Genomic DNA, 55,335 nt, shown 5'->3' with positions numbered 1-55,335 from the left:
GCATCATCTGCTTGATCTGGCTCGCTACTTCATTGCGAACCGCAGGGAGAATGCGCTGCTTGAAGCCGACTTTTTCGCCTGCACTTCGCTTGCGCAGCATGAGCGTCACAGTCCCCTGTACGTATCCCCCCTTCTTAAGCTCAGTACTGGTTTCTGTGGCTATGTACCAAGCAGCCACCACTTGGAGCCCGGCCGCCCAGAAGATACCTACCATGTCCGACCACACCTCAGTGCTTTGATGGGTAAACATCACACACTGCATTCCGTTGTCCGGCATGTGTTTAGCCATCGCGGAATAAGCATCAATCATCCCGCGTCGAAAATCGTCACCATCTCCCTTAATCGCCAGCGCGCGTCGAGAGTCCCACGTCCACTCGTTGAAGGGCGCGGGTGGATTCTTGCGCAACCACGCGATAAAGAACTCGGTAATTTCGTGATAGTGAACTGCATCAGCGTAAGGTGGATCTGTAACAAATAGGTCGCAAGTCTCAGTCAGAGAGGAAGCCTCATGGCTTCTAATTTTAACCTCGACATCAGGTGTTGGAGCGCTTGCAAAACGGTATGAACGCCCAGCTTCGTGGCTCATGAAGCAGCGTGTACCGTAGTTGTAGAAAGTGTTCAGGGCCTGGTTGTAGAAAACATTATTCGTTTTCTCCCAGTGGTTCATCCAGTTAGCGATTCTCGCGTTCCAGTCCAACGACTTAGCATTGAATATATAGTCTTCTGGGGTTTTGTGGGAGAAGTAAAGTGCGTATTGCAATAGTTGCCGAGCATTAAACAAGTGGTGCCAGTATGTCCAGCCACGCTCTCGCTGTAGCCGAGTGGTCTCTTGGCCAGGCTCAATACGCATATCAGGAACTAACCCTTGATCCTGCCAGTCTGCCAAGTGCTCGCTCACGAATTCTTCTACTTTTCGCTCGCGGGTTTCATCCTCCGGAGTAACGGCAGAGAAAAAGGTTTCCTGCCGAGGCTTTCCAAGCGTAGTTTTTTTGACCCACTGAACAGCGTAAAGGCGCTCTTGAAAAATATCATCAGGACGTGGCTTGAAATCACTTTTTTCCCAACGACGCAGCTGATTACTATTTTCTCCCGGTGTTCTGAAATCGCCGCGCAGTGTTTTGATGGTGGTGGAGTAGGTCTTACCATCGAGGGAGTACACCATGCGACCATTTTGGACAGTACCGCTGTCAGCTGACTTCATTTCAGCCGCCGTTGCGCCAGTTTTAATTTCTAGCTTGAAGCGCTTTGATTGATGGTCGGGTACAAGCATGGCGATCACGCTATTCGGCTTTGAGATAACCCAGCTTGGAGAGAGGGGCACCATCCAACCTGTATCCGGACATCTAGCCTCTAGGCAATACAAGTAAGCTTTTGCCCGATTGCCTTGGGCGTCATGCTCAATACCAAGAGCTGTAATTTCCTTGTCTACCGCCTGCGCCACTAGTCGCTGCGACTCTTCGATCTCTGCGCGACGTTCCGGAGTAGCACCAATGATGTTCAGATTGCCCCAGTTGAGCATGCAGGCAATTGGGTTGAGGTCGGAAGCATAAACATCACACCCCATGCGAGCCGACTCGAATGGGATGGATCCACCCCCTGCGAAGGTATCCCCCACTTTGGGTCGATGGCCGTAGCGCAAAATACCTAATTGCTCCACGAGCTGTTCCATTGAATCGGCGGTTATCCCAAATCTCCCCAGTCGTTCACGGACTTTCAACCACACGGGAGCTAATAGGAACGCCTGGTCAACTTCTTCCGGGCGCTTACACAGCAGCGAGCGCTCTTCATAAGTTTTAAAGGTTGCCAGTGCCAGTGTGTAGATGTCTGCTTTTGCAGCATCACTAATCCCCCTTTTCCAGCTCAATTTGAGGCCCTTCTCTTCAGCCTCCATGGGGAACCACCAGAGGTCTACATCCTCCTCTCGCAGATCACTGCCTTCTAAGATCTGGTAGCTGAAGTAATCCCAAGGGTTTCTTAGCGAAATCATCCTGGCAATTTCTGCTGGCTTAAGGGCGTTTTGAGCCACTGCGCGACGACCTAATCCCTGAAGATCAAATGCCATCAGTGCTTCGAACAACTCAAGATCCTGCTCTGCATCGTCGGTTTGGGGCAGCAAGCTTCCAAGCACAATCGAGCGAACAAGTATCAGGGGCTTGCGGCCTTTCCAGTAGGACCCTAGGCCGGTGAGTGTCTGCCCAAGATTTGCCTTACGCTCCCGCTGCGCCTCAAATGACACCTTTTGTGCTGGGAATACGGTTTCGATCAGCGCGGGGGCATCCTTAAGAGAGAAAGGCACCAGCTGTACGGGTGTCATTGCAGTCATGTCGGTCTTCCTTAATCGAACAGGCCCAGCGTTGGACGCTCAGTATCTGGTTTGCGGGATTTCACAGCCTGCGGCTTGAATAGTTCTGTCTGCGCTACGTCGCCCAATGCGTGCCGGAGAGCCAGTCGCCAACCCTTGTTGCTGTCATGCACACCGCCTGTGCTCATGGCGGTCATGCCGAACAGCCACCAGCGCTCTTCAGGGCGCAAGGCCAGCCAGTTGCGTACTGCAACTGGAATCTTCGCGGGGCTCATGTCTTCAACCGCCCAGGCCAGTACGCAAAGCTCTTTGCCAAGCAGGCGATCCACGGGGTTATCGCCCACCTTCCAAGCGCTGACGCGCAGGTTGTGCTCCTTTAGGCGCACATTGAAAGCGCGCTGAACTTCACTGCGAATCGCCGTCCAGCGCGAGCGCTCAATCACAACGCGCTCGATGATGCTGGTTTGCTGATCCTGAGCCTGCAGCCCGAGGCTTTCGATGATGCGAACTGCGCCAGTCGAGCTCTTGGGCACCTCCACCATAAAGTGATGAGGGTCAGTAGTGGCCGGCACACCAAAACCGATGGTCGGGCGCTCAGGAGCCTTGGTTTTTTTGGCCCCACTTATGGTTTTACTCGGGGAACGAGCCATGCCTGAATCCTCTTTACGTACTGCGTTGGCCATGGTCATTCCTCTTGAATCACATCACCAGGGCGCAGTTCAACACCACTGAGTTTGGCGAACTCCTTGGCAGCGAAGCCATTCTCGAAGGCTGCTCCGCTTCGAATCTGCACGGTAACGGTTTCTTGCTCATTCCCGAGGGCCTTACGCAGACCGTTAATCGCTGCCTCGATCACGGAAGCCGTAACCTCGCGCTCGACAAAGTTGATGCTAACGGTGTTCTCACCTTCACCAATCTGGATACGAACCCCCTTGAAGGTGGCCGGCGAGCTTTTGAAACTATTGAGTACGCCGAACACCTTTTCGGTACTGTCGAGCGACACCTTCTTGTTCTCAGCCAACTTTGCCGGCTTGGCATCGTCGATCTGAACCTGTTTGTCGTTGGCAGCTGGGATCTGGAAGTCAGCGGTACGAGTAGCCTCGCCCGAGCACGCATAGACCATTAGCCGGGCAGCCTGCGAGCCAACCTCGAAGGGGTCTCCGTACAGTTCCCCATCTTTAGGGTTGGAGCCATCTAGGGTGTAGCGCATATCGGCAGCAGGCATGCAGGAGAGAGTGACCATACGCTTGTCGGCGATGGCCTGGACCTGATGACGCACACGAAGCTCCGCCACCCAGCGCTGCGGCTCACCGGTTTCATGCTTGCCTTCGCTGTCCACTGCCAGGAAGTACAGAGTTGCCGCGTCGGTCGTGAAGTTGTCTAAATCTTCGACCTTCGGATCGCTTGTGCTGACCTTGGCAGTCGGCGCGTAATGAACCACAGGGCTCTGACCGGCATTGCGGGGGATCAGGGCCAAAGTGGTTTCGCCCGTCGCTTCATTCGCGGCATGCACAGTCACGTTCACTGCAGTTTTTTCTGCCGGGAACGGCCCTTTCTCGATGTAGCCGTCAGTCCCTTGTCGCCAGCGACCTTGCTTCAGGGCTTCTGTCTTGAGAGTCTCCATGCCACCGGCGCCGGGCATCCAAGCCCAGATTGGATTGCTTTTGGCGCGCATCAGCACGTCTTTCCATGGCGTTCTGCGGTCATTCGCCGGCCAAAGATCCTCTTCTGCCATCGCCCAGTAGGTGCCCGGTTCATCCAATAGATTGAGGATCAGTTTGTAATTGGCACGAGGGCTGGCCAGGAGCTGCTCAATCTGGTGCTCCGCAGAGTTGGTGCCTTGTCCCATGTTCAGGCCATTATCAATTGTGGCTTGCATGAGTTGGGCATTGCCGGTCATCTCGTCGATGGCTGGGAAGTAGATCCGGTTGTAGGTGCCGGAAAGCGCTTTATTGAAGCGCTGCTGGGCATCTTCCAGGCGATCACGTGCCTCTTCGAAGAGGCTGTCACCGTCCTTCAACCGTTTGCAGATGGACTCAATTGCATACAGGTCGCGCAGACGATCTTCGACGGTATCGGCGAGGTAGCTGTCTTGACCGGACAGCACCATGAAATTGTTCTTCTCTTGCTGGTACTCGAAGAAATTGACCAGCTCGCTCGGCGGCAGCTTGCCGTCCGGACGCACCACAATCAGAACACGAGGCCCACTCAGTTTTAGATCGTCCAGTCGCGGCAGCACCTGGACATCCTGGTAGGCAGCCTTGCTAACAGGCTGCAATACCGCCGTAAGCTTGTTGATCAGCGCCTGATCAATCTTCGGCTGAGGGATGTCGCGAGCATTTCGCTCAATCTGGCGAGAGAGATTCTCTGTTTCCTTAATAAAGAAACGCTCTTCTTCTCGGTGCAGATACCACGCCTGCTCGCGCAGTTTCTCCAGAGCTGTCTTGAACTCATCGGACTTACGGTTGGGTGCAGCCAAGAACTCAATGATCTCTGCCTCGGTCAGGCCGATTCGACCACCGACCGCCCGAGAGAATGAGGACGCTAGCAGCAGGGCACCGACCTGCTGAGCGGCATCGCTGCCCATGTTGGCATCGATTTCCTCTGCGATGGATTGACCATCATCGGCAATATCATGGGCCATGGCTGGGCGAAGCGAGTTGGCGATGCGACCGACCTCTTCGCGCACGGCATCGTCATTCAGACGCAGGTGCTGGGCACCAGCCAGGAATACATCATCGGTTTCGCGGTCATCAACACTCTTGAGCAAACGCGCAGCGAACTGCATCAGGCCTCGTGTCTGTCGGAAGCCCTCGTTCTCTTTAAACAAGGCAACCAGATGTTTAAAGGAGGGGTGGAAGGGGTAGGTTTCCCTGACCTGCTGGGCAACCTGCTCCAGACTGGTCGCTACAATGTATCCACCATCAGCTGCTGCCTTAATACGCTGGGCATATTCCTCGGCGACATCGTTAATAACGGACTCGTCGGGCAGCTCCAGGATCAGTCGCTTCTTCAGAATCTCGTAGATCTCGTTGCCCGCCAGTTGGACGGGGGTGATGGTGCTGGCTTGGCGACTGGCTTCTTGCTGGAGGTTAGAGATTGCTTCGGCAATTGCCTTGGTCTGAGCCACATAGCTGCCGGATAGGTTGGCAATCACAATGCAGCAACGTGGTAGCTCCAAGGCCGCGCTCATAAGGCAGCTGAGCGTGTAGGTACTTACAGTAGCCAGCGTACCGCCACCGATGACAGTGGTGCTTGCGATTTCTAGGTAGGGCGGCAACTCATCAAGCATGATCAGCGTCGGCTTGTCCCCGATGATTTTCTTCCAGCCAGCCTGATCGACCGCGCGAGGGCCATTGACCCAGTAGGGCTTGACTGCCTCTTCCTCACCCAGCTGAGTAGCAATTTCACCCCAGATATAATTCTCTGGAGTGTTTCGACCATTGAATGCAGCTACTCGCACCTCACCGACTTCGATCCGCTTAGCAAGATCGGGCGACAGCACTTCACTGCGCAGATGCGGGTGTTTGGCCAGCAGGCCGAGAGCGATCATCATGTGAGTTTTACCGCCACCCATTGCCTGGGTCAGCTCGAAAACAGCCTGATCTGATTTGCCATCCAGCCGCAGCATCCCCTCGCGAAACAGCTGCTCCATGCCCGAGGTGATGTAGTTTCGTGCAAAGAACTCACGACCATCGCCCTCATCGGAGATAAGGGCAGAAAGGTTCTCGATCCCTTCGCTCATCCGGTAGTCGCGAATGATCGGGTTGAATGTGCATGCCTGCTTGACTGTCTTGAGCATCTGCTCGACTCCCTGAGAATTACTTAATCGTTGCTCGACTGACTGGAGGGGTTGGTGGGCTGCGGAATGGATAGTTCCTGGCTCACCTGCTGCAGAAACCACTCGCGCATGGTCAACCCACGCGCCTTGAGTGCGGCGTAGATCTGCTGCTTTTGGGCAGGATCAACCTCGATCACAACGCGATTGCTAGTTTTCATCAGCATGGATACCTGGCTTGGGTCTGTAACGTGACGTGATGTTATGTTCGAAGGGGCGTAGCGGGAAGCCCAGGTAGACATTTATTAGTTTTTTCTTGAAGGGGCATGTTGAGGTCAGGCCCCCTGACCTCACCTTTGCTTCTGCCGAGTACTAAAAATGGGGGATTACCCCATCTGATCGTTTTTGATCGATTTTACGCTATCAAAATCAGCGGAGGCTGAAGTCAGCCAGAAATGCATGACTACGTCAGAGGATCCCTAGCAGCAATATTGTCTAAGAAGCGTAAGCTTTCACGATGTGCGATATAACCTGATGCGTTCAAAAGTTTTTTTCCAGTCAATGTTATTACTTTGGCATCTTCTTTAAAGTCAGAAAGATCCTTTCGATCCATTGCACATAAAATAATTTGTGACTGTTTAGAAATGTCCGACTTTAGAATCGTGAGAATTTCTGCATATGATTGGTTGACTTGCTCGTGCTGGTTTGGTGTGTCAATAATGAATGGGGCTGCCACGGTTTTGTATTTATAGATTTGTTGTAGTATGGCCAAGTAGTAAGCCAATAAGCCCCGGACGCTTTCGGCTGCGCCGCCACTTCCATATAGTTTTTTATAGTCTGTTGGTGATTTTACTTGAGATAGATTCACGCCGTCTGCTTTAAGATTGCTTATGTATTTTCGCAGTTTTAGCATGAATTCGTCATTCATTTCTTCTTTTTTATCTTTGGTGAGAAGTTCTTTTTGTTGCTTTTTAAAAGCACGATTTTCTCGCTCGACGTTTTTAATGATTATAGTATTTTTGTCGCGTGCTTGCTCCACTCTTCTCTGGACAGCAATCGAAGCAAGACCCTCAATTAATGATGTTGGCTCATCACTCGTGGTGTCTTCTGCGCTTGGCAACTGAGACGCAATAAGTGATTCAATCTCAAGTATTTTCGATTTCGTGGAGTTGAGTTTTATTTTGTTTTTATCAATGCTTTCCGTGATTTTAGAAAGATTGGCAGTAAGGCTGGCAGCCAGCTCTGTTGCACTATCTTTGTCGGCTAAGATGGAGGAGCGATTCACGAGGGAGTTGTCATGCTCTGTTCCACAGGTCGGACAGTTCAGTACGTCCCCTGCTATATTCTCGACTGAAAATATATAGTCGTTTTCAAGTGATACAATCGCTCTTTCTACAATGTTCAATTGGCTTGAGGTGTGCTCTTTGTCAATTTGTAGTTTCGCGAGATCTGAGAAAATAGACTCTTGTTCAGCTTGTAGTTCGGAAAGAGAGTTCGTTATGTTAGAAATAAGCAAGTCTATTTCTGCCGAGTTGGCTGCTAGCAGGCGCTTAGAGGAAGGTACGAACTCGCTCATGACTGATAAGGTGGTTTCAATCCTGCCGACTACTTGTGCGGCATCTCGCTTGATGTCAGTTTTTGATGCAATTTGCTGTTCAATAGCAAAGTGCCTATCAGTTAGATAGCCTGTGTGGCATTCAATTATCGTGCGCTGCCAGTTGCTATACTGAAGTAAACCCGAAAAGGAGGCCCAAGCCCTAGACCAGCTCTCGCGTTGGTCTAGATAAAAAGGTAAGAAATAGAATGCAGGAGGTGGTACTTCAAGAGATGCCGAGTCTTCACGGCTGGGCAGTAGGGCTTTGAAATCAACAAGCTTGGCGAATTCTTTTGAGTAGTCTCCTGTTATCTTGGGGAAAGTTTGCCAGTCTGAACCAGTTTTAAGCCAGATTTGGTTGCCTTTCCTCGCGGTCGCGTAGCTGTCTTCGCCGATGTTGAATTCTACGAGCGCTAGAGTGTCAAGGGCTGCCCAGGTCGTATCGAAATGTGGGTCGCAACCAACCGCCCACAGAAGGATTTTTGCAAGTGTTGATTTCCCGATGCTGTTGTCATCGCCTGTTATCAGATTTAGTTTAGGGCTTAACTCGAATTGCCCGCCGCATTTTAGGGAATCCGATATTATTGTCACCTGCTTGAATACCATTTTTTTCATAACGCTTAGTCCTTAGGTTTCTAATTAATAATTTATAGTTTTCTAAGCTTGATGAAGTGTTAGAGTCTTTTTGATAGTTCATAAATTATTGCTGCCTCTAAGGTCTGTTCGTCTGGGAATGAATCTACTGCGGAAGCTTCCATTGTCAATATTACTGCAGGAATGAATGTGGTAGCGTTTTCGGTAAGCTCGTCAGCCGACGGCCCGTCCAGAGCTTTGTCAATAGCTGCGGAGATGGACTTGCATGAGTTCAAGTAGGGCATGGATCTGCCATATTTGTGCTCCTGATAGTATCGCCTAAACGCGCGAGTCAACGGTATTCGACGGGACAGCTTTACCGACAAAATATCCAGAGTGGATCTGAATAAGTTAAAATCAGCTTCGGCCGATGGATCCTGGAGGTAGAGGTCAATTACTTTTTGCACCTCTACCGAGGTGAGTCCCTTTTTTTGTACGCACTCTTCCCATTTCGAAAAGTCGAAAGCTATCATCCCTTTACGGTGCAGATCATCCATTAACGACAAATATATGCTCTGAGGCTTATATTTTGAGTCAGGCCACTTAGACTCAATCATGTTCGAGAGTCGCCCTATCGAGGCGTCTTGAAATGATACAGTTGTTAGGTCCGATAGCACAAAGCGCAGGATTTTTGGAACATCATCGGAACCGATTTCAGATTTAAGGGCATCTGATATTTGTTGCAGGCACTCAGGCTTTAAATCCCCCGCACTAATTATGGAAAGCTCAAGATCTTTATCTATCTGCTCTAGATCAAATCCACTTGTGTTAACAAGGCCAAGCGAATGCAGCCGGTCATACAGCCCTTTTTTGTTAACGCCGTCCATCATTTTTCCAAGGATGGATAGCTCCTTCTCGCCATTTTTTTTGGATTTGCGTTTTAGTATTCGGTTTAGGGTCCACTTGCCAGTATCGTAATTTTTAACCTGATTGAATTCGAATTTTACTAGTGTCGGGTCTAAGCCGTCCCCAATGATCACATCTTCATGGTATTCGACAAAAACCACATACTCTTGAGTGTGTGTGTGGAGCTCAAATAATTTGCATAGAGCCCAATGATATTGATATTCGTACTTCTCGAATGTTTTCGCTCCAGCATGTTCTCGCTGCGCCGAGCCAAGTGGGTTGCTGGAGTTGGCTGTTCCGTTCATTACGGCCCCCTAGATAAATTTTTCGATCCTTGAGAAATCATCCAGAATTTGCCGTTTCTGATTAAAAATGGCAAAACGCTACGATCTCATTATTGAAAGAAAATTATCAAAAGGTTCGCGCGTTGTCTATGACGCTTGTTATAGGCAGAATCGTTGCATATATCGGGACGACTAATATCCCTGCACCTTCTTCTAACTCGACACCCTTTGCTTTCTTCCACCGCCTGTTGTGAAAGCCATGCCTTCATCGCCCGGTGTTCTGTGTGACGTTGTCCGCCATGCCTTAGATGCTGGCGCAAAGCCTCCAAAGCCTCCGCTGCTGAGGTCGACTCCATTTCTGTCGTTCGTCCCTAGCCCGGACCTGATCAGGCTCATCTGTGACGCCGTTGTCAATGTAACCGCTTGCATAAGCGAGCAAAGCTCAAAGGGCTGTCAATCATGGGGCATATGCAAGCCGAAATCAGTCAATGTTGCATTGGCGGATTGACAGTCAATGGCAGTCCGGCGTCGCGACCGAAGCGCTCAATGAAATTGGTGCATACAGCTTGTCAATGTGCCGGTGTGTTAGCTGATACGAAACCCACACCACCGGCATTCGCGTGACCGAGCTGGCCTTGCTAGAGGTGGGCGACGTGCTCTATCCAAGTGGGGCGATCAGGCCGGAGGTGTACCTGCGGGCCGAGATAACCAAGGGCTGTAGGGCGGAACATCTACCTGACCCAGCCTAAGTGCCTCGCCAGCATCGAGCAGTGGATAGCTGTGCGCCTGCGGCGCGGATGGGGTGTCAACTCCGAGGTTGAGTACCGAGGCCTTCGGCCCGACTCCCGGCTGGTGATGACCCACAAGGGCCAAGCCTTCGAGTTGGCATTCAAGCACCGCGAGCTGGAGAGCGGCCCCGAGGTCTACCGGGCCTGCGATGCGCTCCAACAGACGATCAGCAGGCTCTACCGCCAATCGGGGATAAAGCTCGGCAGCTCGCACAGCGGGCGTCGGTCGCTGGCTGCGAGGGTGCTTGCTGCGACCGGCGATGTGGAGACAGTGCAAACGATCCTCGGGCATGCGTGCCTTGACCACAGCAAGTCCTATTTGACCGTCGATCAGGCGACTATTCGGCGGGCGTATGAGGTTGCGTTGTGAATCATGGTTTACCATTAATGGTAAAATAAATCTCGCAGCGGTTTACCATATACAGTAAACTTGGTTCTCAACCAAGAAACTGCGAGAACCCGCATGAAGACCTTCGAATCATCCGGCGATGCCTATGACGCAACTCAGTGCGATGTGTCCATTGAAAATGGCGATCCGCTGGTGATTCAGGATGAAGGCGTTGTGGGGCTGGCCTGGACTTGGCCAGTCGCTGTAACGGTGAAAGCCGGTGAACTTCACTCTGTAGTCGGTGACGCTACGGGCGTAGTTGCTGATGCTGGTTGGACTCCAGAACAGATCCGCATTGCGGTCGAAATTGCAGACGGTTTTGGCTTTCCGGTTGCCGATTGGGCGCGTGTATGAACGGCGAATATCAAGCGCCGGAATGGATGAATCCGTATGTTTCCGGTCGGGCCGTTGGGTACTCGCAGGCTGTCATGGCATATGCGGACTACTACGGAGTAGACGGCAGCGCAGATATGGACCATGAGATCGAAGAGCGTATCTCTATGATCCCTTGCCCCATGGTTTCGTATGCCAGCCGTACTGGTACACGGCGCAATCTGGAGGCAATGCGCGCAGCGAACTGGAGGCTTCTGGTGTCCGCAAAAGGAGTGCTGCGAACGGAGGGCATGAGATACGCCCTGGACAACGGTGCGTGGACTGCATTTCAACAGGGCGAAGCGTTCGATGAGGTGGCTTTTGGGCGTGCTGTCGACCTTTTGGGGGAGAAGGCAGATTGGATAGTGCTACCGGACATTGTTGCCGGAGGCATGGCCTCGTTAGAGTTCTCGTTGCGATGGCTGGAGCGTCTAAAGGGTATCCCCACCAAGCTATTGCTTGCCGTTCAAAACGGCATGCAGCCGGACGATGTTCGCGAGTTGCTATCACCGGCCATAGGGGTCTTTGTTGGTGGTGATACAGAGTGGAAACTTGGGACGTTGAACACTTGGGGCTTGCTGGCTCGCCGACGAAATTGCCATTTGCACGTTGGGCGGGTTAATAGCGCTCGACGCATCACCTTGTGCGCTGCGGCCGGTGTGAATTCCATTGACGGCACCAGTGCGACGCGATTTGCCAAAACGTTGCCGCCTTTGGATGCAGCTCTGCGTCACGCTGACGGGCAGCAGGATCTATTTAATCCATTGAGCATGGATCTACAGCAAGTGCGGTTCGACTGCCGTGGGTTCAATCGGTGTGTCATGTGGGGCTTTACCAAATACGGTAAAGTCCACATTTTGACTCACAGGGAGAAATCTGATGGTAAATGGCGTAGCTGGACTGGTCCCTGGCAAAGTAGATCCTCGGCATTTCGAGTTGCTTTTGGACGGCACGTCCATTCGCGGCGAGAAAGTCATTGAGGCGTTGCAGGATCATCTTGTAGGTGGTTTGACTGCAAGCGCCGCATGGGAGAAGCATGGGGTGAATAAGAGCCAATTTTCCCGGCGTTTGGACGTGATTTTTGCAGAAAGCTGCCGTGCCGCAGAGCTAAGCAAGTTTTACCTTTAAAGGTAAAATAAAACTTTTCTGGTTTACTCTATATGGTAAACTGACCTCATTGAAACGAATCGATGAGGGTCAATCAGATGGAAAGCGGCATGAGCCAGATCGAGGCACTACGCACAACCGCCACTCAATGGCGCACCGCGAATCCGGATCGGCGTGGCGGCGTGGTGCTGATCTGGCAAGGGTCGGTGTATGGCTGGAAGAACTGCCTTCGGGATGCGTCTCACGAACAACCAGGCGCGTATGCAGTGGACGCCGCCGGCCACGTTTTCATTGCCGAGGGCGGCAATGACTATGACGGCGCAAAGGCCTGGGTCGCTGTCGCCACAAACTGAACAAGGAAAACATCATGGCCACAGAAAGCAGTTCCACGAAGAAAATTAAAGATTTGACTGTCCTCGAATGGTTGGCCAAGGCCCAAGCAGGCTATGAACAATCGTTCACTATAACGCTTCATCCAAACGGTTCCGGAACGATCCATAAAGTGGACGGCCAATCCTCATACTTCCATGCGCCCGAAGATCTCCTTCATTGGCTCGGCGACTCGGAAACCGAAGTGCCAGTTTAGATAGGAAAGCGTATGTACATGCATTCAGCAGCAAAGCTTGTAGAGCACGTAGCCGAACTTACAGAAGCCCCCGCCTCCGAGGGAGACCAGTCACACCTAAAAATTTCCGGGCACTACGTCTGGCTCGCACAACAAGCGCGGGGTTTCGCCAGATCTGCCACGCTGGATGATCTAGCAGCGGCGTCAGTGCACTTTGAGGTGCCACTTGGGTGGCTCCGCCGCACGCGCGAGCTTAAGTGGGACACGTTTGAAATACCGCCTGAAGATCGGCCAGATGTAATAAAAGACCAGCGCAAGAAGGCGGAACTCCAGCTAGTCGCTTGGCTAGATGCACTTGCAACCATGGGTATGCTTACTCCGGAGAATCACTCCAAGCTGCTGTATGAAGTGATCGACCTAAGTGATGACAAGTCGGGAAGACTGAAGGAGCCCGTCCATGAGGGAGACTGAGCGCCATGAATACCACACGAAAGGCACTTGGGGTCATAGCACTGCTGTTCCTGCTGGGCATCGTGTTCGCCATGTGCAAGATGACACTCGACTGGCTCCTTGCAACGCCTGATTGCGAGAGCTGCGTTGCTGAGTCGTACTGGCTAATGGCCGGAGGCTTTGTTGGCCTGGCGTGGGCGGTGATGCTCTGGGTTGGGTATCAAGTGTTCGGTAAAAAGCTGCGCGAGCAGAAGCCCCAGCATCACGACTAAAAGTTCGAGGAAAACACGATGCCCGCCATTGCAGCAGCCCGCAGCGCGAGAATCAAAGCGAGTGATCGTGAGATCGCCGTCGCGGTGCTCAAGGCCATGGCGGAAAGCGACAAGCCTTTTGGGCGATTCTCACCACGCGGCATGTACGACGATGATTCAGATACTGTCGAGCGCATAACTGAATTGCTCGGGGAGAAGGTGCCGAAAGGAGTTTCGTGGAGCTACCTGCATCGTCGCCTAATGCGGGTCTGCAACCACCTCGAAGACTACTGCGTGATTGCAGGAAAGGTCTTCACAAATCCAGACCGCCAGTACATCGGCGAAGAGGTAAGGCAGAAGGAATTTTTCTGGGGGAATGTTGCTTACGCCTTTCGGATTTGCCCCGATAAGTACCCGCACTACACACCCAGGCCGGGTAGTACGCCGGAGCGTGAAATTGACTGGCTGCTGAGGCATGCCTACCCCAATGAAGAGTTATAGGAATTCAACGAGGAGATGCTCATGGCGGCAGTGTTTTTGGTTATGGCTACAGCCAGCGGTTTTAGAAGCTCCGAAAGGAAGCCACTGCCATTGAGGGTTTTCGAGGACCGCGCTCAAGCCGAGGAGTGGCCGTACTATTGGAAAACCCTACCAAGACCTCATAATAAACATGGGTATGCAGTATTTCTGCCGTTAACGGAAAAGCGCTCAGCTTTGGTTGCAAGGATTCTTGAGGAGTACGGCTTTCAGGACCTGGGCGCATATTTGTCGGAGCTAGCCGCTCGGTCCAGTTCATTCATTCAAGCCCAACACAAGAGGGAATTAAATGCTGATTCATGAATACCGCGCTACTGAGGACGCAATTAGAGAGCTTCAGGAACGCTTGAAGTCGCTCTCTCAAAACGACAAGCTCAAGAAAGAAATGGAGTTTGAAGAAAAGCTTCGGCAACTCATGGGCGAGCATCAAAAATCCCTGCGGGACATAATCGCGCTGCTCGATCCTGCCACGTACGGAAAGCGTACTGTCGCAGCTAAGGACCCGGCGCGGCCACGTCGCACGCGGAAGGTTAAGCGATACAAGAACCCACATAACGGTGAGGTCGTGGATACCAAGGGCGGCAATCACCGCACCCTAAAAGATTGGAAAGCGCAGTGGGGCAGCGACGAAGTTGAGACCTGGGCCACGCTGCTCAGCTGAGAGAGGGGAATGACGCCGCGCGTCCTAAGCACGGACATGATTTATGCAATATCCGATAACTATCAGACCCGGATATTGCATGTTGCTCAAATTGCGTCGCGGGCTTCATGCGAGCTGCGAACGGACCTTGAGGGGGTCGTCTCAGAAAACGGAAAATAAAGCACGCTAAGGCATAGCCGAACCTGCCAAGCTTGCTCCACCCTGTAGTGACGCGATCAGCGGGCAGGAAACGTTCCCCCTTCGCGCATGGCAGGCGCACACCAACTCAGACAGCACGGCCTCCATGCGCGCCAGGTCAGCCATTTTCTCGCGCACGTCCTTGAGCTTGTGCTCGGCCAGACTGCTGGCTTCCTCGCAATGGGTGCCATCCTCCAGCCGCAGCAGCTCGGCGATCTCATCCAGGCTGAAGCCCAGCCGCTGGGCTGATTTCACGAAGCGCACCCGCGTTACATCCGCCTCGCCATAGCGGCGGATGCTGCCATAGGGCTTGTCAGGCTCCAGCAACAAGCCCTTGCGCTGATAGAAACGGATGGTCTCCGGGTCATGCCGAGATGAAGGGAAAATTCACTCACTTCGTCCGTAACATGTTGATGCTTAGAGTTTTTTTAAAATCTCCGCACATCCTCGGATCGTGAACTATCTTTTCTGACTCCTCAGAAAAGGAGTTCCCATGGCTTCATTAGAGCGTACGGCGTATCCCACTCTGCCAAAGGCGTATTCAAAAGCTGAGCTGCAGCGAGATTTTTCGTTCTCAGATGATGAGATTAAATGGGTACGAAGCAAGTCCAAGGCCCCTTTTCACCTCAATCTCGCCGTTCTCCTCAAGACCTTTCAGGTGCTCCGGTATTTTCCTGATATCACCGACGTACCTGATCAACTGGTGGATTTCATTCGCGGAGAGTTGGGTCAGCGTAGCAAGGTGAAACTCGCGGAATACAAGTGGTTCCAGCAATATCGCCACATGAACGCGATCCGAGTTCGCCTCGGTGTGACGGCATTCTACGGCTCTGATGCTGTCGAGCTCGCCGAGCGGCATGCCAAAGCAATGTCGCTTGTGCTTGACCAGCGCGCTGACATCATCAATTCCGTGATTGAAGAACTGATCCGCCAGGATTATGAGCTCCCTGCGTACTCGACCCTGAATGATCTCGCTGAGCGGATTCATGCCGAGTCCCAAGAGGCAATATTCAACCTCGTAGTAACCAGAACGCCAGTCGAGGTGATCCACAAGCTAAAGGATCTGCTCGACACTGACTTCGGGCGACGCCAGAGCGACTTCAATGCGCTGAAACAGGCACCCAAGAAGCCATCTCGCAAGCACCTAGAGGTGCTGATCGACCATCTGGCTTGGCTAGAGAGCTTCGGGGATCTGGGTACCATTTTTGAAGGAATAGTCGACACCAAGATCCGCCATTTTGCTGCCCAAGCCGCGGCATCGGACGTCGCGGAGTTGAAGGACTGCTTACTGCCGAAGCGCTACACGCTGATGCTGGCCTTAATCTACCGCATGCGCGTGCGGACCCGGGATCACTTGGCCGAGATGTTCATCCGACGGATTTCGACGATCCATAAACGCGCCAAGGAGGAGTTGGAGCAAATCCAGGCGCGGCAACGCCAGAAGCTGGAGCAATTGGCGGCGACCCTTGATGGCGTGGTGCAGATTCTGGTCCAAGAACCGGATGACCAGGAGGCTGGCAGTCTAATTCGGGAATACCTCTCCCCCGGTGGCAATCTGGATCGGTTGCGTGAGACTTGCGCCGAAGTACAGGCTACCGGCGGTAATAACTACCTGCCGCTGATCTGGAAGCACTTCAAGTCCCATCGCTCGTTATTGTTCCGTCTAAGCCACCTTCTTCAACTGGAGCCCACGACTCAGGATCGATCGCTGGTTCAGGCTCTTCAACTGATACAGGACAGCGAGAATCTACACCGCGAATGGATCGACGAGCACGTCGACTTGTCGTTTGCGTCGGAGCGCTGGGTCAAGGTCGTTCGTCGTCCTGCCAGTGAGGGGCCACCGACCAACCGGCGCTATTTAGAAGTCTGCGTGTTCTCCTACCTGGCCAGCGAGCTGCGATCGGGTGACATGTGTGTACAGGGGTCGGAATCCTTCGCCGACTACCGCAAGCAGTTGCTGCCCTGGGAAGAATGCCTGCAGCGACTACCGGCCTACTGCGAAAAGGTCGGGCTGCCAGGCACGGCGAAGGAGTTTGTTGCCTCCCTCAAGACCCAGCTGGAGGAAACCGCGCAACAACTGGACGACAAATTCCCATCTTGCCGAGGGGACGTATCGATTAACGAAGCCGGAGAACCGGTGTTGCGCCGAGTAACGGCGCGGGACATCCCACCTTCGGCCATCTCACTACAGACGGCGCTTATGCAGCGCATGCCGGCCAGGCACGTGCTCGACATCATGGCCAACATCGAGCATTGGATTCAGTTCACGCGGCATTTCGGTCCCATGTCCGGTAACGAGTCGAAGCTCAAAGAGCCTGCCGAGCGCTATCTGATGACCATCTTCGCCATGGGCTGCAATCTCGGCCCCAACCAGGCCGCGCGGCATCTGGCCGGTAATGTCACGCCACACATGCTGTCCTATACGAATCGCCGCCACCTATCATTGGAGAAGCTGGACAAGGCTAACCGCGAGCTGGTGGAACTCTATCTGCAGCTTGATCTGCCTAAGATCTGGGGAGATGGCAAAGCGGTGGCAGCGGATGGCACACAGTTCGACTTCTATGATGACAACCTGCTGGCCGGCTATCACTTCCGCTACCGCAAGATGGGTGCCGTGGCCTATCGGCACGTGGCCAACAACTACATCGCTGTGTTCCAGCATTTCATCCCACCTGGCATCTGGGAGGCGATCTACGTAATTGAGGGGCTGCTTAAGGCTGATCTGAGTGTCGAGGCAGACACTGTGTATTCAGATACTCAAGGGCAATCGGCGACAGTCTTTGCCTTCACCCATCTGCTGGGCATCAACCTGATGCCGCGTATACGCAACTGGCGTGACCTGGTGATGTGCCGGCCGGATCGCGGCGCGTCTTACAAGCATATCAACCGCCTGTTCACCGACACTGCAGACTGGCACTTGATCGAAACTCACTGGCAGGATCTGATGCAGGTCGCGCTGTCCATCCAGGCCGGCAAAATCTCCTCGCCTATGCTGCTGCGAAAACTCGGCTCCTACAGCCGCCGCAACAAGCTCTACCACGCCGCCCAGGCACTGGGCAGCGTGATCCGCACGATCTTCCTGCTCAACTGGATCGGCAGCCGTGAGCTGCGCCAGGAAGTGACCGCCAACACCAACAAGATCGAGTCCTACAATGGTTTCTCGAAGTGGCTTTCTTTCGGTGGCGACGTGATTGCCGAAAACGATCCGGACGAACAGCAAAAACGTCTGCGCTACAACGACATGGTGGCCTCATCGGTGATCCTGCAGAACACTGTAGATATGATGCGCATCCTGCAGAAATTGGCCCGAGAGGATTGGCAGTTCACCGACGAGGACGTGTCCTTCCTCAGCCCCTACCTGACCAGCAACGTCAAGCGCTTCGGCGAATTCAACCTCAAGCTAAACCGGCCACCGGAGCCCTGGATCAAGGACTCGGTGTTCCAACAAGCTGCCGGCTCGCTGCGGGTGATCAGACCTAGCCAGCTAGATACCGAGAAAACGTCATGATCAACATTCCTCCCGCATCCTTCCGCCTTACACCGTACGGCGAAGTGGACGCCGTGGCGTTGGAAAACCTGCGCGACAGCTTCGACACCTCTCAACTGCTCCGGCTGGTTGATCGATTGGACGTCTGCTTGGTGGAACTGGGTGGAATCACCTCCATTCGCGACGAGCTGCTGAGATTGCATGCGATGGCTCTGACGATAGTTGAGGGCATCGCTCTTACGGTGCCTGCCGAGAGTGCTTGTATCTGGGCAGAAGCCGAATCTCTACAAATGGATCTTGAGGCGCTGGTTTCCTGGGCTCGTGCTGCTCAGCTCCTCATTGCGCCGCTGATCGACCTTGCACCAAACCACGGTCCATGAGCGCTCTGGCCTATTTCGACCAGGCTCACCTGTTCCTGACCATGGCTGGAATCGCCCGTAAGTAGATCAATTCACCAATCAGTTCTATGAGTGTCTGAGTGATCACAGCCGCCGCGGCCAGCGCGCGAATGGACTCCGGGAGCGCTAGGGCCAGGGGAAGCACTACAAGCGAGTTGCGAGTGCCTGAGCTAAAGGCCACTGCCCGTGCGGCAGAAGCCTCCAAGCCAAATAGCCGGGAGCTGAGTACGCCGAGGGCCGGAGCGAGTAGTAGAAACGCTCCGTATACCGGAAGCAACGGCGCCAGGATGTCGAGTTGGTACACGACAGCCGCGATCTGCGAACCCACCACCACGATTAGAACCAGGGCCATTGCAGGCACTGGCAGCCAGACCCAACCTGCGCTCCATGCGCGAAGCAGCAGAGATCGGCGTCCGCCAAATTCGGTGAGCACAGCCGCTACCAAGGGTAGGAAGATCAGTAACAGGAAGGCTTCTGCGAAGGGCCACAGCTCGATCACTGTGCCGGCTTCGGGGCCAAGGATTAGCCGCAAGTAGAGGGGCAGCAGCAGAAGCTGGAGCAACAGCAGCAATGGCGTCGCCGCGAGCACCAGACGAGAGTCCCCTTTGCCCAGGTGGGTGAAGACCACCACGTAATCGATACAAGGCGTCAGCAGGACAAGCAGCGCGCCGACCAACAAGGCCTTGTTCGATGAGAGCGGCCACGTCACCAGCCACACCATCAATGGCACCAATAGGAAGTTGGCCAGCAACAGGGCACCGACGAAGCGGCGGTTGGCAAAAGCTTCTCGCAGCTCCAAAAAAGGAATCTGCAGAAACATGGCATACATCAGCACGGCAATCGCCGGTGTGATGGCCATGGCCGTCAGTCCGGTGAATTGCGCAGAGCTCAAACCTGCAATGGCAGCGGCCACCACCGCCGCGAAATAAAATGCTATCTGGTGTTCTTCCAGCCAGTCCCGCGACATCTGATATCTTCCCTTGTTGCGCAAGGGCGACATTCTCCCACTGGCATCGGATTTAACCCAGCGTTGAGGCTGGTTGCTTTTCGCTTTGCCGTTGGGCGAAGTCCGCAACGGTCCTAACAAGTCCTGCCGATAAGAGGATGCATGATGTTTCGAAATAACTGGATGGCGGGTCTGAGGCAAGTGCTCGCCATCGCCAGGAGTTAACCGCAATGAATCCTCAACCTCCAAGCATGACCTGGAATCTGCTGCTGCTAACCTGGCTGGTCGCACTGGTATCGACGCTGTCCGCGCTGTTCATTGGTGAGGTGATGGGCCAGGCACCCTGCGTGTTGTGCTGGTTCCAGCGTGCCTTCATGTTTCCGCTGGCGGTGATCCTGGCCATCGCCTGCTACCGCTCGGATTTTACAGTCTGGCGTTATGCCCTACCGCTGACCGTTATCGGTGCGGCGCTGGCATTTGTTCACACGCTGCTCTATGCCGGGCTGATTCCACAGCCGATCCAGCCCTGCACGGCCACCGGTCCATCCTGCTCAGGCGCCGGAATGACCCTCTTCGGCGTGGTGCCCCTGCCGGCACTCGCCTTGTTCGCCTTTATCCTGATCGCCATCCTGCTCATTCTCATCCGTCGGAGAACCACCCCATGAATCGCCGTTCCGTGGTCCTGATCATCAGTGTCGTGATCCTGGCCGTCTTTGCTGCCGCCGCATTCTTCTATTCCCCCTCGCAGTCGCCTCAACAGGCCCAGGCTCCCGGTTCGACCGCCCAAGAGACCGGGACACAACCCAAACAGAACGGCGGCCAATTGGTTCGCTTCCACTCACCAGTGTTCGGTCCAGCGCAGGCTCCAGTGACCATCGTCGAATTCTTCGATCCTTCGTGCGAGGCATGCCGCGCCTTCCACCCCTATGTGAAGCAGATCCTCGCCGAGAACCCGGAAGATGTACGTCTAGTGCTGCGCTATGTACTGTTCCATCAGGGTTCGGAAGAAGTGGCGCGGATGCTTGAGGCGGCGCGTAAGCAAAATCTCCATGAAAAAGTGCTGGAGGCTGTGCTGGAGGCCCAACCCGGTTGGCACGACGACCCCAAGGTAACGCAGGCATGGGCTGCTGCAGAGCGCGTCGGTTTGAACTTGGAACAGGCCCGCCAGGACATGCATACGCCTGGCGTCAACGCCGTGCTGGAAACGGACATGCAGGACGTTAAGGCCGTTGGGGTTCGTGGGTAAGCGCTCCATAAACCCCACCTGCCCATAGCCTGCTGATCATCGGATGCTGTACTCCCGTTTTCACCGGAGTTCATTCCATGATGCGTCCCGACGCCAAGGTGCAGAAGGTCTACCTCTATCCAAAGCCCGTCGACTTCCGTAAATCCATCAACGGTCTGGCCGCTCTGGTCGCACTGGACATCAAGGTGGAAGTGTTTAACCCGGTGCTGTTCGTGTTTCTCAACCGCACCCGTAGCCAGGTTAAGATCCTCTACTGGGAGCGCAATGGCTTCTGCCTGTGGCTCAAGCGCTTGGAGGCCGAGCGCTTCAAGACCAAGCCCGATGTCGGCGACGAGGCCATCGAACTGACGGTCGACGAGCTGAACTGGCTACTCGACGGTATCGACCTGTGGCGTAACCGACCGCACCAAGTGCTGACGCCGCGCTTCGTGGCCTGAGCCGGTATAATCCACGGCCATGATTGCCGTGCCCGAAGCCCTTCCCGATGACCCTGCCGCGCTCAAGCAGTTGCTGTTAGACGTGCTGCAGGCGCGTCAATCTGACCTGGACAAGATCACTCAGCTCCAAGAACAGGTTGCCCTGCTGCGGCACAAACTGTTCTCGCCCAAGTCCGAGCGTAGCCCTGAAGATGCCGACTCACCGCAGTTGGCCATGTTCAACGAGGCTGAAGAGCTGATCGAAGTGCCGACCGCTGCACCAAGTGAAGCCGAAGCGGAAGAAGTCGTTGCGCCGGTCAAGCGTCGCGGCAAGCGCAAGCCGCTGCCGGCCAACCTACCCCGTATTGAAATCATCCACGACCTGCCCGAACACGAACTGACCTGCGCCTGCGGCGCCTGCAAGCAGGTGATCGGTGAAGAGACCAGCGAACAGCTAGAGATCATCCCGATGCAGGTGCGGGTGATCCGTCACATCCGCAAGACTTACGCCTGCAAGGCCTGCGAAGCGGCACCGGTCACCGCCGACAAACCGGCACAACTGATCGAGAAGAGCCTGGCCAGCCCCAGCGTGCTGGCGATGCTGCTGACCACCAAGTACGCCGACGGTATCCCGCTGTACCGCTTCGAGAAGATGCTCAGCCGCCACGGCGTCGACATCCCACGGCAGACCCTGGCGCGTTGGGTGATCCAGAGTGGCAAGCAACTGCAACCGCTGCTCAACCTGATGCGCGACAAACTGTTCGAATACCCCGTGTTGCACTGCGACGAAACGCGTCTGCAGGTGCTGCATGAACCGGGGCGCGACCCCTCGGCACAATCCTGGATGTGGGTGCAAAGCGGTGGGCCGCCGGACAAGCCGGTGATCCTTTTCGACTACACAGCCAGCCGCGCGCAGGAGGTGCCGCTACGCCTGCTCGATGGCTACCGCGGCTATCTGATGACCGACGACTACGCCGGCTACAACGCTGTGGCTGCACGCGACGGCATCGAACGCCTAGCCTGCTGGGCGCATGCGAGGCGCAAGTTCGTCGAGGCGCAGAAGGTGCAGCCCAAGGGCAAGACGGGTCGTGCCGACATGGCACTGAACCTGATCAACAAGCTCTACGGCGTCGAGCGCGACCTGAAAGAGGCCAGCGACAGCGAGCGTCTGGCCGCCCGTCAGCAGCGCAGCCGCCCCTTACTCGACCAGCTCAAGAGCTGGCTGGACAAGACCCAGCCGCAGGTCGCCGGGCAAACCGCCCTGGGCAAGGCCGTTAACTACCTGGCCGGCAACTGGAGTCGACTGGTGCGCTACGTCGAAGGCGGCCACCTGCCGATCGACAACAACCGCGCGGAGAACGCCATCCGCCCGTTCGTCATTGGCCGCAAGAACTGGCTGTTCAGCGACACACCCAAGGGCGCCACGGCCAGCGCGCAAATCTACAGCCTGATCGAAACCGTCAAGGCCAACGGGCAGGAGCCTTACGCATGGCTGCGCCACATCCTTGAACGCCTGCCAGCGGCGAGCAGTGTTGCGGATTACGAAGCGCTGCTGCCATGGAACTGCTCGACGACTTCTGCCCCAGCTCCCTGAAAACAAAGCCCGTCTTGGCGGACGGGGTTTATGGAGCGCTTACGTTCGTGGCACGCCGACTTTTTTTGTCAATGGTCGTGCGCTCAGCGAGTTTGGCCCGGAGCCGCTGCGCCAGTTGGTGAGCAGCGAAGTGGCCAAGGCACGGGAATGACACTATGAGCGCGCTGGAAAACCGCGTGCCACCGCTGCTCGTGGCAGGCCTGATCGCTGTGCTGATGGGTTTGTCGGGAACCAAATTGCCGGGCATCGAACTGGCAGGGACCGCGCGCCTGACCTTCGCTTTGCCGGTACTGTTCCTGGGGCTCGGCGTGTGCTTCGCCGGTGTACTGTCGTTTCGCCGGGCACGCACTACGGTCAATCCGATGCAGCCGCAGCAGGCTTCGGCATTGGTGGCGGCTGGCATCTACCAGTACAGCCGCAACCCCATGTACCTGGGCTTCGCCATCATTCTGACGGCCTGGGCGCTGGTCTTGGCTTCGCCTCTAACCCTGCTTGGCGTGGTTGCTTTCGTGCTGTACATGAACCGTTTCCAGATCACACCCGAAGAGTGGGCGCTGGAAGCACTGTTCGGCGAATCATTCGCCCGCTACCGTGCACGAGCCCGCCGCTGGCTCTGAGCGTCGGCGGCGGTAGCGACTGGCGGGGCTTACTCGTCGCGGCAGCCTACTGAAGGTGCCACGACCTAGCCTGATCTCCTCGTGGCGAGCTGCTTTGGCCACATGCCGTTAGCATTTCTAAGGTCAAGGGCATAGCGCCAACGAGTGCCGCACGCGAATTCGCTCCGTTGATATCGAGCTAACTGTCAGGTGACAGCGGTAAAAGCAAAGCAGGCTTATGCTTCGCTGCGATGATTGTCGGCCTGCCTGGTGTCGATACAAACACTGCCGTCTAGCTCCATTTCAAGTGTCGAGTGGCTGACTTTGAATTGCTCATGGAGTACTCGTTTTAAATCGGTCTTCACTCGTTCGATATCAGGCAGACTAGCCTTCTTTATGACAACGTGGGCTTCCAATGCAATTGTATGTTCCGCGATTTCCCAAACATGTACGTGGTGAACACTCTCAACGTCGTCTACCTGCTCCATGACATTGATTATATCAGCGATGGAAACTCCTTCTGGTGCGCCCTCCATTAGCAAGTGAATGGTTTTAGGTAGCATGCTAAACCCCTGCCACAGCACGTAACCAGCAATCATCAATGTCACTACAGTATCCGTCCAGTACCAGCCGTACAGAAGAATCAATGTCCCGGCGACAACAACGCCGACGGAGGCCAGTGCATCCGATACATTATGCAGGAATGCCGCCTTTATATTCATGCTGTCCTTAGACATTGTGTAGGTGAGCAAGGCCGTGGCAATATCTACAATCAAGGCTATTCCCGCCACCACGACTACTGTCCAACCCTCAATAGGCTGCGGGGCATATAACCGACCTATAGCCTCGTAAATAAGGTAGAGACCGATGATAATCAACGTGACCAAGTTGATTAAGGCCGCTATGGTCTCGCTGCGTCGGTAGCCGAAGGTTTTAAAAGCATCCGGCGGCCTGCGACCGATCTTACGCGCGATTAGCGCAATAACCAGTGATGCGGCATCGCTCAAATTATGTAGCGCGTCAGCTATGAGCGATAAGCTACCAGAAAGTATTCCGCCAACTACTTGGGCCAGTGTTAATACGGCATTGACGCCAATCGCAGCAATCAGGCGCTTATCGCCTACGGCTTCAGTATTATGGTTATGCTCATGGCTCATTGACTCACTCCTTACAAACTAAAGTACTGGAACAGGGGGAGCTAAAAAGACCGCCTATGACGAGATAATAGACAATTCTAAAGTCTCTACAGGGAATAGCGTGCTTCCAAATCACTGACAGAACTGCGACCACCATCGTGCGATTTCGTGCGTCATCGCCTTCAACATGCCGATAACTGGCCAATCCTACGAAACGCTAGGCGACTTGCTCGCTAACCATATGGGTTATGCGTTGTCATGGCCTGAAGATGACAAATTTGTAATCTTCGTATCATGCCTTCGCTGGTTTAATGTGCTTGAAGATGGGTGTGTCTACTGTGACGGCAACGCCATATAAAGGCGGCCTCATGTAGCTGTAAACGGATCATTACATTTCAATATTGTAATGTTTGGCTCACGCTGCTGTTATCTTCAATCACGCAAAATCGCTTGGACCTCTAGGGATGGTCTGAAGTAGCCCGGCATTTTTCCAGCCATTTCGCCGAATGCGATTTTAAATACGCCAGATGATCAAAAATCAATCAATTCGGCGAATATTCCATACGTTTTCGCTACCCGGATCTCGCTCCGGTGGTCATTTCCCGCGTTACAGGCGCACCTCCCCTGCATTCGTCAGTAAATGTCGGCGCGCCATCCACAGGTTCGACAGGGCGAACAGCGTCACCAATTGCGCGGTGTTCTTGGCTAAACCACGGAAGCGCGTCTTAACGTAACCGAACTGACGCTTGATCACCCGGAACGGGTGCTCGACCTTGGCGCGCACCTGGGCCTTGGCCTTCTCGATCTTGCGCTTGGCTTTGTACAGCACGCTGCGCTTATCGAGTTTCTTGTAGGTGCTGCGACGTGCCGCCACCTGCCAGATGACCTCACGTCCTTCATGCTCAGGGCGCTTCTCGACTCCGGTGTAACCGGCATCGGCGCAGACCACGTTTTCGCCACCGTGCAGCAGCTTGTCGACCTGAGTGACATCGGCCACGTTGGCCGCCGTGCCCACTACGCTGTGCACCAGGCCCGACTCTTCATCAACGCCGATATGCGCCTTCAGTCGGGTAAAACAGGGGTGTTACCACCCCTGTCTCCCCTAAGAACCGTACGTGAGAGTCACCCCTCATACGGCTCAAGCCTTCCAGCAGCCTGAGTAAGACTGGGTAACCTGACGATGCGCTCTTCGGCGCTCAAGGTAAAACGTCCATGCTGGATCGAACGGGTTCGCTGCACTGCATATTTTGATGTGCCGCACAATCGAAACACTGGCGGCGGCATACAGCCAAGCAGGTTGACTCAAGCCGCGCGCTTTCTCCTGGGTGGCGAAAGCCCAGTGCCGTTGACCTACGACACGAAAGTAGCGTTGTTTTACCCAATGGGCATTTTTCATGGCGTGCCGACGAACTGCCCAGCGCCATAACACTTGCCAAATCTGATGGTCGATCCAAGCGAAACGCTTGGCGGCGACAACATGGCGATGATACATGGCCCATCCTCGGATCACCGGGTTCAGGGTCAAGATCAAGTTAGCTTGAGTCGCCGTCTTGTTTGCGTTTGCGATTTCCCTCACCTTATCCAGCAATGCCTTCACACTCTTGCGAGCCGGTGTAATGAGCAGTGAACCGCCCCGGGAATTCCGGAGGCTCTTTGGTGTGAGTCATGCCGCTTGGACTGACTCGATCAGTTGCTGGTGGTAATTCGCTTCGGCCTCTGCCGGTGGCATGTTCCCGATGGGTTCCAGTAGTCGCCGGTGGTTGAACCAGTCCACCCATTCCAGCGTTGCCAGCTCCACTGCCTCCCGATTCTGCCAAGAACGACGGTGGATCACCTCGGCTTTGTACAGGCCATTTATGGTTTCGGCCAAAGCATTGTCATAGGAGTCGCCCACGCTGCCCACCGAAGGCTCGACTCCAGCTTCGGCCAGACGCTGGGTATAGCGGATCGAAACGTACTGCACGCCACGGTCGCTGTGATGGATCAGGCTGCCCTGATCGAACGGCCGACGGGCGTACAGTGCCTGCTCCAGCGCATCGAGAACGAAGTCGGTACGGGCCGAACTGGAGACCCGCCAGCCAATGATCCGTCGGGCGAATACGTCAATGACAAAGGCCACGTAGACGAAGCCTTGCCACGTGCTGACGTAGGTGAAGTCAGACACCCAGAGCGCGTTGGGCCGCTCGGCGCGGAACTGGCGGTTGACCTTGTCCAGCGGGCACGGGTTGGCCTTGTCGCTGATCGTAGTCTTGACCGGTTTGCCGCGTACGACACCTTGTAGGCCCAGTCGCCGCATTAGCCGCTCCACCGTACAGCGCGCGACCATCACACCTTCGCGCAGAAGTTGCCGCCAGACCTTACGCACGCCATAGACCTGGAAGTTCTCCTCCCAGACCCGCTGGATATGCCCGCTCAGCACCTCGTCACGCCGTGCTCGCGAGGAACGCCGCTCGGGGGCAGCCTGGCAATGTGCATGGGTGTAGTAGGTCGATGGAGCGATCGGCAGTACCCGGCAGATCGGCTCGACTCCATAAACCGCACGATGCTCGTCGATGAACGCTTTCATGGCTTGAAGCGGCGGTCGAGCTCCGCCTGGGCAAAATACGCCGACGCCTTGCGCAGGATCTCGTTGGCCTGGCGCAGTTCGCGTACCTCACGTTCGAGGGCCTTCATCCGCTCGCGTTCGCAGCTGGTCTGGCCTTCACGCTTACCACTATCACGCTCGGCCTGCCGCACCCAACGGCGCAGCGTTTCGGCTGTACAACCAATCTTGGCGGAAATCGAGCAGATCGCCGCCCACTCCGACGCGTGGTCGTCTTGATGCTCCAGCACCAAACGAACCGCACGCTCACGGACTTCTGGGGAATATTTCGTCGTTGTCTTCATGGCTCCATCCTCTCAAGAGTTGGAGCCTCCGGGAAAGCCGGGGCGGTTCAATTATGGAATTAAGTGGCGGGCATGCCCACAGTTGCGCTGTGCCCGCCAGATTTTCTTACGGCGACGGATTTCCGGGGGCGCCCGGAACCCATTCGGGACCGCTGCATTTACACTTTCTTGCGATGCAACAGCGCATAAAGCACTGGCAAAACGAACAGCGTCAACAAGGTCGACGAAATAATCCCCCCGATCACCACAGTCGCCAGCGGTCGCTGTACTTCCGCGCCGGTGCCGGTGTTGAGCGCCATGGGCACAAAGCCGAGGCTCGCCACCAGGGCGGTCATCAAGACCGGCCGCAGGCGAACCAGCGCACCTTCCACAATCGCCGTGATGAGATCTCCTTGTTCCCGCCACAGGTCACGAATGAAGGCCACCATCACCAGACCATTGAGAACCGCCACGCCGGAGAGCGCGATAAAGCCCACGCCGGCCGAAATCGACAGCGGCATGTCCCGCAACCACAGCGACAGTACCCCGCCAGTAAGCGCAAGCGGTACGCCAGTGAAAATAATCAAGGCGTCTTTCACCGAACCGAACGCCATGATCAGCAGGCCGATGATGATCGCCAACGTGATGGGTACCACAATGGCGAGGCGAGCGCTGGCCGATTGCAGTTGCTCAAAGGTGCCGCCGTAATCCAGCCAATAACCATCCGGCAGGTCCACCTCCTGTGCGATGCGCGCCTGTGCTTCCTCGACAAATCCACCCAGGTCGCGGTCGCGCACGTTGGCGGTGACCACCACCCGGCGTTTGCCGTTTTCCCGGCTGATCTGGTTGGGTGCCGGCGCCAGCTCCAGCTCGGCGACTTCCGACAATGGCACATAGCCGCCGTCCGGCAAGGGAATGGGCAGAAAGGCCAAGCTGTCGATGTCACGCCTGACTGTTTCCGGCAGGCGTACCACCAACTCAAAGCGACGGTCGCCCTCGTAGATCAACCCGGCGTTTTCACCACCGATTCCGGTCGCCACCAGTGCTTGCAAGTCTTCGACATTCAGGCCGTAGCGTGACAGCACCATGCGTTTGGGATGGACCGACAGCATGGGCAGCCCGGTGACCTGTTCGACCTGGATATCCGCCGCGCCCTCGACGGTTTCGAGCACTTCCTGAACCTCCAGTGCCGAGGCCAGCAATTGATCCATGTCATCGCCAAACACCTTGATCCCGAGATCGGCCCGTACCCCAGAGATCAACTCGTTGAAGCGCATCTCAATGGGTTGCGTGAACTCGTATTTGTTGCCAGGCAGTTGAGTCACGGCTTCCTCCATTTCCGCCACCAGTTCATCCTTGGTTTTGTCGGGATCGGGCCACTGGTCGCGAGGCTTGAGGATGACAAAGTTATCCGCCACGCTGGGAGGCATGGGGTCGGTGGCCACTTCCGGGGTGCCGATCTTGGCCACCACCTTGTCCACTTCCGGGAAGGACTTCAGCGTCTCTTCCAGTTGTGCCTGCATCTCGATGGATTGCTCCAGTCCCGTGCCTGGAATGCGCAGCGCGTGCAGCGCAATATCCCCCTCGTCGAGTTGCGGAATAAATTCCGAACCCAGGGTGGTTGCCAGCCAGATACAAACCGCCACCAGCACCGTTGCCGATCCCAGCACCAGCCAGCGCAACTTCATAGCAACCAGCAAGGCCGGCTTGTACAGCGATTTGGCGCCGCTGATCACAGGGCTTTCTTTTTCGCTGATCTTGCCTCCCATAAATACCGCCACGGCGGCCGGCACCACGGTCAGCGACAGCACCATCGCGGATAGCAGCGCCATCACCACGGTGGCCGCCATGGGGTGGAACATCTTGCCCTCGACGCCGGTAAGGGAAAAGATCGGCAAGTACACCACGGTAATGATGGCGACACCGAACAAGCTGGGGCGAATGACCTCGTTGGTGGCCTCGAACACCAATTGCAGTCGCTCTTTTAGTGCCAGCTGACTATTGTGCTGGGACTGTGACAGTCGCCGGATACAGTTTTCGACGATGATCACCGCGCCGTCGACGATCAGGCCGAAGTCCAGTGCGCCCAGGCTCATCAAGTTGGCCGACACGCCCGTTCGCACCATGCCGGTAATGGTGGCGAGCATGGACAAGGGGATCACCGCTGCGGTGATCAACGCGGCACGCAGATTGCCGAGTAACAGAAACAGCACCACGATCACCAGCAGCGCCCCTTCGAGCAGGTTCTTCTCCACCGTGGCGATAGCCTTGTCCACCAGGGTCGTGCGGTTGTACACCGCCTCCACCTTGACCCCGTCGGGCAGTGAGGGCTGGATGGCCTCCAGTTTTTCGGCCACGGCCTGCGCGACCGCCCGGGAGTTTTCCCCCACCAGCATCATGGCCGTGCCCATCACCGTTTCCTTGCCGTCGCGGGTGGCGGCCCCGGTGCGCAATTCCTTGCCGATGGCCACCTCGGCCACATCGCTGATTTTGACGGGCGCGCCATGGCGGTTGGCAATGACCATCTGCTCAATTTCGGCGATAGAGGCCAGTTGCCCCGGCGAGCGCACCAGCAGTTGTTGCCCGTTGCGTTCGATATAGCCCGCACCGCGATTGGTGTTGTTGGGCCGCAGCGCCTCCGCCAGTTCATCCATGGTGACGCCAAACTGCAGCAACTTTTGTGGCGACGGCGTGACGTGGTACTGCTTGTTGTAGCCGCCGATGGTGTTGATCTCGATCACCCCGGGCACTTGGGCCAGTTGGGGCTTGATAATCCAGTCCTGAATCTCCCGCAGTGCCGTGGTGTTGAGGGGGCTGCCATCCGCCTGGGTTGCGCCGGGCAGCGCCTCCACGGTGTACATCAAGATCTCGCCAAGGCCAGTGGCGATGGGTCCCATCTCCGGTTCCAAGCCGGGTGGCAGGGCATTCTTGATGGTGCCAAGGCGCTCATCGATCAGGTTGCGGGCGAAATAGATGTCCGTACCCTCCTCGAACACCACAGTCACCTGAGACAAGCCATAGCGGGATATTGAGCGGGTATAGGACAAATTGGGCAAGCCGTACAGGGCCGTTTCCACCGGGAAGGTGATGCGCTGCTCCGCCTCCAAGGGCGAATACCCCGGCGCTTCGGTATTGATCTGCACCTGGACGTTGGTGATGTCTGGTACCGCATCGATGGGCAGGCGCTGAAAGCTCCACAGGCCCACACCGACCAGCACCAGAATAAGGGATAAGGTTAAAAACCGCCGCTCTACCGAGAAGCGTAAGATGGCATTGATCATCATAGCCTCCTGGGTTAGTGGTCGTGGGATGCGCCGGATTTTTCGATATCGGCCTTGATCAAATAACTGTTTTCCACCACATAGCGGTCACCCGCCTGCAGTCCGCCCAACACTTCGGTCAGGGTGCCGTCGCTGCGGCCCAGTTCCAGCGGGCGAATTTCGTAGGCATCGCCAACTTGGATAAACACCACGCTCCAGTCCCGAAAAGACTGCAGCGCCCGGTTCTCAACCGCCAGCGGCACGTCGAGGGCCTCTACCACTATGTCCCCCGCCACCAGCAAGCCAGGGCTCAGCGTGCCGTCTGGGTTGTCCACTTTCACACGGGCGAGGGTATAGGAGGCATCGTCCGGAGAAGGCAGCAGATGCCTGATGCTAGCCTGCTGATCAAAGCCCTCGGCTTGCAGACGAACCTTCTGGCCGACCGCCACCTGGGCGCGCTGGCCCGGAAACACCTGAAGCTCCGCCCACAGAGTCGCTAAATCGGCGATGGCAAACAGAGGCTGCTCACCGGCGATTTCGCCCACACTGATCTGGCGCTGGGTTACCACTCCGTCTATGGGTGAGCGCAGGTCATAGGTTTTGAGGCTTTCGTTGGATTCCACTTGCGCCAGCAAATCGCCTTTGGCCACACGGTCCCCCAATCGAACATTGACTCTGGTGATAACGCCGGTAAAGCGGGCACGCACCCGCGCGATCTGTTCCGGTGCGGTGGCCAGTTGCCCGTAAGTGGTCAACGTTCGCTCAATCGAACCCGGACCGGCCTCGGTTGTTTGAATTCCGGCCTTTTCTGCAATGTCGGCTGCAATGCGGGTACGACCTTCGTGGGACTCCCACTGCCAGCGGTATTGTTTACCGTTCAGGGCAAGCGTGACGTCCACATCAAAGGAATGGGGCTCGGTCACCACGCCGTCCCCCAGCCAATAGTCTCCCTGGAAGGCAAAATCGAAGGTATCCACTTGTTTGCCCAGGCGAGTCAGCTCGACATTGAGGTCAACGTCCTCGGTGAGGGGTTCTCCGTCCTGTGTGACCCAGGCGCGATATTCCGGCGGGACGTCCTGCTCGAAAATCTGTAGCTCGACGGTAGTGTCGTCCTGCGTCAATAACAAACCGCCATGGGGGCCTTTGATCTCTGGCGCGCTGTTGCTGTTCTGCGCGCCTGTGTCCTCACGTACATCTTCGGCGGCATGGAGGGGCGTAGCGGCCATACAGGTGGCCACCAGTATCCAGTAAAAAGGTTTAATCAGTTGCATGGTCAAAAATCCAGTGTTCGGTGATTACCGCGTGGGTGCGGCTTGGCGTTGAGTCATGGACTGCGCCGTAAGTTGTTCGATAAGCGCCTGGTTGAGCAGCGCCGTGGTGGCGACCTCGACGAGTGCCTCGCGGGCGGAAAGCAGTTCGCGCTGTGCGGCGGTCCACTCCACATAGCTGTAGCGGCCGCGTTCATAGGCTTGCCGGGTGAGATCGAGCGCCTTGGTCAGGTCAGGCAGCACTGTGGAGCGCAGCTGCTCGACTGCATCGATGTTTTGTTGGCGGGTGTGGTAAGCCTCGAACAACAGGGCGTGCAGTTGCAGCAGCGCGCTCTGTTGGCGGTATTCGACCTCGTCACGCGCCGCCGTGGCGGCCTGCACTTCTCCACGGTTCCGGCGTCCGGCAAACAATGGCATTGATATGCCGGCCACCAGTGCGGTATCACCTGTTGCTTCCAAACGACGGGCACCGATCTGCCAGCGGATATCGCTTTCCGATTGGCTCCGTGCCAGTTGAATCTCGGCATCGCGCATGCGCCGCTGGCTGGCGTAGACTCGGATCAGCGGGCTCTCACTGGCCCGCTGATACAGCACCTTGAAACGCTCGCTGGGCTCGAACCGGAACAGGTCTCCCTGCAACCGCTGAAAATCTACCCGCGTTTCGCCCCATAGCGATGCCAACGCCATCTTCCGCTTCTCGTACTCGGTTTGCAGGGCAGAATGGGCAATGCGGCTCTGAGCGAGCGCGGCCTTGGCGCGCAGGACTTCGGCCTCAGGTGCGGCGCCCTGCTTGGTGCGACGGGTAACGGTGTTGAGGGTCGCCTCACTCAATTCCATGGATTGAGCGGCCAAATCGAGCTTTTCCTGCAGGGCCAGGGTGGCGACATAGCGCTGGGTCACTTGGCCCAATACAGCCAGGGTCTCAGCTTCACGTTCGGCTTCCACCAGATCATAGCGGGAGCTCACCGCGCCCATGCGAGCCTGGCGTTTGCCTCCCAGCTCAATGACCGAGGATAGCGACAGTGTGTATTCCGCCCCGTCGACACCCTGTAAGACGCCACTGCCGAGGGCATTCTCCACCTCCAGGCCAGCTTCATACGCTGGTGCCTGATTGGCCGTGAGACGGCTTCCCTCAAGCCCCTGTAAACGAAAGTCGAATACCCGCAGACTGGGGTTTTGCGCCACCGTCCGGGACAGGGCCTTGGTAAGGGTGAGGGGCGTCTCTTCGGCGTGAGTAGTGGCAACATTGAATGCCAGCGCGAACAGGCATAATAAATGGATATACGTCTGGCGCGGCTGTAGACGCCGCCCAACGCTCATGAGCTTGCAAAAAAGCACGTATCTTCTCCTACGAAGGTCTAAATGAAAAATGTTTCCCGAACGGGATGGATCGTAGGATTAGGCGATTGGAGGGCGGAACAGGGAGCGTGACGTGACTGAAATATGGCTGGCCTGATAGTCGGACAGGCGCCGACCGGCGGACAAAACGGCAATATCCGTTGCCGCGCTCACCAGCACCATGTGAAAGTGGGCATGGTTTTGATGGCAATGATCGGACGCGTGATCCCGCGAAGGGTCCAACGAAGAGGAAGATGGCTCCGCATCCGGAGTGCTCGACTTAATTACACCGACTTCATGGGAATGCTCATGGTCATGATGTGGCGTTGCTGGATGATGAGATTGGTTCGTACCGCCAATAGCCGCCAGTGACTGCAGAGCAATCACCAGTGCCAGTACGATGGTTAACCAACGATTCTTCATCCAGGCGGACAGACTCATCAAACAGATCCCAAAATGTTAACGCAAGAAAAAATGTAGCGCAAAAGCATGCTGTCCGGTTTCCTAATCTCCATTGATTCTGGTGTCCGCCATTCGACTATTGCGTGAGGTCACACACGTGTTGATGAAAGGTAACCGCTCCATAAACCCCATCTTCAAATGAACCGGTAGCCGGCCGATTCTGCGCTCCTGATTTCTTTCAGGAGCAGCCTGCCATGATGCGTCCCGACGCCAAAGTCCAAAAAGTCTATCTTTACCCCAAGCCAGTCGACTTCCGAAAATCCATCGATGGCTTGGCTGCGCTGGTCGAGCTGGATATCAAAGTTGCGGTGTTCGACCCGGTGCTTTTTGTATTCCTCAACCGTGCGCGCAATCGGGTGAAGATTTTGTACTGGGAGCGCAACGGTTTCTGTCTGTGGCTAAAACGCCTGGAGGCCGAGCGATTCAAAACCGCGCCCGACGACCAAGACGAGGCGATAGTGCTGACAGTCGAGGAGTTGAACTGGCTGCTGGACGGTTTCGATCTGTGGCGCAACCGGCCGCATCAGGTTTTGACGCCGCGCTTCGTCACTTGAGTCGATATAATCCGCGGCATGATTTCCATGCCCGAAACCTTCCCCAACGACCCTGATTTGCTCAAGAAAATGCTTGTGCAGATGCTGGCTGAGCGGACGGTGGACAAGGGTAAGATCATTCATCTGCAGGAACAAAACGCGCTATTGATTCAGCGCCTGTTCGGCCGTAAGTCCGAGCAAAGTGCCGACCCGGATTCGCCGCAACTGGCGATGTTCAACGAAGCCGAAAGCCTGGCTGAGCTGCCCGCCGAGTCGGAGCAAGAGACAGCCGAAGAGGTTGTCGCCACGACTAAACGCCGCGGCAAGCGCAAGCCGCTGCCGGCCGAGCTGCCGCGCATCGAAGTCATCCACGAATTACCCGAGCAAGAATTGACCTGCGAATGCGGCTGCCGCAAGCAGGTCATTGGCGAAGAAACCAGCGAGCAGCTGGAAATCATCCCAATGCAAATCCGGGTCATCCGCCACATTCGCAAGACCTACGCCTGCAAAGACTGCGAAACCGCTCCGGTCACTGCCGACAAGCCTGCTCAGCTGATCGAGAAAAGCATGGCCAGCCCCAGCGTGTTGGCCATGCTGCTGACCACCAAGTATGTCGATGGCCTGCCGCTGCATCGCTTTGAAAAGGTGCTGAGCCGGCACGGCGTCGACATCTCGCGGCAAACCCTGGCGCGCTGGGTGATTGAGTGCGGCGAACAGCTGCAACCGCTGCTCAACCTGATGCGCGACACGCTGCTCGACTACCCGGTACTGCACTGCGACGAAACCCGTCTGCAGGTACTGAAAGAGCCGGGACGCGAGCCGAGCAGTCAATCCTGGATGTGGGTGAAAACTGGTGGCCCACCAGACAGACCGGTGATCCTCTTCGACTACTCATCCAGCCGTGCGCAGGAAGTACCGTTGCGCCTGCTTGCTGGCTATCGCGGCTATTTGATGACCGACGACTACGCCGGCTACAACGCCGTGGCTGCTCAGGCTGGTGTCGAACGCCTGGCCTGCTGGGCGCATGCGCGGCGCAAGTTCATCGAAGCGAAGAAGGTACAGCCCAAGGGCAAAACCGGGCGGGCCGACGTGGCGTTGAACCTGATCAACAAACTGTACGGCATCGAACGCGACTTCAAAGAAGCCAGTGCCGAGCAACGCCATCAGGGCCGTCAGCAAAACAGCCTGCCGATCCTAATGCAGCTGAAAAGCTGGCTGGAGAAAACCCAGCCCCAAGTCACTGCGCAGAACGCTCTGGGCAAGGCTGTGAACTACCTGGCCAGCAACTGGAGCCGACTGGAGCGCTACATCGAAGCCGGCCACCTACCTATCGACAACAACCCCGCCGAGCGCGCCATCCGCCCCTTCGTCATCGGCCGCAAGAACTGGCTGTTCAGCGACACGCCCAAGGGCGCGACCGCCAGCGCCCAGCTCTACAGCCTGGTGGAAACCGCCAAGGCCAATGCACAGGAACCCTACGCCTGGCTGCGGCATGTGCTCGAACGTCTGCCGCTGGCCAACAGCGTAGAAGACTACGAAACACTGCTCCCGTGGAACTGCTCCCCAGCGACTGCATCCTGACCGACGAACCGCTGTTGGCGGTAGGTGGGGTTTATGGAGCGCTTACGATGAAAGGCGTGCCAAAGGGAATCGATGCGCACGAAGTCGGCTGCGCTCTGGCCCGGATCGACGGCGTCAGCGCTATACATAACATGCATATTTGGAGCCTGTCGTCAAGCAGTCAGGCGCTAGCAGCACATGTCGATGTGGAAGCGATGGGGCGATGGGAGGAGATACTGCCACAGATGCAAACGATCTTGCGGGAGCGCTTCTATATTGAGCACAGCACTCTACAACCCGAGGATGCCGCTATCCGCCAAGCTTGTGATGCCGATCCCGACTGCGGAGCTGGTAATTTGAGATAGGTAGACAACCGACGGAAGGGCCATCTGGGCTGCACGTAGCAGCATCATTAACTATTGTGTCGCTTGATACCCATTATCTCGACCTGTTAACGTTCGCCCCCCCTTGGGGAGTAGCCTGCTTCTGAGCCGCTCAGGAGCGTCCGTATCAACATTCTCGGCCACCTGCCGTGGTGCGGACACCTTTCGGTTGGCGAGACCATCGGCATATCTACCCCAAAGCCGGGCGTGTAGATATGTCGTGGACTCCGTGCCCGGCTGGAAGTGTTATGAATCCGCTCTCGCTAGTAATGCTCGCTCTTGCCATGTCCACAGATGCATTTGCCGCCGCTGTCGGTAAAGGGTCGAGCCTAGACAAGCCACACATTACCGAAGCACTGCGCATGGGTTTGATCTTCGGCATTGTCGAAGCAATCACGCCCGTCATCGGTTGGCTGATCGGCCAAGCGGCGTCGCAATTTGTCGAAAGCTGGGATCACTGGATCGCCTTCACGCTGCTGCTAATCCTCGGCTCGTACATGATATACAACGGTTTCAAGGCGCCTGAGGAAAAGGCTGAAAAAATAAAGCAACATTCCCTGTTTCTGCTGATCGTCACCGCCGTTGCCACTAGTATCGATGCGCTGGCAGTGGGTGTGGGTTTGGCGTTTATCGAGGTCAACATTCTTGTTGCCGCGCTGGCCATTGGCTTGGCCACGATGGTCATGGTGACTTTCGGCGTTATGCTTGGAAGGGCTATTGGTACCCTCGTCGGGCGCCGAGCGGAGATTGTAGGCGGCGTGGTTTTGATCCTCGTTGGCGCGACCATTCTCTACGAGCATTTGGCGTAATAACGCCAGTACAGTACCAGCAATTAACCTATTTACGTCCGGTAGAAGGCTAAGAATCGACCAGAACTTAGCGTACGTTTTTTCCGATTTCAGTAGGCTTACCTGGCGTCTCCATAGCCTGCAACCGGTACGCATATTCTCGGCGTAGCAGTGTTTACCCCCCCGGCGAAACCTTGATGCATTCCACCACCGATTCCAAGCCGTTTCCGTCCATTTCGATGCCGGCCTGCTACTCATTGCGCCGTTATTCCTGCCATGCATCGATGTTAGCGAATTAGTAGAGTCAGAGTGCCGGCATTGAGTTCAAGGGCGGGTCTAGCCGCCAGGCCATCAAAGGAAATAGCGGGATCGATGTACCGCATGGCCGACTTGATGTCTTTCCAGCCTACATAGGTCATCAAGGCCTTGAGGTCCCATCCGCTGGCCGTGGCCCACGTAGCGAAGCCGCGGCGCAAGGAGTGACTGGTATACAGTTCAGCCGGAATCCCGGCGCGTTGAAGAATCTGGCGCAGCAGGCTGATCAGGCTACCCGGGTGTAAAGCATCCTCGCTGAGATGCCCCCAGCGATCCAGGCGGCGGAACACGGCTCCTCGAACTATCCCGGCGGCACTGATCCAGTCGAGATAGGCCTGTACCGGACATAGTCGCTTTAGCGCCGGCGTGTAGTGCGTCGTACCGAGATTTTCTCGGTCGCCCTTGCTCTGCGGCAGGAACAGACGCATGCCTGCGCCTGCCTCGGCCTGAATATGCTCGACCTGCAGCCGGCAGAGCTCATCACTGCGAAAGCCCCGCCAGAAGCCGATCAGCAGTAATGCCATGTCGCGCCGGCAGCGCAACAGGTTCGCTAAATCGCCCCGCATCCGAGCACGCTCTGACTCCTGATCCAGCCATTGAGCTGCCTGCTCCAAGTGCTGCAGCTGCAGAGGGGCAGCTTGCTTGACCTGTGCCGGATGCAGGGTGCGGATGCCCTTGAGTACCTGACGCACCGTGGGAGTCTTCGTTGGGTCGGGAAAGCCTTGGGTGATATGCCATTGAGCGAGAGCAGCCAAGCGTTGCTTCAACGTGTTCACGCTTAGCGTATCCGCATAGTCCACCAAGTAGCGGACAACACTATCGCCTGTTGCAGGCAGAAAGCCGCCCCACGACACTTCGAAGTGCTCGATGGCCGACTGATAGCTGCGGCGGGTGTTTTCCCGCGTACCTGCTTGTAGGTAGCGCCCGACGTCTTTCATCGCCTGATGCCCTTTATGTACTGAAAAACGGCCACTGAACGACCGTTTGTGCCATTCATATTGAATAATGCTTCATTATCCTATCTTAAATAACCCATATTTTCTCGCTTTACATCAGATCTATTTAGTATGTAAATACATGGTATGTAATCCAATACGAAATCGTAGGAGCAACCATGGCCCGTGGCGGCATTAACAAGGCATTGGTTCAGAAGGCCCGCCGGACCATCCTGGCGCGGGGCGAGAATCCCAGCATCGATGCGGTGCGGGTCGAACTTGGCAACACGGGCTCGAAAACCACCATTCATCGCTACCTGAAAGAAATGGAAGAGGCTGAGCGTGGCCGGCAAACGGCTCCGTCTCTCAGCGAGCAGTTAGGCAATTTGGTGAGCCTGCTCGCTGAGCAGCTAAGAGAAGAGGCTCAGGCAGCTGTAGCACAGGAACGCGAGCAGCTGGCACGTGAGCGACTCGATTACCAAGACCAGATGCGGCAGGCTGAAAGCCGAATAGAGCAGCTTGAAGGTCAGTCTTCTACGCTCGGGGAGCAGCTCAACGCTGCTCAGCAGACACTGCAGCACGAGCAGCAGAAGTGCCAGCAGGTCGAGCTGGAAAATGCGCGGTTAGTGCAGGCCAATGCCGATCTGGAGACGCGCCTGATTGATCGCGACAGCCAAATTGTGTCGCTGGAGGACAAACACCAACATGCCCGTAATGCCCTGGAGCACTACCGGCAGGCCAGCAAGGATCAGCGCGAGCAAGACCAGCGGCGTCACGAAGCCCAGGTTCAGCAACTGCAGGTTGAGCTGCGGCAGCTCCGGCAGACCCTGATCATTAAGCAGGACGAGCTGACCCAGCTTAACCGTGACAATGCACGTCTACTCACCGAGGCGCGGCAGATGCAGAAGGATCAGCGTGCTCAAGAACAGCATCTCACGCAGAAAACTCAGTCCTTGGAGATCGCCCGGAGCACGTTGACCGGAATGGAGCGTACGAATGATGCACTGGAGCAGCGCTGCCGCGCTTTGCAGGATGAAGTCGCCCGGCTTGGCGAAGCCACCGATGCTCAGGCACAAAGAGCCCAGGGCTTACAGGAGCGCTTGTCCGAAGCCCTCGCGCAGCTGAAGCTGCTCAGGCATGCACCGCCTGCCGTCCCCGGCAATGCAAGTAGCCCATGATCCGGCTCACTGCGGCCAGAAACAGACACCGGTACCGTGGGCGGGTCAGACAGGCAAGCCATGTTCAATCGCATGAATGGCCTGCTGTACGGCACGCCCTCCAGCTTCTGTTACCACCAGATCGACCGGCCGCGCATTTGCCAGCAGCATATTCGTTGTGGTCAGCCATCGGAGCGCACCTTCTAGGTTGCCGTCATATAAATCCAGCAGAACATCCAGAGTCTCGACAAGGCGACAGTAAATCTCACTCTCCTTTTCAGACATCGATTCACCGCAGGCAGATATCCCGACCCATTCCGCTATCTGCACAGGCGATCGCCCAAGCTCCCGAGCCAGGTCGGCGATCAACGTAGCTGGCAGGCCCGCCAGTACAGCCAGATGCAGGTAGTAGTGGCCTTTCGGCAAATCCAGCTTATCGAAGAGGTTGTTCACACTGCCTCCGGGGTCATGCATATCCAAAGTTTCAGGCTCAGCGGATGCAAAGCCTGCAGGAGCCGTTGAGTCACTGACCATGTGACTGCGAATGCTGCCTGATCGGCGCACTCAACCTTCGGCCCAGAAATCATCCTTTCGCACCAAACCAAACTCATCCTGATTGGCGTCAGGTTCATCATCGAACATGGTGTTAACCATTCGCTCGCGACGAAGCATGGCCAGCGTTCGGAAAAAGCACGATTCACAAAGGTGAATCTCATAGCGCTCGCCATCATGCTTTGAACCGTAACCCCAGCAAGCTTGAAGAACGCCGAACTGGTGCCCATAGCCCTCAACGCGTGTGCCTTGGCAACAGGCGTCGCAAGTAACGTCTGAGGTCGTTTCCGTCGGCTCGGTAGCAACGTGGCGCATGATCATCAGCTCCAAGGAAGGGAGGCTTTAGGCTGCCATCCAACTTACCAATCGATATAAAGGCATTGAAAAGGCGACCCGAGAGATCACCTCGAAGTGACGAGGGTAGCGTATGTCGGCACGCCCAATGTATTCGAGCGTAGAATTCACCTATGGATCAAAAGGTTAGAGAGGAAGTGAGTGAAATTTTCCCTTATCTCGGCACGCACCCGTCTCCACATTGACCCCGGCCGCCTTGGCGAAAACGCCAATGGTCAGGTTCTCCAAATTGTTTTCCATATCGCTTGACTCCGTACATGAGTACGGAAGTAAGGTTACGCTATCCAATTTCAATTCGAAAGGACAAGCGCATGTCTGAACCAAAAACCGGGCGCGGCGCGCTCTTCACTGGAGGGCTTGCCGCCATCCTCGCCTCGGCTTGCTGCCTCGGGCCGTTGGTTCTGATCGCCTTGGGGTTCAGCGGCGCTTGGATCGGCAACTTGGCGGTGTTGGAACCCTATCGCCCCATCTTTATCGGCGTGGCGCTGGTGGCGTTGTTCTTCGCCTGGCGGCGCATCTACCGGCAGGCAGCGGCCTGCAAACCGGGTGAGGTCTGCGCGATTCCCCAAGTGCGAGCTACTTACAAGCTCATTTTCTGGATCGTGGCCGCGCTGGTTCTGGTCGCGCTCGGATTTCCCTACGTCATGCCATTTTTCTACTGATCGGAGTTCACCATGAAGAAACTGTTTGCCTCCCTCGCCCTCGCCGCCGTTGTTGCCCCCGTCTGGGCCGCCACCCAGACCGTCACGCTGTCCGTACCGGGCATGACCTGCTCCGCCTGCCCGATCACTGTCAAGAAGGCGATTTCCAAGGTCGAAGGCGTCAGCAAAGTTGACGTGACTTTCGAGACACGCCAAGCGGTCGTCACCTTCGACGATGCCAAGACCAGCGTGCAGAAGCTGACCAAGGCAACCGCAGACGCGGGCTATCCGTCCAGCGTCAAGCAGTGAGTCACTGAAAACGGCACCGCAGCACAACGGACGTCATTGTCTGGCGCCACAAACGATAAAGGATCTGTTGCATGACCCATCTAAAAATCACCGGCATGACTTGCGACTCGTGCGCGGCGCACGTCAAGGAAGCGCTGGAAAAAGTGCCAGGCGTGCAGTCGGCGCTGGTGTCCTATCCGAAGGGCACAGCGCAACTCGCCATCGTGCCGGGCACATCGCCGGACGCGCTGACTGCCGCCGTGGCCGGACTGGGCTACAAGGCAACGCTAGCCGATGCGCCACTGGCGGACAACCGCGTCGGACTGCTCGACAAGGTGCGGGGATGGATGGCCGCCGCCGAAAAGCACAGTGGCAACGAGCCCCCGGTGCAGGTAGCGGTCATTGGCAGCGGTGGAGCCGCGATGGCGGCGGCGCTGAAAGCCGTCGAGCAAGGCGCGCAGGTCACGCTGATCGAGCGCGGCACCATCGGCGGCACCTGCGTCAATGTCGGCTGTGTGCCGTCCAAGATCATGATCCGCGCCGCCCACATCGCCCATCTGCGCCGGGAAAGCCCGTTCGATGGCGGTATTGCGGCAACTGTGCCTACGATTGACCGCAGTAAGCTGCTGGCCCAGCAGCAGGCCCGCGTCGACGAACTGCGGCACGCCAAGTACGAAGGCATCCTGGGCGGTAATCCGGCCATCACCGTTGTGCACGGTGAGGCGCGCTTCAAGGACGACCAGAGCCTTACCGTCCGTTTGAACGAGGGTGGCGAGCGCGTCGTGATGTTCGACCGCTGCCTGGTCGCCACGGGTGCCAGCCCGGCGGTCCCGCCGATTCCGGGCTTGAAAGAGTCACCCTACTGGACTTCCACCGAGGCCCTGGCGAGCGACACCATTCCCGAACGCCTTGCCGTAATCGGCTCGTCGGTGGTGGCGCTGGAGCTGGCGCAAGCCTTTGCCCGGCTGGGCAGCAAGGTCACGGTCCTGGCGCGCAATACCTTGTTCTTCCGTGAAGACCCGGCCATCGGCGAGGCGGTGACAGCCGCTTTCCGTGCCGAGGGCATCGAGGTGCTGGAGCACACGCAAGCCAGCCAGGTCGCCCATATGGACGGTGAATTCGTGCTGACCACCACGCACGGTGAATTGCGCGCCGACAAACTGCTGGTTGCCACCGGTCGGACACCGAACACGCGCAGCCTCGCGCTGGACGCAGCGGGGGTCACTGTCAATGCGCAAGGTGCCATCGCCATCGACCAAGGCATGCGCACGAGCAACCCGAACATCTACGCGGCCGGCGACTGCACCGACCAGCCGCAGTTCGTCTATGTGGCGGCAGCGGCCGGCACCCGTGCCGCGATCAACATGACCGGCGGCGATGCGGCGCTCGACCTGACCGCAATGCCGGCCGTGGTGTTCACCGATCCGCAAGTGGCGACCGTGGGCTACAGCGAGGCGGAAGCCCACCACGACGGGATCGAGACCGACAGCCGCACCTTGACCTTGGACAACGTGCCGCGTGCGCTCGCCAACTTCGACACACGCGGCTTCATCAAGTTGGTTATCGAGGAAGGCAGCCATCGGCTGATCGGCGTACAGGCGGTCGCGCCGGAAGCGGGTGAACTGATCCAGACGGCGGCTCTGGCCATTCGCAACCGCATGACGGTGCAGGAACTGGCCGACCAGTTGTTCCCCTACCTGACGATGGTCGAGGGGTTGAAGCTCGCGGCGCAGACCTTCAACAAGGATGTGAAGCAGCTTTCCTGCTGCGCCGGGTGAGAAAAAGGAGGTGTTCAATGAACGCCTACACGGTGTCCCGGCTGGCTCTTGATGCCGGGGTGAGCGTGCATATCGTGCGCGACTACCTGCTGCGCGGATTGCTGCGCCCGGTGGCGTGCACACCAGGCGGCTACGGCTTGTTCGATGACGCCGCCTTGCAACGGCTGTGCTTCGTGCGGGCGGCCTTCGAGGCGGGCATCGGCCTCGACGCGCTGGCGCGGCTGTGCCGGGCGCTGGATGCGGCGGACGGCGACGAAGCGGCCGCGCAGCTTGCCCTGCTGCGTCAGTTCGTCGAGCGTCGGCGCGAAGCGTTGGCCGATCTGGAAGTGCAGTTGGCCACCCTGCCGACCGAGCCGGCACAGCACGCGGAGAGTCTGCCATGAACAACCCCGAGCGCTTGCCGTCCGAGACGCACAAACCGATCACCGGCTACCTGTGGGGCGGACTGGCTGTGCTGACTTGCCCCTGCCACCTGCCCATCCTCGCTGTCGTGCTGGCCGGCACAACCGCCGGTGCTTTCCTCGGCGAGCATTGGGTCATCGCGGCGCTCGGTTTGACCGGCCTGTTCCTTCTGTCCCTGTCGCGGGCGTTGCGGGCATTCAGGGAAAGAGAATGAGCGCTTTCCGGCCGGATGGATGGACGACGCCGGAACTGGCCCAAGCGGTCGAGCGCGGGCAGCTTGAACTGCACTACCAGCCCGTCGTCGATCTGCGCAGTGGTGGGATTGTCGGCGCGGAAGCCCTGTTGCGCTGGCGTCATCCGACGCTTGGACTATTGCCACCGGGCCAGTTCCTGCCCGTGGTCGAATCGTCCGGCCTGATGCCTGAAATCGGCGCTTGGGTGCTGGGCGAAGCCTGCCGCCAGATGCGTGACTGGCGAATGCTGGCATGGCGACCGTTCCGGCTGGCCGTCAATGTTTCGGCGAGCCAAGTGGGACCGGACTTCGACGGGTGGGTAAAGGGCGTGCTGGCTGATGCCGAGTTGCCCGCCGAGTATCTCGAAATCGAGCTGACCGAATCGGTCGCGTTTGGTGATCCGGCGATCTTCCCCGCCCTGGACGCCTTGCGGCAGATCGGTGTGCGCTTCGCCGCCGATGACTTCGGGACGGGGTATTCCTGTCTGCAACATCTGAAGTGCTGCCCAATCAGCACGCTCAAGATCGACCAATCGTTTGTCGCCGGGCTCGCCAACGACCGCCGCGACCAAACCATCGTGCACACCGTGATTCAGCTTCAGGTGTCCGCCCCGAAGTCGCTCAGCATCTTTCGCATCTTCCGCGTTGCCACTTCGAGTTTGGCGGTGTTGGCTTGAAGGTCGGACGTAAACCACATCACGCCTGCTAGGAAGCTTCCGAAAAGCTCCTCGAATCTAACGACGGCATATTCCGCCGGATTGTTCGCTGTGAGCTTCGCAGCCCCGGCCACATAAACGAGCTTTCTTAGTGATGGGTTTGTCGTGTGACCCGCCGCCTCGGCAGTGCCCATGTGCAAGATGCCGTTGCGGGCGACCCAAAGCTCCTCAGCGGTGCAGGGCAGAGGGTTTTTCGACAGCATGTAATCGTTCACCCAGGCAGCGAAATCCCTCGGGCCATGCTTATCTGGCGCCACTGATAGCCAGGACATCTGGTCTATCGCTGTGTAGGTCAGCATCACAGCAGCAAGGTTATGCCCACCGTCACGAAGGTGGTTAATGGCGTCCGCAAGGTTTGCCGCAAACTTGAAAACAGTGTTGTCGTTCATGCTTCGTACCGATGGCTCCATGTTTTTCCTTCAACCGTTCAGTTGCCAGCCGGGGTTTCACGCGGCAACGACATATAAACGTTCATCACCCGATCCAGCTCGCTGGCCAAGAAGAACACGGCATGACCGCATGGTCCATGCCCATTAACGAATGTTGGCATGCCGTCTGTAGGGGCCGCTCGGGGCGGCGGGGCTCCTTTCAGTTCAGTCGTCACCGAATAGGTCGCTAGGGTCGTAGGTGTCGCCATAGCAGCGCGGGCACATATCGACGCTGAAGGACGTTTCATCCACCCAGCCGCGCGCCAAACGATAGTGCGCCATATCCTCGGGGCCGCAGTGCAGGCACGGCACACACTGTTTCACCGCGCCCAGCAGACGCCGCACGCGCTGCCGCGCTGCCTCCCAGGTTTCTCCAGGCAAAGCCAGGGCGGCGACTTGGGAGGCGGTCGGCTCGGTCATGGCAAAGAGGGTTCCTTTCTGTTAGCTGGCAAGAATATAGTTTGACACAACAGCCCCTGGAAAAACTGGGCTTGAGCGTTCTCTTCAACCCTAACTCCGACAATATAGTTTGACACACGCCATGGCCTGTATCGAATACGAGCAGATCATGCAAACAATATAGATTGACACAAGCTTGCCAGCGGCCGCGCGAGTGATCGCTCAGCGACCAAGAACAATCAAATTTTTGTCTTCCCGACCATCGGACTCCGCTCCAAAAGCATTTTGGGCAAAATGCGATTAATCTTCAAGAGTTGATCGACAAATGCAAGGGGACCGTATGAACGTCTTGGACTTGCTCAACCCTGCGGTTGACAGGGTTCGTCGTGCCGGCGAACTGTTGTCCGCTGAATGGCATCGCACCGGTGGCCCTAGAGGACACGGGGACAAGGCAGTTATCGATTCTCAGATTGAAGTTCAGCTACGTTTGGAGTTACTCAATCTTCTGGATTGTGACTTCTGGGGCGAGGAAACCGGTTCCCACATGGCGGGCCATGAGTTCTGCTGGGTAGTTGACCCGAATGATGGGACGCGAGATTTCTTGCAGAAAATCCCTGGTTCTGCGATTTCAGTTGGGCTCCTCCATAATGCAAAACCAATTCTCGGGGTCGTTTACGCACCGATAACGCTAGATCTCGGTGAGGACTGTATCTATTGGGCAGAGGGGCAAACGGGGCTGATGCGTAACGGGCAATCAGTTCACGCTCCACTCGGCCAATTAACGCTGGAGCCTGGTAGTGCAGTGCTGGTGAGCACTGCCGCCGCCGGCAAACCAGAGCACAACGCAGAGCTCTGTGCCCCAGCAGAGTTCATACCGATGCCCAGCGTAGCCTATCGTCTAGCCCGCGCTGCTGCAGGTGATGCTCTGGTTGGTACATCTTTAGTCCCCGTGTCCGCCCACGATGTGGTCGGAGGACACGCGTTGCTAATCGGTGCGGGTGGCGTGCTACTTAATCAGGATGGTGAACCGGTCTCTTATGAATCCGAAGACCGGATGAGGGAGGTTTGCTCGCGTTGCTTTGGTGGAGCGCCACAGGCGTGTCGCGAGCTCGCCACCAGGGATTGGAGCCGCTTGTTCCAGCAGCCATGAGGCTCCATCGTGACTACCGTCGGGCCTGCAGACGCTCAGCCTGTTGCCGCTCCCGAATCTCAGCCTGCTGTGCAATCACGGCCTGGATCTGGGCATAGAGCTGGGCATCTTCGTTGTCACGGTCAGCAACCGTCACAACCAGTGCATAAGGTTCTTTCTCCAAGACGTCTGGATGATTCCACTCGCGATCTTGCCTGATCACCACTACAAACCATTTTTCATCGGGATTGCGCCGCCGGAACGTCCAGCGTGAAGACTGAACGGTGCCGCGGCTTCGCTGCTGAGCCGTAATTTCACGATTGCCTGTTGCATCATCGTTGCGCGAATCCACATCCGCTTTTTCGGCTTGATTGAAGTGCTTCTGGACCTCTTCCAGAGATGCACCTTTGACTAGGCGATAACTGATCTGGGTCGCCAGATATTCGATCCTGGTCGTACGAACTGCAGGCGAATACGCCAGCGTGACAGTGAGCTCGCGGGTAGCAAGGCTTTTGCGTAGAAAGTCGGGGGGCAAAGGCAATTCGAAAAACTGGCAGGAGTCCTTTTCGATAGTCTGCTCCGAGACCAAGACGACGGCGTTATCTGATGAGCGAAAGAGGTCACCCTCATTCACCTCTCCGTAGCCGGCTACATCCCTCGCCACTTCACGATGCAGGGTACTTTTGTCCGCTTTGTAGGCGTTCGTAAAATCTTCAGAGAATGTCGAAGCAACCTCATCAGGCAGAGAGGCTTGATTTACCAGCATTGCTCGGAGCAAATTCGCAGAGGCCAAGGGGTACTCGTTCAGCAAGCGCCCGGCCAAATGGGTGATGTAGGGAGCAGCCAAACTAGTCCCGCTGACTTCCTTGAAGATCGTGTTGCCCACGAACTCATGGTTAAACGTCAGTACACCCAGCCCCCTTTCCACCTGCCTCCATTGGCCACCTCTAGGCCGCATCGGGCACGCCAGGTTGCCACCTGTTGCCACGAGCTCAGGCTTGAACGCCCCTTTTACGGAGGGCCCATGCCGAGTAAAAGGCGATGGCTGGTTTTCGGATGCTGGTGATAGCTCGTGGATTTCCGGATAACGCTGAGTCTGCGCCGTGGCGTTATGCCGAGCAATGCTGCCGACAGTTAGTACTGACATCGCGGGCGCTGGATCAATGATCGAGCTCTGCTCTGCTAGCAAGTATTCTGGGTATTCCTCCCGCCAGCTATTGATCGGAACAGCCGGGTCTTCCGATCCACAAAAATTCCCGGTCGATACCACGAACAAAATATTGTGTCTCCTGGATAGGACATCCAGGATGTAAGCGAGGCCACGGACGTGCATCCCGTCGTAGGGCGCGTTGCTGTTGCCCAGCGACAAGTTGAAGATCCGGCAACCAAGCTCAACGAAGTACTCAACAGCGCGAGTCAGCGATGCCTCAAGGGTGTGCTCGTTGTAAACAGCGTTACCCGACTGAGGACACCGTTTCATCACCTTGCCGTTGTAGATCCAGAACTGGGGACGCCAGAAATTACCGGCGTCACATGCTTCAACGTCGCCATATAAAGCTACACCAGCCACTGCCGTACCATGCCCAGCCAGATCCGCTTCGCCCTCTTCATCGACGAAGGAGGCGCTTTCTGCCATCGCAGGTCGCAGTAGCGGATGGTTAGCGTTGATGCCGCTATCCAGGATGCACACCCGGGATGCTCCTGCTGGCGGTGGCGCTATATCACGCGGCAAGACGTTGATATCCCTGCTCAGTTGCTGGACGCTGATCCCTGTCGCCGGAATAAGGTCGACAAGGCGGACATCGCGGTGATTGAGTAGCAGCTGTGCTTGGTCTGGATTCACCTCAACCCGATACATGAGGAGGCTATCTAGATTCACCCTATCGAGTTGCCTGATGCCTACGCTTTGGAGCCATTGCTCGAAGGCGGTTGTTAAGCGGGTTCGGTTTGGGTGGTTCGCGACCTCAACAGGCCAGAGCTCAACATCCAGCTTGAAGGCCGCGGCCTGGGGCAGGCCGATGTGGGTTAACGCCCAACTCATTCGATCTTCTGCAGACCAGGCTTCGATACCCTCGATCGCCTCAAGAATCTGCTTATAGGTCAGGGCAGCGCCGAGGACACCAAGCTTGTTCAAGTGATCGGCAAACTGCGCCAGTCCGGCCTCCGTAGCGAATACTACGCAGAGCTGCTTGTTCTCTTGGCTAATGAACTCCAACCCATGAAACTTCAGGTTGGTGAAGGTCAATGCGCCCTCATATTTGATCTTGAGGACGAAGGGAGATTCGGCAGTGGAGCCAATCTGTCTCCTAGCCTGCCCTGCGGCCGTTGCGAAGTAGGCATTGAGCCTCTGGCCGTGGCCCCGCTGATCTTCGCGGGTTACAAATCTAGGTGGGTTCTTGGTCCGGCGCTGGTTGTCCAGGGTCTCCCGGGTGATGCTCAGATGCTTGTAGGTAGCCACTACTTCTTCCTTGAAAGCCGATCCTTAGAACTTCCTGAGACCCTCCCGCACAAGTGCGCTTTTCAGCTCCTTGATTGTGAGGAATTCTTGCCCTCTCAGGATCATTCGCTTCGCAGCCCGCCGTATGACTCGTTCAATATCGGCGCCGCTCTTGCCCTTAAATTCCTTTATTACTTCTTTGTCGTCAATCTCAAACTGACGCCGAATTCCGCGCAACTTAAGAGTCAGGATATCAAGCAATTGCTTCTCATCCGGAAGCGGGAATTCGATCGACTCGTCGAATCGTCTCCAAATGGCCGAATCCAGGATTTTTTCGTGGTTTGTAGCGGCAAGGATCACGCTGCTGCCTTCATACGAATCCATCATCTGAAGAACCGCATTCACAACCCGTCGTAATTCGCCGTGGTCACCACTATCGCCCCGCTCTTTGCCGATGGCGTCGAACTCATCAAACAGTGCAACCAGCGAGTGCTGTGAGATGAAGTCAAAAACCTTGCGAAGGTTCGCTGCAGTTTCACCGAGGAACGAAGACATCAAGGCGTCGAGTCGAACGATAGCTAATGGCCGATCGAGCTCAAATGCCACGACCTCAGCTGCAAGCGTCTTTCCACATCCAGGCGGGCCGAAAAAGATGATTTTGGTGGCTGGCTTCATCCCATAGCTGCGCAGGACATCATCCCTTCGGTTTTCCTCCAAGATCTCCTCCAGGGCAGCCGCACTGCTTGGAGGAAGGATGACTTCGTCCAGGGAGCGCTTGGGCGTTCTGATATCGAGCAGCGGTAGGCCGCGCTCCTTATCCGCCGGAATGTCGTAGTGAACTCGCTGGTTGTTGCTGGACGCACGGGAGTTAACGTCACCGCCGTAGAGAATCTGCTCCAGGTCGTTCGCAAGGAGATGGTGTTGTTTCTGGCGCTCTTCTTCGATAACAGCCTGCGAGGCGCGACGGAATGCATCTGCATCACCCGTCGTGCCTGCCCGGAACAACTGCCGGAGAATCTTTCCATTCGCCATTTTTTCCACCCTATTAAGTCATTGTTTGCTGTCGCAGTATCGAGGCCGTTAGTAAAGCGATCGCTCTTAACTAGCTCGCAATGACCAATCTCGTAACCGGGTTTTCATAACCAAGGACTCCGTTCCCCTTAACTATCAATCTGACATGTACTCAAGCTTAGCGCTCGCCTGGCAGCAAGGCCTTCCGGCTTGGCGGCGTAGCCTAGTGCACTTGGAAGCGCCATAGACAGCCTCTCCCCAAAATCCGCTGAGCTGCTGTGTCACTCATGCCACTTGGCGACTGATCGCCTGTGCCATCCAGGCAGGCAGGAGGTGCCGTACAGAGCACAACTCTTGCCAGTCGGCTGGAGACATCAGCTTATGCAGCTTTTTCATCGCTCTGGCCACATGCGCCTCGCCTAGCCAGCCAAGTGCCCGAATAGCTGCGCCAGGGAGCGCTGCACCAAGCAGCAGCATCCACTTCGGGGCTCGCTGGATCTCGACCGTTGCCTTATTCAACTTCAGCCTCCGCCCACGCCCACTGGTGAGATACACCTCTCGAACCGGTACCTGAGTGGTCAATCCGAGTGCATTTGCGGATCGTGCCCCACTGTCAGTGATCGTCTCGTGGGTCTTGTGCGCCAGAGAATTGAGCGTCTTATCCACAGCAGGAGCCCGCATCCCAAATTTTGTGGAAACAGGCGCCACATACAAGCCGCGGGCAGCACGCATCAGCAACCCGGCTTTCGCCAGGCGGGAGAAAGCCTGATCCACAGCAGCTCGGCTCCCAAGGTGCAAGAACTCCTTCGGAGTCAGTATGCCTCCTTCGGGTAATTGCCGGCTGTGATCCAGGATCGTTTCGGGAAGAGTTTTCATCGCGGCGAGTGTAGTAATTATGATGTCAGAAAATTAGATCATTATCTGACATTGGTCAACTCCTACTACGATGCGGTTTCGGCTCAAAGCCCCCTCCCAATTGATTGGGCCCGCGGCGCATCTGGAAAGCCTCAAGCGATCTAGCCATGCAATCGTGTCGTGATTGGCTGGGGTTCGTCATTGTTGAAAATGAATACTGTATTTATATACAGTATTCCGCCGCTAGCCATCGCCGGTCAATTGCGATTCGTCGGGGCGCTTCTAAATCAATGACAGCCTCATCACTCAGGAGTGGTGCGACTGAATCAGACCCGTACTCCTTGAGCCCTCTATAATGCGGCTCCCAGAGAATCCAAGCCTTTGCAATCCGTGAATCGTATTCTGCCGTTTTTAGCCCTTTCCTTTTTCCTGCTCACCACCGCCTTCGCCAGCGCACCCGCGAACTTCGATGAGGCGAAGATCGCGGCCAAGCGGCAGGTGTTTTGCGATCAAGCAGACGGCGTCGAGGGCGATCTCTATTGCGGCTGCAACTGGTCATGGGTGGGTAAGTCCGGCGGTAGGGTGGACGCGCAATCCTGTGGGTATGAAGTCCGGAAGTAGCCGAACCGCGCCGAACGCACAGAATGGGAACATATCGTCCCTGCATGGATGCGGTCAGTCCTTGATAGCTCCCTCCGTAATGTAGGCGAACTGATAGCGCTATTCATGCCCGAAAAGCGCAGGGGAGGTGTTCACTGCACTACCGAAGGGCAGCCAGCCACCGTTGTAAGCCACCAGAACTGGGCGTGGCTGCAAGGCTCATTTTATTGTGAATTATTACTTGGCCAATAAATTATTGTGCTGCTAATAATTCGTAATAAGCTGACTCAGCGGTTAGCTGCGCGGCTCGTTTCTCAACCCTCAGCGGCCAAAAAAAACAATGGAAGCTTGTGGTTTCGCAGCCGGGGGAACCGAGTTGTCACCACAGAATGCGGCTGAACTGTTCTGTGGCTAGGATAAATCGACATAGGGCTGGTCTGGCTAGCTTAAGCGAACGGCCGCTCATGCGATCAGCAGTTCCCTGATTTTTCCCTCATCTGCAATTGCCTGCCTTTCGGTAGCCGGCGGCTGCAGCTTCGGTCTCGGAACGGAAAAGCACCTGGTTCTTGGGCGATACCATGTTGTAACTGGGGCACCCCTGGGCGAGGTGATAGACCTTGCTGTTCCGATTGCCAATGATTGCGTCGTTGCTGCGAGTCTTCGGTACTGGAGCTGCAGCAGTCCGGGCAGGAACTGCGCTCACTAATCCGTCGCGAGAAGGCTTGTGCCCTAAGCTCCAAGTGCGGTCACCAGTGATAAACAGGTTCGCATGCCCCATCACGCTAGTGGTGCGGCGGTTCCACTCTTTCTCCCACGCTGACACCGGGTATTGCCGATCCCAGGCCATAAGCAGCTGCTGTTGCTGCCTGGACATGGATAGCCCGTAGCGGTCGTACATGTAGAAAGTGGAGCGCGCTACCAACCCCTTTACGTCATCACGCGGCTCGGCCGCTCGCCCTTTGAAATCCACGCGAGTGGGGCACGCGCCGTACTGCGGTGCAACGCCGGTTACCGTGCCGTATTGGAAGTTGCTTCGGTCGCCGTTCACCTCACCAACTGAGGGGTAGAGATTGAATAGGTCTGCTTCCATCGCCCGGAATACTGGGTCATCAGCAATGCAGTTCTTTCTGCCGCCGTTCTGCCAGCATTGACGCTGATGCCCGAAAATCCACGCAGGGACGATGTGCTCCCACTCGATGCGATCCGCGCGGGTCTGCTGGGCGCGAGTTTCGTAGCCGCAAGATTCAGGATCGATTCTACCGCCGGACTTGCCCGTCCATTTCCATTTACATCCACAGTACAGCTCGCCGTGTACGCTGGACGATTGGTCGAAGAACACCTTTTGTTTGGCGACTACTTTGGCCGCGGTAAAGGTAGTTGGTGCATCGGCGTTTGCGTGAGAGATTAGGAGAAGCGAAGCAAGTAGTGCAGAAACGAAGCGATTCATTCGGGCGGGAGCGTCAGGAAAATGGACGCGCATTTTACGGCGTGATTTGCTTTTGACTATCGAGAAGCTAGGGGTGTCTTTTTATAAGCTCGTGAGGACGTCCCGCCTAATTCATAACAGAGGATGATTGATCTGTTCGATCAGTGCGGGACCCTCGTTCCGTACGTTGCCTACTGATTTGTCTACCGGGTGCCAGTCGAACTCCTCCACGCACAATCCATGCTCTAGGGCGAGATTCTCAGCGTCGCGCTGCGAAAGCTCGGAATCAATCCAGCGCGAAGCGCACTCCGGCGATAGAACCAATGGACGCCGATCGTGGATGTCGAGCATCCCGGCATCACTGGATGAGGTGATGATCACAAAACCGTCACCATCACGCGGCTCCAATAAGCCGCCTCGCTGGAATCTCCCAAGTGCTGCAAAAAACATCGGCTCGCCTGTGCGAAGCGTGATGTAGTAGGGCTGCTTGATCTTCGGGTTGGCCTCGTCCTTCTTCCACTCATACCAACCGTCCGCCGGGACGATCGCGCGGCCTGTCTGCCATATATCGCGGAAAAACTTACTCGTCGCGGCTGTCTCCACCCTTGCGTTTATCGCTGGCGGTCGCTTCCCCTGCGCCCACAACGGGGCGTATCCCCACTTGACCGGTTCCATGCGAAGGCCGTCGTCGTCCTGGTGAAGCAGTTGAACCATCGATTGAGGCGGTACGTTGTAGCGCCCAATAGGCTCAGGGTTGATGCCTCCACGTAACGGTAGGGGCAACTGCACCGCGATCTTGCCCAAGTACTCGTAGGCGACTCGGTACTGGGCGAAACGTCCACACATGATGCCTCCGCACGTCTAGTTCAATTGACCGTGAGTCACCTTAAGAATACTGTGTAAATATACAGTATTCTTGAGGTGCGTATCATGCCCGTCCACATCTTGGGACCTGCCGCTCCCTCCACAATTGCACTGCCGTTTTTCAGTTTTTGCGTGCCAGCAGGCTTTCCTAGTCCCGCTCAGGACCACATGGAGGGAAGCATCTCGCTTGACGAGATGATGAACATTCGGGCCCCGCACACTTACCTTGCTCGTGCCGATGGCGAGAGCATGATTCATGTAGGTATTTTCGACAGAGATATCCTGATAATTGACCGTGGGCGTGAGGCGGAGAAGGGCGAGGTAATTATCGCAGCGCTGAACAACGAGCCACTGGTCAAGATTTTCGACCGGGACGGTAGCCAGGTAATCCTGCGCTCAGCTAATCCGAAATTCCCGCCGCGATATTTGCTAGAAAGCGAAGAACTCTACGTATGGGGTGTGGTGCCATACAGCATCCGAATCCATGGCAAATATTGAGAGAGTGATCGCTCTCATCGATTGCAATTCGTTCTACGCCAGCTGTGAGCGCGTCTTCCGACCGGACTTGCGGCGTACCCCTATCGTTGTGCTCTCGAATAACGATGGCTGTGTGATCGCGCGTTCAGCCGAGGCCAAGCTACTGGGCATCAAGATGGGCGCGCCGTACTTCCAGATCCGGCGTGACCTGGAGCGCTGGGGCGTGGTGGTGTTTTCTAGCAACTACGCGTTGTATTAAGTTAGGTGGAATGCTTTTGAGCTAGGCTGAATCCGTTGACGCTCAGGGGGCGCCCATGACCACCACCCCATTGCACAAGCAAGTGTTAAGTCGTTATTCCAGTGTACAAGCTTGGCTGGAGCTCTTGGGTAATCTGGGGCGTGCGCCGGCCACCCTTGACGCCTATGGCCGTGCCCTTGCGCATTACTTATTGCATTGCGAAGGGAGTGGGCTGAAACCCGAATCCGCGACATTCGAACAAGTCACGCTCTACATCCGTGAGCTGCTACCTGGCGCAAAGAGCGCGGTGGCGAATTCAACCTTGCACCAGCGGCTTACTGCTATCCGGTTGTGGTACGACCACCTCGTTTTTCAGGGTCTTTGCGAGCACAACCCCGTGCCCCGCGGACAGCATGGTCGGCTGGCCCAAGTGCCTGGACATGGAGGGTTTGTCAGGGGCTTGCTCCCACGGCTGATTAAGTTGCCAGACATTCCCACCGATGAGCAGTGGCGACACTTTCTCAGTATTGCGGCCAGGTCGTCTATCCGTGATCGACTAATGCTGTCGTTGGCGTATTTCGGGGCTCTTCGCCGTGCCGAGTTGGTGGCCTTGCGTATTGAGGATTTAGACGTTGCACACCGACTGATCTCGGTGCGAGCGGAAACGACCAAAGGCAAACGCAGCCGCGTCGTGTGCTACAGCCCAGACATTGCACCTGTCTTGATAGAGCATCTACATGCTCTTCGCGGCGCTGGCTGGATGCGAGGTTCGTTGTTTCGATCAGCATCAGATCGTAATCGAGGCTCGCCACTGTCCCGTTGGGCGTGGAGTAAAACGGTTGAAGGGTGGGCCAAGGAAGCGAAACTATCGCACCTGAGCACTCATACCTTTCGCCACCTTCGGCTTACCCATCTGGCCCGTGCGGGCTGGAAGCTCCATGAACTGACCACGTATGCTGGACATCGAGACCCCAAAACCACTTTGATTTACCTGCACCTATCTGGCGCGGATTTAACCGCAAAGATGGCGCACTCCGTCGGCAGTCTCGATGCTCGGATGTTCTGTGAACTCTTTGGGTCTGAGGCATTGCT

General features: G+C 56.4%; 57 protein-coding genes, 5 pseudogenes and 1 other annotated feature (2 of these 63 cut by a window edge). Of the genes and pseudogenes, 35 read left to right on the top strand and 27 right to left on the bottom strand.

The genetic code is table 11. The features are described from left to right. From ACIGHL_RS15795 to ACIGHL_RS15770, 6 genes are all read right to left on the bottom strand, one after another. Positions 1-2,323: the 5' portion of an anti-phage-associated DUF1156 domain-containing protein gene (locus tag ACIGHL_RS15795; RefSeq protein WP_499176865.1), read on the bottom strand. The gene continues 692 nt to the left of window position 1, outside the view; the window shows 2,323 of its 3,015 coding nt (coding positions 1-2,323); it begins with the start codon at positions 2,321-2,323; its stop codon lies off the left edge, out of view. 11 nt (positions 2,324-2,334) lie between these two features. Next, a complete protein-coding gene (locus tag ACIGHL_RS15790; protein WP_499176863.1) occupies positions 2,335-2,952 on the bottom strand; it encodes an anti-phage-associated DUF3780 domain-containing protein in 618 nt (205 codons plus the stop codon). Between the two features lie 35 nt (positions 2,953-2,987). Next, a complete protein-coding gene (locus ACIGHL_RS15785) occupies positions 2,988-6,104 on the bottom strand; it encodes an anti-phage-associated DUF499 domain-containing protein (RefSeq protein WP_499176861.1) in 3,117 nt (1,038 codons plus the stop codon). Positions 6,105-6,127: 23 nt separating this feature from the next. Continuing rightward, positions 6,128-6,301, bottom strand: coding sequence for a hypothetical protein (locus ACIGHL_RS15780; protein WP_185059715.1), 174 nt, complete (start codon positions 6,299-6,301; stop codon positions 6,128-6,130). A gap of 242 nt (positions 6,302-6,543) precedes the next feature. After that, positions 6,544-8,289: a hypothetical protein gene (locus ACIGHL_RS15775; RefSeq protein WP_499176858.1), complete on the bottom strand. Its 1,746-nt coding sequence runs from the start codon at positions 8,287-8,289 to the stop codon at positions 6,544-6,546. Between the two features lie 59 nt (positions 8,290-8,348). Continuing rightward, complete coding sequence (locus ACIGHL_RS15770) at positions 8,349-9,458, bottom strand: DUF4297 domain-containing protein (protein ID WP_499176856.1); 1,110 nt, start codon at positions 9,456-9,458, stop codon at positions 8,349-8,351. An 834-nt stretch (positions 9,459-10,292) separates the two neighbouring features. On the opposite strand from ACIGHL_RS15770, the gene ACIGHL_RS15765 reads away from it, so the two are divergent. From ACIGHL_RS15765 to mvaT, 11 genes are all read left to right on the top strand, one after another. Beyond that, positions 10,293-10,595: a tyrosine-type recombinase/integrase gene (locus ACIGHL_RS15765; protein ID WP_499176879.1), complete on the top strand. Its 303-nt coding sequence runs from the start codon at positions 10,293-10,295 to the stop codon at positions 10,593-10,595. A gap of 93 nt (positions 10,596-10,688) precedes the next feature. Continuing rightward, on the top strand, positions 10,689-10,967 hold the full coding sequence (locus ACIGHL_RS15760; protein WP_499176854.1) for a hypothetical protein: 279 nt from the start codon (positions 10,689-10,691) through the stop codon (positions 10,965-10,967). Further along, positions 10,964-11,965: a hypothetical protein gene (locus ACIGHL_RS15755; RefSeq protein WP_499176852.1), complete on the top strand. Its 1,002-nt coding sequence runs from the start codon at positions 10,964-10,966 to the stop codon at positions 11,963-11,965. Before ACIGHL_RS15760 ends, ACIGHL_RS15755 begins: the two co-directional genes overlap by 4 nt. After that, complete coding sequence (locus ACIGHL_RS15750) at positions 11,865-12,113, top strand: PapB/FocB family fimbrial expression transcriptional regulator (RefSeq protein WP_312937558.1); 249 nt, start codon at positions 11,865-11,867, stop codon at positions 12,111-12,113. Before ACIGHL_RS15755 ends, ACIGHL_RS15750 begins: the two co-directional genes overlap by 101 nt. Positions 12,114-12,202: 89 nt before the next feature. Further along, complete coding sequence (locus ACIGHL_RS15745; RefSeq protein WP_278467926.1) at positions 12,203-12,445, top strand: antirestriction protein ArdR; 243 nt, start codon at positions 12,203-12,205, stop codon at positions 12,443-12,445. Between the two features lie 14 nt (positions 12,446-12,459). Continuing rightward, on the top strand, positions 12,460-12,678 hold the full coding sequence (locus ACIGHL_RS15740; RefSeq protein ID WP_499176850.1) for a hypothetical protein: 219 nt from the start codon (positions 12,460-12,462) through the stop codon (positions 12,676-12,678). A gap of 12 nt (positions 12,679-12,690) precedes the next feature. Then, positions 12,691-13,128: a hypothetical protein gene (locus ACIGHL_RS15735; RefSeq protein ID WP_499176848.1), complete on the top strand. Its 438-nt coding sequence runs from the start codon at positions 12,691-12,693 to the stop codon at positions 13,126-13,128. A gap of 5 nt (positions 13,129-13,133) precedes the next feature. Then, positions 13,134-13,379 (top strand): hypothetical protein, encoded by a 246-nt coding sequence (locus ACIGHL_RS15730; protein ID WP_499176846.1) that lies wholly within the window; start codon positions 13,134-13,136, stop codon positions 13,377-13,379. Between the two features lie 18 nt (positions 13,380-13,397). Then, positions 13,398-13,859, top strand: coding sequence for a hypothetical protein (locus ACIGHL_RS15725; RefSeq protein WP_499176844.1), 462 nt, complete (start codon positions 13,398-13,400; stop codon positions 13,857-13,859). Positions 13,860-13,874: 15 nt separating this feature from the next. Next, positions 13,875-14,198, top strand: a complete 324-nt coding sequence (locus tag ACIGHL_RS15720; RefSeq protein WP_499176842.1) for a DUF6685 family protein — start codon at positions 13,875-13,877, stop codon at positions 14,196-14,198. Further along, the gene (gene mvaT / locus ACIGHL_RS15715) at positions 14,185-14,556 is read left to right on the top strand and encodes a histone-like nucleoid-structuring protein MvaT (protein ID WP_312937570.1); all 372 of its coding nucleotides are present in this window, start codon (positions 14,185-14,187) and stop codon (positions 14,554-14,556) included. Before ACIGHL_RS15720 ends, mvaT begins: the two co-directional genes overlap by 14 nt. 165 nt (positions 14,557-14,721) lie before the next feature. On the opposite strand, the pseudogene merR reads toward mvaT, so the two are convergent. After that, positions 14,722-15,093 (bottom strand): annotated as a pseudogene (gene merR, locus ACIGHL_RS15710) (mercury resistance transcriptional regulator MerR); the annotation flags it as partial. A gap of 133 nt (positions 15,094-15,226) precedes the next feature. Here merR and ACIGHL_RS15705 point away from each other — a divergent pair. Both ACIGHL_RS15705 and tnpC (ACIGHL_RS15700) read left to right on the top strand, forming a co-directional pair. After that, positions 15,227-18,241, top strand: a complete 3,015-nt coding sequence (locus tag ACIGHL_RS15705; protein ID WP_499176840.1) for a Tn3 family transposase — start codon at positions 15,227-15,229, stop codon at positions 18,239-18,241. Further along, positions 18,238-18,600, top strand: coding sequence for a Tn3 family transposase post-transcriptional regulator TnpC (tnpC, locus tag ACIGHL_RS15700; protein ID WP_041013793.1), 363 nt, complete (start codon positions 18,238-18,240; stop codon positions 18,598-18,600). Before ACIGHL_RS15705 ends, tnpC (ACIGHL_RS15700) begins: the two co-directional genes overlap by 4 nt. Before the next feature lie 25 nt (positions 18,601-18,625). Here the strand turns inward: tnpC (ACIGHL_RS15700) and ACIGHL_RS15695 are convergent, their stop codons facing one another. Beyond that, positions 18,626-19,585 carry an arsenic resistance protein gene (locus ACIGHL_RS15695; RefSeq protein WP_500137054.1) on the bottom strand — a complete coding sequence of 320 codons (960 nt, stop codon included), beginning with the start codon at positions 19,583-19,585 and terminating at the stop codon, positions 18,626-18,628. Between the two features lie 209 nt (positions 19,586-19,794). On the opposite strand from ACIGHL_RS15695, the gene ACIGHL_RS15690 reads away from it, so the two are divergent. The 6 genes and pseudogenes from ACIGHL_RS15690 (at position 19,795) to ACIGHL_RS15665 (ending at position 23,437) form a co-directional block, all read left to right on the top strand. Continuing rightward, positions 19,795-20,229 carry a disulfide bond formation protein B gene (locus ACIGHL_RS15690; protein WP_173425615.1) on the top strand — a complete coding sequence of 145 codons (435 nt, stop codon included), beginning with the start codon at positions 19,795-19,797 and terminating at the stop codon, positions 20,227-20,229. Next, on the top strand, positions 20,226-20,810 hold the full coding sequence (locus ACIGHL_RS15685; protein WP_499176623.1) for a DsbA family protein: 585 nt from the start codon (positions 20,226-20,228) through the stop codon (positions 20,808-20,810). The genes ACIGHL_RS15690 and ACIGHL_RS15685 overlap by 4 nt, the downstream gene beginning before the upstream one ends. 77 nt (positions 20,811-20,887) lie before the next feature. Then, entirely contained in the window at positions 20,888-21,247 is a 360-nt protein-coding gene (gene tnpB / locus ACIGHL_RS15680; protein WP_234462161.1) for an IS66 family insertion sequence element accessory protein TnpB, read from the top strand. 19 nt (positions 21,248-21,266) lie between these two features. Continuing rightward, positions 21,267-22,820: an IS66 family transposase gene (gene tnpC, locus ACIGHL_RS15675; protein WP_499176625.1), complete on the top strand. Its 1,554-nt coding sequence runs from the start codon at positions 21,267-21,269 to the stop codon at positions 22,818-22,820. Between the two features lie 43 nt (positions 22,821-22,863). Further along, positions 22,864-22,971 (top strand): annotated as a pseudogene (locus tag ACIGHL_RS15670) (disulfide bond formation protein DsbA); the annotation flags it as partial. A 4-nt stretch (positions 22,972-22,975) separates the two neighbouring features. Beyond that, entirely contained in the window at positions 22,976-23,437 is a 462-nt protein-coding gene (locus tag ACIGHL_RS15665) for a methyltransferase family protein (protein WP_499176627.1), read from the top strand. 215 nt (positions 23,438-23,652) lie between these two features. Here ACIGHL_RS15665 and ACIGHL_RS15660 read toward each other — a convergent pair whose 3' ends face one another. The 8 genes and pseudogenes from ACIGHL_RS15660 to ACIGHL_RS15625 form a co-directional block, all read right to left on the bottom strand. Further along, positions 23,653-24,573 (bottom strand): cation diffusion facilitator family transporter, encoded by a 921-nt coding sequence (locus ACIGHL_RS15660; RefSeq protein WP_499176629.1) that lies wholly within the window; start codon positions 24,571-24,573, stop codon positions 23,653-23,655. Between the two features lie 586 nt (positions 24,574-25,159). Then, positions 25,160-25,618: pseudogene (locus ACIGHL_RS15655) on the bottom strand (IS5 family transposase); the annotation flags it as partial. Positions 25,619-25,690: 72 nt separating this feature from the next. Further along, positions 25,691-26,149 (bottom strand): group II intron maturase-specific domain-containing protein, encoded by a 459-nt coding sequence (locus ACIGHL_RS15650; protein WP_499176631.1) that lies wholly within the window; start codon positions 26,147-26,149, stop codon positions 25,691-25,693. Between the two features lie 66 nt (positions 26,150-26,215). Beyond that, a protein-coding gene (locus ACIGHL_RS15645) for an IS3 family transposase (RefSeq protein WP_499176633.1) occupies positions 26,216-27,438 on the bottom strand; the annotation gives its coding sequence in 2 pieces (ribosomal slippage) (positions 26,216-27,153 and positions 27,153-27,438; 1,224 coding nt in all). Beyond that, positions 27,044-27,160, bottom strand: a sequence feature (AL1L pseudoknot). It overlaps the preceding gene by 117 nt. A 158-nt stretch (positions 27,439-27,596) precedes the next feature. Then, the gene (locus ACIGHL_RS15640) at positions 27,597-30,698 is read right to left on the bottom strand and encodes an efflux RND transporter permease subunit (RefSeq protein ID WP_499176635.1); all 3,102 of its coding nucleotides are present in this window, start codon (positions 30,696-30,698) and stop codon (positions 27,597-27,599) included. Positions 30,699-30,712: 14 nt separating this feature from the next. Continuing rightward, the gene (locus tag ACIGHL_RS15635) at positions 30,713-31,948 is read right to left on the bottom strand and encodes an efflux RND transporter periplasmic adaptor subunit (protein ID WP_499176690.1); all 1,236 of its coding nucleotides are present in this window, start codon (positions 31,946-31,948) and stop codon (positions 30,713-30,715) included. A 24-nt stretch (positions 31,949-31,972) separates the two neighbouring features. After that, complete coding sequence (locus ACIGHL_RS15630) at positions 31,973-33,283, bottom strand: TolC family protein (protein WP_499176637.1); 1,311 nt, start codon at positions 33,281-33,283, stop codon at positions 31,973-31,975. Positions 33,284-33,343: 60 nt separating this feature from the next. Further along, positions 33,344-33,724 (bottom strand): hypothetical protein, encoded by a 381-nt coding sequence (locus ACIGHL_RS15625; protein WP_499176639.1) that lies wholly within the window; start codon positions 33,722-33,724, stop codon positions 33,344-33,346. A gap of 215 nt (positions 33,725-33,939) precedes the next feature. Here ACIGHL_RS15625 and tnpB (ACIGHL_RS15620) point away from each other — a divergent pair, with 215 nt between their 5' ends. The 4 genes from tnpB (ACIGHL_RS15620) to mntP all read left to right on the top strand — a co-directional run bounded on the left by tnpB (ACIGHL_RS15620) (position 33,940) and on the right by mntP (position 37,030). After that, the gene (gene tnpB / locus ACIGHL_RS15620) at positions 33,940-34,299 is read left to right on the top strand and encodes an IS66 family insertion sequence element accessory protein TnpB (protein WP_499176641.1); all 360 of its coding nucleotides are present in this window, start codon (positions 33,940-33,942) and stop codon (positions 34,297-34,299) included. Between the two features lie 18 nt (positions 34,300-34,317). Further along, positions 34,318-35,859, top strand: a complete 1,542-nt coding sequence (gene tnpC / locus ACIGHL_RS15615) for an IS66 family transposase (protein WP_499176643.1) — start codon at positions 34,318-34,320, stop codon at positions 35,857-35,859. 47 nt (positions 35,860-35,906) lie between these two features. Then, on the top strand, positions 35,907-36,203 hold the full coding sequence (locus ACIGHL_RS15610; protein ID WP_499176645.1) for a cation transporter dimerization domain-containing protein: 297 nt from the start codon (positions 35,907-35,909) through the stop codon (positions 36,201-36,203). Positions 36,204-36,469: 266 nt separating this feature from the next. Further along, positions 36,470-37,030, top strand: coding sequence for a manganese efflux pump MntP (gene mntP / locus ACIGHL_RS15605; RefSeq protein ID WP_499176647.1), 561 nt, complete (start codon positions 36,470-36,472; stop codon positions 37,028-37,030). Positions 37,031-37,296: 266 nt separating this feature from the next. On the opposite strand, the gene ACIGHL_RS15600 is transcribed toward mntP, so the two are convergent. After that, a complete protein-coding gene (locus tag ACIGHL_RS15600) occupies positions 37,297-38,262 on the bottom strand; it encodes a site-specific integrase (protein WP_499176649.1) in 966 nt (321 codons plus the stop codon). A gap of 176 nt (positions 38,263-38,438) precedes the next feature. On the opposite strand from ACIGHL_RS15600, the gene ACIGHL_RS15595 reads away from it, so the two are divergent. Further along, entirely contained in the window at positions 38,439-39,437 is a 999-nt protein-coding gene (locus tag ACIGHL_RS15595) for a DNA-binding protein (protein WP_499176651.1), read from the top strand. 45 nt (positions 39,438-39,482) lie between these two features. Here ACIGHL_RS15595 and ACIGHL_RS15590 read toward each other — a convergent pair whose 3' ends face one another. The 3 genes and pseudogenes from ACIGHL_RS15590 to ACIGHL_RS15580 all read right to left on the bottom strand — a co-directional run. Then, positions 39,483-39,869, bottom strand: a complete 387-nt coding sequence (locus ACIGHL_RS15590) for an antitoxin Xre/MbcA/ParS toxin-binding domain-containing protein (protein WP_499176653.1) — start codon at positions 39,867-39,869, stop codon at positions 39,483-39,485. Between the two features lie 111 nt (positions 39,870-39,980). Beyond that, positions 39,981-40,289, bottom strand: coding sequence for a hypothetical protein (locus ACIGHL_RS15585; protein WP_499176655.1), 309 nt, complete (start codon positions 40,287-40,289; stop codon positions 39,981-39,983). Between the two features lie 204 nt (positions 40,290-40,493). Continuing rightward, positions 40,494-40,562, bottom strand: a pseudogene (locus tag ACIGHL_RS15580) (MerR family transcriptional regulator); the annotation flags it as partial. Between the two features lie 71 nt (positions 40,563-40,633). Between ACIGHL_RS15580 and merT the strand changes: the two are divergent. The 6 genes from merT to ACIGHL_RS15550 all read left to right on the top strand — a co-directional run bounded on the left by merT (position 40,634) and on the right by ACIGHL_RS15550 (position 44,340). Then, positions 40,634-40,984 (top strand): mercuric ion transporter MerT, encoded by a 351-nt coding sequence (merT, locus tag ACIGHL_RS15575; protein ID WP_003131974.1) that lies wholly within the window; start codon positions 40,634-40,636, stop codon positions 40,982-40,984. 12 nt (positions 40,985-40,996) lie between these two features. Continuing rightward, on the top strand, positions 40,997-41,272 hold the full coding sequence (merP, locus tag ACIGHL_RS15570) for a mercury resistance system periplasmic binding protein MerP (RefSeq protein ID WP_003131987.1): 276 nt from the start codon (positions 40,997-40,999) through the stop codon (positions 41,270-41,272). A gap of 71 nt (positions 41,273-41,343) precedes the next feature. Further along, positions 41,344-43,029 (top strand): mercury(II) reductase, encoded by a 1,686-nt coding sequence (gene merA, locus ACIGHL_RS15565; protein ID WP_003158917.1) that lies wholly within the window; start codon positions 41,344-41,346, stop codon positions 43,027-43,029. Positions 43,030-43,046: 17 nt separating this feature from the next. After that, positions 43,047-43,412, top strand: a complete 366-nt coding sequence (gene merD, locus ACIGHL_RS15560; protein WP_000995360.1) for a mercury resistance co-regulator MerD — start codon at positions 43,047-43,049, stop codon at positions 43,410-43,412. Further along, entirely contained in the window at positions 43,409-43,645 is a 237-nt protein-coding gene (gene merE / locus ACIGHL_RS15555; protein ID WP_003132004.1) for a broad-spectrum mercury transporter MerE, read from the top strand. The genes merD and merE overlap by 4 nt, the downstream gene beginning before the upstream one ends. Continuing rightward, positions 43,642-44,340 carry an EAL domain-containing protein gene (locus tag ACIGHL_RS15550; RefSeq protein WP_499176657.1) on the top strand — a complete coding sequence of 233 codons (699 nt, stop codon included), beginning with the start codon at positions 43,642-43,644 and terminating at the stop codon, positions 44,338-44,340. The genes merE and ACIGHL_RS15550 overlap by 4 nt, the downstream gene beginning before the upstream one ends. On the opposite strand, the gene ACIGHL_RS15545 is transcribed toward ACIGHL_RS15550, so the two are convergent. Both ACIGHL_RS15545 and ACIGHL_RS15540 read right to left on the bottom strand, forming a co-directional pair. Then, complete coding sequence (locus ACIGHL_RS15545; protein ID WP_499176659.1) at positions 44,262-44,768, bottom strand: hypothetical protein; 507 nt, start codon at positions 44,766-44,768, stop codon at positions 44,262-44,264. The genes ACIGHL_RS15550 and ACIGHL_RS15545 overlap by 79 nt on opposite strands. 204 nt (positions 44,769-44,972) lie before the next feature. After that, positions 44,973-45,227 carry a hypothetical protein gene (locus ACIGHL_RS15540; protein ID WP_483475366.1) on the bottom strand — a complete coding sequence of 85 codons (255 nt, stop codon included), beginning with the start codon at positions 45,225-45,227 and terminating at the stop codon, positions 44,973-44,975. Between the two features lie 319 nt (positions 45,228-45,546). Between ACIGHL_RS15540 and ACIGHL_RS15535 the strand changes: the two genes are divergently transcribed. Beyond that, positions 45,547-46,356, top strand: a complete 810-nt coding sequence (locus ACIGHL_RS15535; RefSeq protein WP_499176661.1) for an inositol monophosphatase family protein — start codon at positions 45,547-45,549, stop codon at positions 46,354-46,356. 13 nt (positions 46,357-46,369) lie between these two features. On the opposite strand, the gene ACIGHL_RS15530 is transcribed toward ACIGHL_RS15535, so the two are convergent. From ACIGHL_RS15530 to ACIGHL_RS15520, 3 genes are all read right to left on the bottom strand, one after another. Next, positions 46,370-48,793, bottom strand: coding sequence for a S8 family peptidase (locus tag ACIGHL_RS15530; protein WP_499176663.1), 2,424 nt, complete (start codon positions 48,791-48,793; stop codon positions 46,370-46,372). A gap of 24 nt (positions 48,794-48,817) precedes the next feature. Next, positions 48,818-49,804: an AAA family ATPase gene (locus tag ACIGHL_RS15525; protein WP_267852165.1), complete on the bottom strand. Its 987-nt coding sequence runs from the start codon at positions 49,802-49,804 to the stop codon at positions 48,818-48,820. A 264-nt stretch (positions 49,805-50,068) separates the two neighbouring features. Next, a complete protein-coding gene (locus ACIGHL_RS15520) occupies positions 50,069-50,659 on the bottom strand; it encodes a DUF6088 family protein (RefSeq protein WP_499176666.1) in 591 nt (196 codons plus the stop codon). Between the two features lie 369 nt (positions 50,660-51,028). On the opposite strand from ACIGHL_RS15520, the gene ACIGHL_RS15515 reads away from it, so the two are divergent. After that, complete coding sequence (locus ACIGHL_RS15515; protein ID WP_499176667.1) at positions 51,029-51,259, top strand: hypothetical protein; 231 nt, start codon at positions 51,029-51,031, stop codon at positions 51,257-51,259. Between the two features lie 472 nt (positions 51,260-51,731). Here the strand turns inward: ACIGHL_RS15515 and ACIGHL_RS15510 are convergent, their stop codons facing one another. Both ACIGHL_RS15510 and ACIGHL_RS15505 read right to left on the bottom strand, forming a co-directional pair. Next, positions 51,732-52,685, bottom strand: a complete 954-nt coding sequence (locus ACIGHL_RS15510) for an endonuclease (protein ID WP_499176669.1) — start codon at positions 52,683-52,685, stop codon at positions 51,732-51,734. Positions 52,686-52,796: 111 nt separating this feature from the next. Next, positions 52,797-53,510 (bottom strand): SOS response-associated peptidase family protein, encoded by a 714-nt coding sequence (locus tag ACIGHL_RS15505; RefSeq protein WP_499176671.1) that lies wholly within the window; start codon positions 53,508-53,510, stop codon positions 52,797-52,799. An 84-nt stretch (positions 53,511-53,594) separates the two neighbouring features. On the opposite strand from ACIGHL_RS15505, the gene ACIGHL_RS15500 reads away from it, so the two are divergent. The 3 genes and pseudogenes from ACIGHL_RS15500 to ACIGHL_RS15490 form a co-directional block, all read left to right on the top strand. Beyond that, the gene (locus ACIGHL_RS15500; RefSeq protein WP_158190204.1) at positions 53,595-54,026 is read left to right on the top strand and encodes a LexA family protein; all 432 of its coding nucleotides are present in this window, start codon (positions 53,595-53,597) and stop codon (positions 54,024-54,026) included. After that, positions 54,013-54,261: pseudogene (locus tag ACIGHL_RS15495) on the top strand (Y-family DNA polymerase); the annotation flags it as partial. The gene ACIGHL_RS15500 and the pseudogene ACIGHL_RS15495, both read left to right, overlap by 14 nt. Before the next feature lie 58 nt (positions 54,262-54,319). Next, positions 54,320-55,335: the 5' portion of a tyrosine-type recombinase/integrase gene (locus ACIGHL_RS15490; RefSeq protein ID WP_011914410.1), read on the top strand. Its footprint extends 4 nt past the window's final position; the window shows 1,016 of its 1,020 coding nt (coding positions 1-1,016); the start codon lies at positions 54,320-54,322; its stop codon lies off the right edge, out of view.

This window comes from Pseudomonas sp. NPDC077451, assembly GCF_044543345.1.
Lineage (GTDB): Bacteria > Pseudomonadota > Gammaproteobacteria > Pseudomonadales > Pseudomonadaceae > Stutzerimonas.
The sequence above is the reverse complement of the archived record's forward strand: the minus strand, read 5'-3'. Positions and strand labels throughout refer to the sequence as shown.

Excerpts from the sequence above, each read along its gene's own strand:
- merE (WP_003132004.1), top strand. The coding sequence starts at position 43,409 with ATGAACAACCCCGAGCGCTTGCCGTCCGAGACGCACAAACCGATCACC.
- ACIGHL_RS15500 (WP_158190204.1), top strand. The coding sequence starts at position 53,595 with ATGCCCGTCCACATCTTGGGACCTGCCGCTCCCTCCACAATTGCACTG.
- ACIGHL_RS15750 (WP_312937558.1), top strand. The coding sequence starts at position 11,865 with ATGGTAAATGGCGTAGCTGGACTGGTCCCTGGCAAAGTAGATCCTCGG.
- mvaT (WP_312937570.1), top strand. The coding sequence starts at position 14,185 with ATGCTGATTCATGAATACCGCGCTACTGAGGACGCAATTAGAGAGCTT.
- ACIGHL_RS15635 (WP_499176690.1), bottom strand. The coding sequence starts at position 31,948 with ATGCAACTGATTAAACCTTTTTACTGGATACTGGTGGCCACCTGTATG.
- tnpC (WP_041013793.1), top strand. The coding sequence starts at position 18,238 with ATGATCAACATTCCTCCCGCATCCTTCCGCCTTACACCGTACGGCGAA.
- merT (WP_003131974.1), top strand. The coding sequence starts at position 40,634 with ATGTCTGAACCAAAAACCGGGCGCGGCGCGCTCTTCACTGGAGGGCTT.
- ACIGHL_RS15640 (WP_499176635.1), bottom strand. The coding sequence starts at position 30,698 with ATGATCAATGCCATCTTACGCTTCTCGGTAGAGCGGCGGTTTTTAACC.
- ACIGHL_RS15755 (WP_499176852.1), top strand. The coding sequence starts at position 10,964 with ATGAACGGCGAATATCAAGCGCCGGAATGGATGAATCCGTATGTTTCC.
- ACIGHL_RS15660 (WP_499176629.1), bottom strand. The coding sequence starts at position 24,573 with ATGAGCCATGAGCATAACCATAATACTGAAGCCGTAGGCGATAAGCGC.
- ACIGHL_RS15780 (WP_185059715.1), bottom strand. The coding sequence starts at position 6,301 with ATGAAAACTAGCAATCGCGTTGTGATCGAGGTTGATCCTGCCCAAAAG.
- ACIGHL_RS15730 (WP_499176846.1), top strand. The coding sequence starts at position 13,134 with ATGAATACCACACGAAAGGCACTTGGGGTCATAGCACTGCTGTTCCTG.
- ACIGHL_RS15740 (WP_499176850.1), top strand. The coding sequence starts at position 12,460 with ATGGCCACAGAAAGCAGTTCCACGAAGAAAATTAAAGATTTGACTGTC.
- ACIGHL_RS15765 (WP_499176879.1), top strand. The coding sequence starts at position 10,293 with ATGACCCACAAGGGCCAAGCCTTCGAGTTGGCATTCAAGCACCGCGAG.
- ACIGHL_RS15625 (WP_499176639.1), bottom strand. The coding sequence starts at position 33,724 with ATGAGTCTGTCCGCCTGGATGAAGAATCGTTGGTTAACCATCGTACTG.
- ACIGHL_RS15760 (WP_499176854.1), top strand. The coding sequence starts at position 10,689 with ATGAAGACCTTCGAATCATCCGGCGATGCCTATGACGCAACTCAGTGC.
- ACIGHL_RS15535 (WP_499176661.1), top strand. The coding sequence starts at position 45,547 with ATGAACGTCTTGGACTTGCTCAACCCTGCGGTTGACAGGGTTCGTCGT.
- ACIGHL_RS15685 (WP_499176623.1), top strand. The coding sequence starts at position 20,226 with ATGAATCGCCGTTCCGTGGTCCTGATCATCAGTGTCGTGATCCTGGCC.
- ACIGHL_RS15540 (WP_483475366.1), bottom strand. The coding sequence starts at position 45,227 with ATGACCGAGCCGACCGCCTCCCAAGTCGCCGCCCTGGCTTTGCCTGGA.
- tnpC (WP_499176625.1), top strand. The coding sequence starts at position 21,267 with ATGATTGCCGTGCCCGAAGCCCTTCCCGATGACCCTGCCGCGCTCAAG.
- ACIGHL_RS15525 (WP_267852165.1), bottom strand. The coding sequence starts at position 49,804 with ATGGCGAATGGAAAGATTCTCCGGCAGTTGTTCCGGGCAGGCACGACG.
- mntP (WP_499176647.1), top strand. The coding sequence starts at position 36,470 with ATGAATCCGCTCTCGCTAGTAATGCTCGCTCTTGCCATGTCCACAGAT.
- ACIGHL_RS15610 (WP_499176645.1), top strand. The coding sequence starts at position 35,907 with ATGAAAGGCGTGCCAAAGGGAATCGATGCGCACGAAGTCGGCTGCGCT.
- ACIGHL_RS15505 (WP_499176671.1), bottom strand. The coding sequence starts at position 53,510 with ATGTGTGGACGTTTCGCCCAGTACCGAGTCGCCTACGAGTACTTGGGC.
- ACIGHL_RS15600 (WP_499176649.1), bottom strand. The coding sequence starts at position 38,262 with ATGAAAGACGTCGGGCGCTACCTACAAGCAGGTACGCGGGAAAACACC.
- ACIGHL_RS15595 (WP_499176651.1), top strand. The coding sequence starts at position 38,439 with ATGGCCCGTGGCGGCATTAACAAGGCATTGGTTCAGAAGGCCCGCCGG.
- tnpB (WP_499176641.1), top strand. The coding sequence starts at position 33,940 with ATGATGCGTCCCGACGCCAAAGTCCAAAAAGTCTATCTTTACCCCAAG.
- ACIGHL_RS15545 (WP_499176659.1), bottom strand. The coding sequence starts at position 44,768 with ATGAACGACAACACTGTTTTCAAGTTTGCGGCAAACCTTGCGGACGCC.
- tnpB (WP_234462161.1), top strand. The coding sequence starts at position 20,888 with ATGATGCGTCCCGACGCCAAGGTGCAGAAGGTCTACCTCTATCCAAAG.
- ACIGHL_RS15770 (WP_499176856.1), bottom strand. The coding sequence starts at position 9,458 with ATGAACGGAACAGCCAACTCCAGCAACCCACTTGGCTCGGCGCAGCGA.
- merA (WP_003158917.1), top strand. The coding sequence starts at position 41,344 with ATGACCCATCTAAAAATCACCGGCATGACTTGCGACTCGTGCGCGGCG.
- ACIGHL_RS15720 (WP_499176842.1), top strand. The coding sequence starts at position 13,875 with ATGCTCATGGCGGCAGTGTTTTTGGTTATGGCTACAGCCAGCGGTTTT.
- ACIGHL_RS15550 (WP_499176657.1), top strand. The coding sequence starts at position 43,642 with ATGAGCGCTTTCCGGCCGGATGGATGGACGACGCCGGAACTGGCCCAA.
- tnpC (WP_499176643.1), top strand. The coding sequence starts at position 34,318 with ATGATTTCCATGCCCGAAACCTTCCCCAACGACCCTGATTTGCTCAAG.
- ACIGHL_RS15775 (WP_499176858.1), bottom strand. The coding sequence starts at position 8,289 with ATGAAAAAAATGGTATTCAAGCAGGTGACAATAATATCGGATTCCCTA.
- ACIGHL_RS15585 (WP_499176655.1), bottom strand. The coding sequence starts at position 40,289 with ATGATCATGCGCCACGTTGCTACCGAGCCGACGGAAACGACCTCAGAC.
- merP (WP_003131987.1), top strand. The coding sequence starts at position 40,997 with ATGAAGAAACTGTTTGCCTCCCTCGCCCTCGCCGCCGTTGTTGCCCCC.
- ACIGHL_RS15690 (WP_173425615.1), top strand. The coding sequence starts at position 19,795 with ATGAATCCTCAACCTCCAAGCATGACCTGGAATCTGCTGCTGCTAACC.
- merD (WP_000995360.1), top strand. The coding sequence starts at position 43,047 with ATGAACGCCTACACGGTGTCCCGGCTGGCTCTTGATGCCGGGGTGAGC.
- ACIGHL_RS15695 (WP_500137054.1), bottom strand. The coding sequence starts at position 19,585 with ATGTCGCGGGACTGGCTGGAAGAACACCAGATAGCATTTTATTTCGCG.
- ACIGHL_RS15745 (WP_278467926.1), top strand. The coding sequence starts at position 12,203 with ATGAGCCAGATCGAGGCACTACGCACAACCGCCACTCAATGGCGCACC.
- ACIGHL_RS15725 (WP_499176844.1), top strand. The coding sequence starts at position 13,398 with ATGCCCGCCATTGCAGCAGCCCGCAGCGCGAGAATCAAAGCGAGTGAT.
- ACIGHL_RS15790 (WP_499176863.1), bottom strand. The coding sequence starts at position 2,952 with ATGGCTCGTTCCCCGAGTAAAACCATAAGTGGGGCCAAAAAAACCAAG.
- ACIGHL_RS15735 (WP_499176848.1), top strand. The coding sequence starts at position 12,691 with ATGTACATGCATTCAGCAGCAAAGCTTGTAGAGCACGTAGCCGAACTT.
- ACIGHL_RS15520 (WP_499176666.1), bottom strand. The coding sequence starts at position 50,659 with ATGAAAACTCTTCCCGAAACGATCCTGGATCACAGCCGGCAATTACCC.
- ACIGHL_RS15510 (WP_499176669.1), bottom strand. The coding sequence starts at position 52,685 with ATGAATCGCTTCGTTTCTGCACTACTTGCTTCGCTTCTCCTAATCTCT.
- ACIGHL_RS15785 (WP_499176861.1), bottom strand. The coding sequence starts at position 6,104 with ATGCTCAAGACAGTCAAGCAGGCATGCACATTCAACCCGATCATTCGC.
- ACIGHL_RS15665 (WP_499176627.1), top strand. The coding sequence starts at position 22,976 with ATGAGCGCGCTGGAAAACCGCGTGCCACCGCTGCTCGTGGCAGGCCTG.
- ACIGHL_RS15705 (WP_499176840.1), top strand. The coding sequence starts at position 15,227 with ATGGCTTCATTAGAGCGTACGGCGTATCCCACTCTGCCAAAGGCGTAT.